A 57,671-nucleotide genomic window follows, 5' to 3' on the forward strand; every position below is an offset into this window, starting at 1 on the left:
GGCTGCTGGTAGCTCGTCTGCAGATAACTCCCGAATTTTACGGAAAAACTCAGGAGATGGTTGGTAGCCAGTTAATATGATCTTGGGAATATGACGAAATGAAAGATTATTCGCCAACGTTAATCCGCTTATATCTGTGGGTTCATCATCTTCCAGGCGCATATCCAAAACGGCTAAATCAATGCCACCACTCATTAACTTGGTAAGGGCTTCACCAGGATTTGTTGCAAACCTGACATCATATCCTTGATCAGTCAATGCTTTCCCAAAAACTTCACAAGTTTCTGGATCGTTATCTGCAAACAAAATTACTTGTTTCATCATATACTCCGATCTTAAGCAATAACCTAAGTTGCTACCTTAACAGTCAAAAATGGTGAAGTCCATGAAAGCCAAGTAAAGTGGGTTTGAACCACCAAACCATTTTTACGAGGACAATCATGGACGAACAAATTGTAGCGATTTACACGCTGGTTAACGACCTTTTGCTTGGTTTAGGTCATCATGAAAACAGTCAATGCCGCATGAACGATTCCGAGGTCATCACCACAGCAATCGTGGCTGCTCTGTTTTTTAGCGGCAATTATGAACTTGCCCGTGCCTTCTTGCATCAAGGCGGCTACATACCAACCATGTTGAGCAAAAGTCGGTATTCACGTCGTCTGCATCGAGTGAGCCATTACATCGTGACCTTTATCGAGATGTTGGGCGCCCACTGGAAAGGGGTCAGTAGCGATTCGATTTACGTGATCGATACCTTTCCTATTGTGGTGTGTGACAATTGGCGCATTCGCCGCTGTCGTCTCTATCGAGAAGAGAAGTATCGCGGCAAGATTGCGAGCAAACGCCGCTACTTCTATGGACTCAAACTACATTTGATGGTCACCAGTCAGGGTCAACCAGTTGAGTTCTTCCTAACACCGGGTTCTGAAAGCGATGTGACTCACCTGCGCTCCTTTCAGTTTGACCTACCGACGGGTTCAGAAATCTATGCAGACAAAATCTACAATGATTACACCATGGAAGACTTAATCAATGAGACAAGACAGGTGAAACTATGTCCTGTACGCAAGAAAAACAGCAAACGGCCGTATCCACCGTGGCGCACTTATTGGATAAAACTGCATCGCAAGATTGTGGAGACGACAGGGTCATCCATTGCACGCAGGATGCCGAGGAGCATTCATGCAGTCACAGCCGCAGGCTTTGAGCTGAAAATCGCATTATTTGTTCTGGCTGAGAGTGTCAGCCATATTTTTAAGGTAGCAACTTGAGTTAAGCAATATTAAAAATGCTTATGAGATTATTCTGCATTCTTTTTCTTGTTTGCTTCGTTAGGTTGAAATTTTGGCAACGTGAAAGTTACGGACGCTCCTTGCGGCTCTCTTTTTTCTATCTGCATAGTGCCTCGGTACGTTTCGAAGATGGTTTTTGTGAGTTGTAAGCCAATGCCTGACCCTCGGTCTCCATCATTCTTAGGTATTGCCCGCCCTTGGCGGAAGTGCTCAAGGACTACGTCTGATATTGTAGGGCCGTTGTTTTCGATAGTAATCAGTACTTCGGTGTCTTTTGAGCGGGTTGTCACCCAAATTTTTGGGTCTGGCGTACCTGCTTCTTGCATGGCCAAAACAGCATTATCAACAATTAGCTCAAAGCCCCGGCGAAGCCATTCAGGACTTGCCCAAACAGAACTTGATTTGTCTAAGTCAGGTCGCAGATCGAGTGACAAGAAAATGTGTCTAAAGCGTGCGTGCTTCCATTGTCGCTCCAAGTAGGTGTTTAGCAGCTCATTTATAGGAATTGCTTTTGTAACATCTTCATAGGTAAGCGGTGCTGTAATGGTCAAGTTGGTAATGCGATTAAGAACATCTTCGAGGGATGTTATTTGTTCCTCAAATTCATCTTTGTTTTCGAGATTTGCCAAAGCAGATAGCCATTTGATGCGTCCCTTGGCAATGCCTACTTCTCGGTTGAGGCTGTGTCCCCAGGTTGTGCTGACCATTTGTATCCAGTCAACGGCCGTTTTATTACCAATAAATCCAACAGTTCGGGCTCTTTCAATTGCCAAACCTGCCTGTTGTCCCAACGTTTTCAACATCTTAACTTGTCTGTTAGGAAAATGGTGTGATTCTGGGTGACGAACATAAAGAACACCAAGTACTTTTTTTCGAGTTTCAATTGGAACGCCAACCTCTGCTAAAAAGCCTCTTTCTTTGTAAATTGGGTTTGGGTTCTTTTCAAGTCGTTTGTCAGGAATTACAACGGCTTCACGATTATCCACAATTCGCCGTGTAGTGCCGTTTTTGCGTGCCACACTCGGATAGCGATGTAATTTTCCATCACTTTCTACACGGAGTGCATCTGAAGCTTTTTCATTCTCCACATCCCAAAATGTGATATTCCCCATAGGAGTATTTGTTAAAGTCATCGCTTCTTGGATAACTACATTTAGAACGTCATTCAATTTGTTGGTGCTAGATAAAGCCTCCGCAACTTTCCGAAACGTTTCGCTCTTTTGGTATAGCTGTGCATTCTCGATAGCAATTGCAGCTTGACTTGCCAATACCTCTAATGCCACCTCATCAATCTCATCGTAGGCATCTTTCTCTTCGTGTTCAACATTGATGACAATAACAGCATTCCCTAATTTAAAAGGTACAGCCAATTCAGATCTTACATCTGGATCTACCTCAAGATAATCACTATCTTGAGATACATCTCCAACACGCTGAACTTCCTCTTTGAGCGCGGCACGTCCCATAATTCCAATGCGTCGTTTCCCATAATCTTCAAGAGCGACTTTGATAATGTTCTGGCTTATATCTTCTTGGTCCAAATTATGCGGGAAAACTGAAATGAGACGACTAACTCCATTCTCGACTTCTCGAATACACGCACGACCAACATTTTTACCTTTTCGTTTTGTGATATTGACTGCCTGTTCCAAGATTGCATTCAATGTTGCTTGCTCATCTAGTAAAGAATTACTAATCGCTTCATTGGCCTTGTAAAGTGCTCGACGAATTTCCGAACGTTCTTGTACTTCCTTATAAAGTTGGGCGTTGCGAATAGCTACGGCCGCTTGACTGGCAAACAGTTCAATGTTTTGCAATTCTTCATGAGTGAAGCGGTGAAATTGTCGATAATTGACAAACAGAACCCCTACTCGAACACCACCGACGATAAGGGGGATTGCTGCACAAGACTTGATCTTTTCCTCTTGGACAAATCGTCTTGGACTAAAATCCGGGTCATTAGCTGTATTTTCAACAATGTATGTCTCATCGCGCCATAGCATTTTTAGAACTATTGAATCTTCTGGAACTTCAGGTAGCCTACGGGTTCTCTTGGGGAATTTGAGACCGGCAACTGCTGGAGGATAATATAATTTACTTGTATGTTGATTATAAACATAAAGTGTCACAGCACTGCACTCTACTGCTTCTACCATTCCTGTTACAACTGAATCTAATGTAGCGTCAAGATTTTCTAATGCCGTGACTTGTGCCACAATATGGGCTGCGTTCTGTGTTTTATTTAACTGCTCTAACAATCGTGCTTTTTTTAGAGCAAGAGCGGCATGATCAGCAAACGTGGCGGCAATTTCCACTTCTTCTCTACTGAAGTGGCGAGTGCGACTATAGTTCACGTAGAGAACACCCAAACGCTCATTACCGACGGTTAGAGCTATTCCCTGAAAACTCTTGATTCCAACTTGCTTGAGCAAGCGTCGTGTAGATTGCCCTAGAAATGGATACCGTTTTTGGTCAGTAACCTTTTCAACAACAAGTGAACCTTGTTTCATTACAGTATCGGCCGTTTGTCCAACTTGCGGTTCTTCTTGTATGAACTGTTTCCATATTGTCGATTTAATCCCATCTGCAAAGGAATAATTCAGAAGAAACTTCTTGCGAATATCATCATACGACCAGATGGCGGCCGAATCGGCTCCTAAAACTTTTCGCGCACTGCTAACAATTTGGGTTAAGACTTCTGGCAAATCAGCCGCGCCCGCCAGGGCATCAGCCGCCTGCCGCATATGCTGTAACTCCTGCATTTGTCGTGTTTTGTCATAAGCAAGGGCTGCCTGCTCTGAATACATTTGTAGAGCTTCTCTTTCTGTTTCTGTAAAAATTCTCGGTTGTTTGTATTGTATCCACATCACACCGATGGCATTTTCGCCAAGCTTCAGAGGCAGGCAAGCTGCAGCACAAATCCCGGCTTTTTTCATATCAGAGTTTAGGCTTAGATTCTCTTGGTTGGTTGCAACATTTTCAATAAAACATGGCTTGTTATTTGTCATTACTTGCGCCGAAATCCCATTTTCTCGAATAACTGTTTTTACATCGGGAGCTTTTTTGTATCCGTCTTCAGCAAGTTCCTTAGGGCGACCTTTATTATCAATGAGGATAGCACTGGCTCGCGAGGCATTCAGAGCTTTTCTCGCCTGTACAACAATTGCCTCTAGCACTTTTTGCGGTTCCTGCTTAGAAATAAGGATACTACTGGCTTCCGAGACAGATTTTAGACAAGACAGCCCATGTTTTGCTTTATCAAGCAGTTCTGAGTTTTTGATAACGACGGCTGCTTGACTGGCAAAAGAGTTGAGTAAGTCAAGGTCTACCTCCTTAAACGCATTTTGCTCTTTGCTTGTTAATGCTAGCGTTCCCATTGCATGCTCACTTGTTTGTATAGGGACGCACACCATTGATTCAAAAGGAGCCGCTTCAGGATGGTTTACTTGCTTGAATCGGCTGTCTTGTTTTACATCATTTATTATCATCGGTTGGCGTGATTCAAATACTTTTCCATTGACTCCTTCTCCCTCCTTAAATCGGATGGCTCTCATGGCACTTTTGCTGTAGTTAATGGTGTTGGCAACCAGGCAAAGAGTGCCATCTCGATACAGATGTATTTCGCTGTCATTCGCGGCAGGAATACTTTTTGCTGTGGAATGGACAATAAGATTTAATATCTCATTCAAATCCTCAGATTGGGTCACAGCCTGACTCACATCAGACCAGGCACGTTGGCGCGTTTCTAGTAACTTAACATCACGCAAGTCACGCACAAATCCCGCCTGCCCAATTGGCTGACCTGCTTCATCTTTGATGACCGTCGCTGAGAACAATCCGGGCAATATCGGACCATTCTTATGCTTGAAATTAATTTGGCGTTCAGTGATAGAGGTGCCCCCATCAAGCTCGTCGAATATTTGCCGCCCTACTTCCACATCTTCAAACAGTGAAAAAGTTCTTTGTCCATGCATCTCTGCTTCAGTATGGCCGAAAAACTTTTCTGCCTGTTTATTAAAAACAGTAATGCGCTTGTTATTGTCTATGGCGACAATGGCATCTAATGAACTTTGTAACAGTGCCTGTTTACGCTCACGTTCTTCATACAACTTGGAGAAGAGGCGCGCATTTTGAATGGCTCCGGCAACTTGATTGGCAATCGCCCCTAAGATGTATTGATCTATTTCATCAAACTCATTGCGGTTATAACTGTGAAGGTTCATTGCTCCGATAACTTGGTCTCTGGCAACTAAAGGAACACTTAACCATGATTGGGTGATTTCTTGATCGGTGTTCTCTCCAAAATGCTCGATTTGAGGTATTTTAGGGAGCGACTCCTTCTCTGCCGCAAAATCTTTAATTAGCAACTGCTTACCCTGAGTAATAACCCATTCGGTTAATCCTTCCTTGCGGTTGAACGGCCGTTCCCTTTTCTCTTGTTTCGCTCCCCGATCAAAAAAGAGTTCAAAGCGCAGCTTTTCGGTTGGCTTATCATATAAAGCGATGGCCATCCCCGAGGCATCCATCAAGGAGCCAACCTGCCTGTGCACTTCTTCTAAAACCTCATCTAGGGAGCGAATAGAGGTCGTTGTCTGCCCTACCTTAATGAATGTTTGCAATAGTTTTTTTTGCTTTTTAAGCTGGTGATGTTGAACAGCTACCTGAATAGTCAAAGCCAGTTCCTCATGTTCGATTGGCTTGCTCAAATAACGATAGGCACCAGCCCGCAAGGCAGCCAGACCGCGTTCCGTACCACTCCAGCCTGTGAATATAATGCTGGCCACATCTGGAAAAGCTTCCTTAATCTCTGCCATTAACTCGACACCGATAGGCATAGGGAAGCCATTAAGATCGGATTCGTTTTCCAACAACATATCATCAATTAAGACAACATCATAGGGGTCATCTTGCTCATGAATATGTTGCCAGGCACCTTTGCGACTGGCGGCCGTATCAATGTGGTAGCCATATTCAGTTCGCAACCAACTTGCCAACGGTTCTCGTAATTGTGCATCATCATCTACTAAAAGGACTCGCCAGATTCTCTCGTTCATTATGCAAACGCCTCCTCACCAGGTAATTCAATGACAAAAGTCGTCCCTATCAAGATCAAGCTTTGTTCTACATAAATTCGCCCACCAAGACTTTCTACCAGGCTACGTGCTATATAAAGACCTAACCCGGTGCCATCCTCGCGGGTGGAAAATCCCATCGTGAAGATTTTTTCCCAAAGCTGCCTGTGGATGCCTATGCCAGTATCAATCAAGCTAATTTTAATCGGTCGCGGAGCATTCATATCTGTCATTTTTGTAACAACTTCCAAACGACGCTCTTTAACTTCCAACGGCAGCATTTGTTGCAAGCCATTTAGCAAAATATTTAGCACTGCTTGCTGTAAACGAATTGAGCTACCTGCAACAAGCGGTAGCTCGGTTTCTATATTGAGCGTTAGCATTGTCTTCTCTTTACTTAAAACCGGGCGCAGTAAAGCATAAGCTTGCCGAATTACTTGATTCGTATCAAAGGTAGGAGAATGTGCTTCTTTGGCTAAATTTTGAAAAAGTCGAACGGTCTTCTTTAAATCTTCAACAGTGCCTAAAATGCCATCTTGGGTCCGTTTGGCCTGTGTTAAAGCGCCTTCCCAATTTGTACTGTTTGCGCCACGCTCTATTTGTAGACATGCCAATTTTAAGTTGCGAAGTTGTGCTTCTAGGGCAGTGAGTTTGTTGTTTACCTCATGCCCAAATCCAGTTGCTAGTTGGCCACTGAGCAAAATTGTGCTAATGCCCTGCACCCGTTCTTCAAATAGCTCGTTTTCCAAGGCAACCGTTAGCAAAGCGGCCGTAGATTGAGCATCATAAAGTCGGTACTGATGAAATGCTTGTGGCTCTTGGTGAAACAGGAACAAAGCATAATTGCTAGATAGTTCTCGCCCCATCGGCACGCCAATACAGGATTCAAACGAGAGGAGTTGCAGCAATTTGCGAAACCGAAAGTAGGCACTCTTTGTTACTTTGGTTTCAAAAACCAGTTCCTCATCTTGGAGTACATTTTCCACTGGGCTGTCATCTAAAGAGAACAGGGCGTCTCCATTTAGAACTGTTTGCCCAGCTTGGGCGATGACCGAGATTGATTGAGAGGCAGCACTCTGATAAAAAATAATGCCATCCTCAGCTTTTGTTAGATCAACGATATGTTCTAGCCCTTTTTGTAGACGCTGGCGTAAAGAGACATGATTTTGCATGATTTGAGCTAACTTCTGAAACGAGCGACGCCCCACTTGCTTTGTTGGCTTTGGAGCCTGTAGCGGTAAAAGCGTTTCTCCCAAGCCAATTTTGTGCAAAATGCCGTCTATCTCTGCAAAATCAAGCGGCTTGAAGAGGGCAGCACTCACTTCCAGCTTTTCAATCTCTGCGGAGCGTTTATTTAGCCAATCTGAGCCACTCATAAAAATGACATGGCTCTCATGCTTTGCTTGGCGTAGCTGTTTTACAAAGGCGATACCATCTACATCTGGTAAGTCAAGGTCAACAAGGCAAACATCAAAGTATTGTTTCTTTATTAACTGCACGGCCGTTGTCGTATCACCAGCCCCCAAAGCATGAAACCCGCGGTCACATAGCCATTTAACAAGCGGCTCACGTAAATCATCCTGGTCTTCAAGCACCAGAATCATCCCGATACGTTCCCTTAATTCATCTGAAATACGATGATTGAGCCGCTCCTCACTGTCATCTTCTTCTGCTAATACGCTTAAAGAAGCGTCCCCAACCTCATCCTCGCCGATTTGTTTGACCACAGAACTCACCATAGCTTGCTGTGCTAGGCGACTGCGAATGCTTAACCGAACCTTCTTGTTTTTGCGATCAAGGCGGGAAATGAGCGCTTCAATATGATCCCCAATCCAAAATGTTTCCCCTGGACACGCCACATGCCAAGTTGCTAACTGCTGGTTAGGTACAAAGCCATCAACCCCCTCCCAAACTCTAACAAATATTCCTGAAGGATGAATATCTTTTACAACACCCGAAATGAGCATCCCTTGTCTGAAGGTAGCAATAAACGCTTGCCACGGATCTGGTAGCGTTTGTTTATAGCTAAGCTCTACTCGCCCGTTGCCTTTGGCATCTTCCAAAACAATCGCTTTGATTTTTTGAAAAGGCTTAAGCAATTTCCTTGGATCGATATCCCCATCCCAAGACATTTCACGGCGACGAATATACCCTTTTCTTCCATCGTCAAGCAGAACAAATACACCATATGAAAACAGGTTTTCAACCGTTGCCGTTATTGGTTGCTTGTTTTTTGGGGAAGATTTTGTCAATCCTTTATTCATCTTTGTCCTCATTTTGTGAACCGTTCATGTTTGTCAGGCAGAAGATGAAGATATTGTATCAAGAGAGAAGAATTTTAATGTTGCAGAAATGTGGCAGGAAAAATGACGGCTTCTCGATTTTTCGCCTTATTTTTTAGCTTTCTTGGTAGGGAATGTTGTTGAAGGTAGCTATTTATTGCAGAAATTTATCGCATCTTTACTAAAAATGTTTGATAAAGCAGTAATAAAAGCGGCAATATTTGTTGCGGCCGTTTGTTTTCCAAGCTAAATTGCACTTTATTGCGAGAATTAAATTAGATTTCTATGGTTTTTAGCCGGGTGATTTGAAACTTCTTTACATTTGTTGAGCCGCCTGAAGTAAGTCAATTACTACAATATTACGATGCACAAAACCCTTCAAGTTTGTGATGATAATGCCAAGACAAGGCAATCGCACCTTTCATTGCACGATGAGCTCAATGAAAGATGCACTTGGAGGAATAAAATGGGTTCAGCATCTGATTCAGTTCTTTTGGGTTTAGCGCTTGTGGGGCTTATCGTGGTAGGCCTATATGCGCTACGGATTAAGTTTTTGATGTGGCAGTTGGAAAAAGCTCTCCAAATAATATCTGCGCCAAGAAGAGAAGGCGGTAGTATCCTGAGAATAATTTTGTTCATTCTTGTTGCTATTATTTTTGGGCTTGTTTTGTTTGGCTAATTATGTAAAAAACAAGGAACGGAGGTTAAATCATGTTTGACTTGGAAGCAATAGAGTTGTTTTTGATAATCGTTGCAGCTTTTTTAGTGGGTGCAGTCAGCTTGCCAGCAATTGTGCTTTACTTTGTTTGGCATACGAAAATTGATTGATATGATGGCAGGATTATTGCAGGCAAGTGGTTAGCAAGCTACTAACCACTTGCCAAATGATTCTTTATTGTTGACCCGGAGTGAATATATGGATCAAACACAAGTTGCTATGATGGGGAGCGTGACGTCGCCATTGGGATTTACGGCCGTTGCCCATGCCGCCGGGCTCAAAAAAGAAAACCAGCTTGATTTGGCACTGGTGGTCTCTGAACATGCGTGTAGCTGTGTCGCTATGTTTACTAAAAATCAGGTGGTAGCTGCCCCTGTCATTGTGGATCGGGAAACGCTGGCACAAAACAGTAGCCAGCTGCGGGCGGTGGTCATCAACTCCAAAAATGCCAACGCCTGCACGGGCGATCCTGGTTTGGCAAATGCCCGCGCCACGCAGCAAATTGCTGCCGACGTGCTTGGCTGCCAGCCAGAGCAAGTGTTGGTGCTTTCCACTGGCGTTATTGGCGTGCAGCTACCGATGGATAAGCTGGAAGCGGGGATTTTAGCTGGGGCAGTGGGGCTTTCGCGGGAAAACGGCCGTCTCGCCGCCGAAGCGATCATGACCACCGACACGCACCCCAAGCACCTGGCCGTCACGGTAAATTTACCCGGCGGCATGGTGACAATTGGCGGGATGGCGAAGGGGTCGGGGATGCTGCATCCCAATATGGCCACGATGTTGAGCGTATTGACCACCGATGCGGCCGTTGCCCCGGATGTATTGGATGGCCTGTTGCGAACGGCCGTAAACCGCAGCTTCAACCGCATCTCCATTGATGGCGACACCAGCACCAATGATACGATTTTGCTGTTGGCGAATGGGGCGAGTGGAACGGCCGTTGCCGACCCAGACAGCATCGCCCAATTTGGCACAGCCCTCAACCAGCTTTGCACCAAGTTAGCCCACATGATTGTGCGGGATGGCGAAGGCGCAACCAAATTTGTGGAAATTCGGGTGACAGGGGCGCAAAGTGAGGCCGATGCTCACCAGATTGCCAACACCATTGCCACCTCGCCGTTGGTCAAAACAGCGTTTGCAGGCAGCGATGCCAATTGGGGTAGGTTGCTCATGGCTGCTGGTCGAGCGGGGATTGCCTTTGACCAGACCAAAATCAACCTATGGATTGGTGTGCGGCAGCCGGACGAACTTCAGCTAGTCGCCAACGGCACGCCCACCGACTACCAAGAAGTGGATGCAGCGGCCGTTTTTGCCCAGCCTAAGTTTAAGATTTTGTTGGATTTGGGAAGTGGGGGTGGGGGAACGGCCGTTGTCTGGACAACCGACCTCAGTCACGATTACGTCAGCATCAACGCCGACTACCGCACATGATTAGATTTTTTTATTAGTGGCTATGATGGAATAAAAATGACACTGGTAGACTTTTTAGGCTCGACTGCTTTTATGAAGATGGGCTTGATAACAAGTTCGAACCATAACATAATATGAAGATATGGATGAATTTGCAGACCAAAGGAAACGTGAACCAAAAACATTTTTTATAAAGTCTGTCGAAGATTTGGATGCATACCATGAGTGGCGTGTATCACAATATATTTCTTTGTTGGAGGAAGCAGAGACTTCTCAAGACCTATTATCAAAGTCTTTGCAGTATAAGATTCTGTTTAATGAAGAATTTAAGAAAGTCTTTTACGAATGGTTTGAAAAATATTATAACCCTCATCCCTTCCCACCCCTTGATAACTATCAGAATAAAATAGATCAATATGCAAGCCAATTGGCAAGTTTTTTTCCAGAAGATCAGAAAATGTATTGGCAAGATTTTTTCTCTCAAGCACTTTTTGAACTGTCTAATGAGGATATACCTGGAATAAGGTTTATGCTTGATTCTGGAAATTATCGTACTGATATCCATGCGGTACATCAGGGCGTACATAGATTGTTATATGAGTCCTCGTTTTCACCTTTGCTCAATGTAATGGAGAAAAACACGGCTGATCGCTTCACTTACATAGTTTCATGCAAGAATGTTGAACTTTGTCGGGTATGGATTGATCGGAGTAATGGAGAATCTGGCATTATGCCTACTTGGAGAACTCAGACGATTCTTGAAGATGTTGAAAGAAAATACATTATGGATTTATTGGGTAATATTCTTGTTGAGTACGGCGAAGTTCAAAAGCAAGCTAGAATACTTTTACAGGTTGATGAGATAATTGTTGATGAAAACGAAATGACCATTCCCAACCAGCCCATAAATACTTCCCAAAAGCTGAAAGGGTCTCAATTATCGAAATTGGGTAGAAAAATCAGCGAATTATTTAACGAGGATGAGCTACGCGATCTTGTAAGAAAATTAGATATAGACTACGAGAATTTATCAGGTGATAATAAGCTCCGAAAGGCTCATGAACTTGTTGAAAATGTTGATCGGAACAGGAGAGTACCAGAGCTTTTAGATATTCTTCGAGAAGAGCGCCCTCGTGAAACTTGGTCAATTAGAACTGGAGATTGAAGAAATCTCCAATCTCCAATCTCCATTCTCTAGTCTCCCAATTTAGTCGCGCTTGAATTTGGAGTAATCCGGTGCCGCGTAGCGAGTTTTGCCGCCGTTGCTGACGTCCATCATGGCCTGCACCTTCATTTGCAGGCCAAATAGATTGATGAAGCCCACCGCATCTTTTTGGTCGTACACGTCTTCCTTGCCGAAGGTGGCAAAATCTTCTCGGTAGAGGCTGTTGTCGCTGTGCCGCCCGATGACGATGGCATTCCCCTTGTACAGCTTAAACTTCACCCAGCCAGTGACCGTTTTTTGCGTGTCGCTGATGAATGCCTGCATTGACTCACGAAGCGAGTGGAACCATTTGCCAAAGTAGACCAGTTCTGCGTATTTCACAGCCAGCTCTTCCTTGAAGTGGCTGGTGTCGCGGTCTAGGCAAAGCGATTCTAGCTCTCGGTGGGCGGCGTACAAAATGGTGCCGCCGGGGGTCTCATAGACGCCGTGAGATTTCATGCCAACCAACCGATTTTCTACCAAATCAATTCGCCCAATGCCATGCCTTGCGCCTAAATCGTTCAGCTTGCCAATGAGCTGGGCAGGAGGCAGTTGCACATCGTTTACGGAGACTGGCACGCCCTGTTCAAAATGAACCGTAACGATTTCTGGCTCATCAGGGGCGTTTTCTGGTGAGGTTGTCCATTGGTACATGCTTTCTTCTGGCTCATTGCGCGGGTCTTCCAAAATGCCACCCTCGTGAGAGAGGTGCCACAGATTACTGTCTCGGCTGTAGATAGATTTTTCGGTGTGAACCACAGGGACGTTGTGTTTTTTGGCATAGGCCAGCGCATCTTCGCGGGAGCGGATGTCCCATTCGCGCCACGGCGCAATCACTTTGAGGGTGGGGTTGAGCGCCTTGTAGGTCAGCTCGAAGCGTACCTGATCGTTCCCCTTGCCGGTAGCACCGTGAGAAACAGCGTCGGCACCTTCAGCTTCGGCGATGGCCACCTGCCATTTGGCGATGAGCGGTCGGGCGATGGAAGTTCCCAGCAGATATTGGCGTTCATAAATGGCGCCGGATTGCAGCATGGGGAAGAGGAAATCTTTGGCAAACTCGTGTCGCAAATCTTCTACGTATACTTTGCTTGCGCCGCTGGCGATTGCTTTTTCTTCTAGCCCTTTCAGCTCCTCATCTCCCTGACCGATATTGGCGCAAAAGCAGATAACTTGGCAGCCATAATTTTCGCGTAGCCAGGGAACGATAACTGAGGTGTCGAGGCCGCCTGAGTAGGCGAGAACGGCTTTGTTGATTTTTGGTTTTGACATTTTTCTTACTCCTTCTTGGACTTGAATAATTGGTAATTCGATAACTGGCTGAGTTCGGGGTTCGATAGGTTGTGGGGTGAGGTGGAGGACAACGGCCGTTTCATCACAATTTGTCAACAATGGGCAAACATGACAGTCGCGCCATACTTTTTGGGGGAACAGCTCTTTGCTGCTGATGGTGAAGCCCATCTTTTGGAAGAACGGCACGGCGCGGGTGAGGGCAAACAGGGTGGGTACCTGCCGATGCTCCGCTTGGCCAATGATCGCTTTCACGATGCTGCTGCCCCAGCCTTGCCCTTTCACCTTATCAGCGACGGCCAGCGAGCGCACTTCGGCCAAAATGTCGCTGTAGTAGAGCAGCGACACGCAGGCAACCAGATCATCTTCGGCGTCAACACCTACCAGCCAGTCGGGCAGCGTGTCGCGGATGGATTTTGCAGTGCGGGGCAGCACGTCACCACGACGCACATGCTCATTGAGCAAGGCGAGGATGTGCGGAACATCGTGGGGATGGGCAGGTCGTATGTTCATAATCTTTTGCCACAGAGGGCACAGAGATTTTAGAGGCTATTCTCTTTTTCCTCTGTGCCCTACTTCGGCTGCGCTCAGCACAAGTCTGTGGCTAAGTTTTAACCATCTGGGATGAGGCGTTTGCCGAGGCTGATCACGTCGTCAATGTGGTAGCCAATGTGTCCGTAAAATTGAATGATAGCGCGGTTGCTGCTGCGAACTTGCAGATTGATTTTGGGGCAGCCGAGCGCCAGCAGCTTGGCTTCAATATTATCCATGAGAGCGCGGCCTATGCCCCGACCCTGATAATTTGGGGAGACGGCCAAATAGTTAATCCAGCCGCGATGCCCTTCGTAGCCACCCATGACAGTGCCAACAACACGGCCGTCTGCTATTGCAACTAGAAATAGTTCAGGATTCACCTTCATCTTGCGGGCAATATCTTTATGCGGATCGTTCCAGGGAACGACAAGACCGCACGCTTTCCAAACGGTAATGACAGCTTCGCTATCGGTCAGGGCAAAGGGGCGAATATTTGTATGCGTCATGATTTCTCCTCGTTAAATGTTTTCTTCCAGGCAGGCGGCGATGGCGGATACGGCCGTATCAATTTCTTCCCGATTCACAATCAATGCAGGTGCCAGGCGCAGCACATCTTCCCCAGCTGTAAGGATGAGCACGCCTTTGTCCCGTGCGGCGGTCATAATCGGTGCAGCAGGCTGATTGATGGTGATGCCAACCAGCAACCCATGCCCGCGCACCTCCACAATTTGCTCTAGCTCTAGCGTTTGCAAGCGGTGTTTCAAATAAGCACCGTTTTCCTGCACGGTTTGCAGGAAGTTTGGCTGTTTGACCTTGTCAAAAACCACGTTGGCCGCGGCGCATACCAGCGGCCCGGCGGCAAAGGTACTGCCGTGGTCTCCTGGCTTGATCACATTGGCAACAGCTTGGGTGACCAGCGTTGCGCCAATGGGCAGACCGCCAGCCAGCGGTTTGGCCAGCGTCATGATGTTTGGCAATACGCCAAACTGTTGGTACGCCCACAGCGTGCCGGTGCGCCCCAGGCCGCACTGCACCTCGTCGAAGATGAGCAGAGCCTTGTGGGCGTGACAAGCGGCATGGAGGCCATGCAAAAATTCAGGCGTGGCAGGATTGACGCCGCCTTCTCCCTGAATGGGTTCTACGATGACGGCGCAGGTATCTTCAGTGATGGCTTCTTGAGCAGCAGACAGATTGTTGAAAGGGGCGAAGGTGATGCCAGGAACCAGTGGCGCAAAGGGGTCTCGATACTGTGATTTGTACGTGGCGGAGAGGGAACCCATGGTACGGCCGTGGAAACCACCTGTAAAGGCAACGATTTTGGTTTTGCCATCGTGGTGGGTTTTGCCAACCTTGCGGGCGAATTTGAGGGCGGCTTCGTTGGCTTCTGCGCCAGAATTGCAAAAGAAAACCTTGTCAGCAAACGAATTTTCGACCAGCTTTTGGGCGAGCTGGGCTTGGGGAGCAGTGTGGAACAGGTTGCTGACGTGGGTGAGCTGGGTGGCTTGTTGGGAAACGGCCGTCACCCAATCCGGATCGCTGTGCCCCAACGCCGTCACCGCAATGCCAGATGTGAAATCGAGATACTCATTACCGTCGCTGTCGTACAAGAACATTCCTTTTCCGTGTGTAAAAACGATTTCCGGGCGATTGTACGTGTGCAAAACGTAATCTGCTTCTGCTTGAATAATTGCTTGCTTGTCCATCCAATTACTCCTAAAAAGTTAGCCACAGATTACACAGATTTCGCAGATTTATTGGCTCTAATCTGTGTAATCTGCGAAATCTGTGGATTAAATAATTGCCTCGTTGGTAAAAATGGTGCCACTGTTGTTTAGCAGGCCGGCGAGGTTGACGATTTGGGTTTGGTGCACGCCTTGGGTAATGGTGGCCAGGGCGGCACGCACTTTTGGCACCATGCCGTCGGTGATGATGCCGTCGTGAATGAGTGATTCGGTTTGCTCCAGCGTGAGTTGGGGCAGGATACGGCCGTCTTGCAAAACCCCTGGCACATTGGAAACAAAGGTCAACCGCTCGGCCTGCAATGCGGAGGCGACTGCGCTGGCCGTGTCATCGGCGTTGACATTGTAAGTGTAGCCATCAAAGCCGAGCGAGAGCGGCGAGAGGACGACCGTTAGCCCAAGATGTGTGAGTTGGTGCAACAATTCGGTACGCACCTGACTAATTTCACCCACGTAGCCCAGATCGGCCGTGGGGTGCCGCTTCTTCTGGCAGCGCAAAATGCCGCCATCTACGCCACTGAGGCCAATGGCGTCCACGCCCGCCGCCAGCAGTGCCGTCACAATTTGCTTGTTGGTTTGGCCGCTCAGAGCCATCTGCACCACGTTGATCATCTCCCGATCTGTGACGCGCAGGCCATCTACTTTCGTTGAATGTAGCCCCACTTTTTGCTGCAAAGCCACAATGGCCCGCCCGCCGCCGTGCACGATGATGTGGGGAACGGCCGTTCCCGCCATGTAGTCTGCCAATCCCGCCAAAAATCCAGGATCATCCAATTCGTTACCACCAATTTTTAATACTTGCATCTTTCACTCTCTCAATTACTCAATTCCCTAATTACAAATCGTAATTGAGTAATTGGGTAATTAGATTAGTCCTGCCGTCTCTTCGATGCCAAATACCACATTCATGTTCTGCACCGCTTGGCCCGCCGCGCCTTTTACCAAATTATCAATGGCGGAGGTGATGACGAGCGTGCTGCCAGACATTGTGAGGCCAATGACGCATTTGTTGCTGTGGGTGACGTGTGCCAGAGTAGTCAATTCGCCCTCTGGCAGCAGGCAAACGAACGGTTCGTTGGCGTAAAGTTGGGTGAAATACGGCCGTATTTCCTCCAAGGTAATCTGCTCGGAAAAGTTGACATAAATCGTAGAGAGAATCCCCCTCTCCACCGGCAGCAGGTGTGGCGAAAAGATTAGCGACGGCGCATCGGGGTGGAACCAGCCCATCGCCTGCTCAATTTCTGGCAGATGGCGGTGGCTACGGCCGATTTTGTACGGCGCAAAATTGTTGTGTACCTGAATAAAATGAGTGCCTGCTTTGGGCGTTCGGCCTGCACCAGAGGTGCCAGATTTGGCGTCGGCGATGATGGGGCTGGTGATAGGGAGATTTGCGGTAAGTAAGGGCCAAAGCGGCAGCAAAATGCTGGTGGGGTAGCAGCCCGGGGTGGCCACCAGCTTGGCACCGGGTAGCTGCTCACGAGCAAACTCGGTAAGGCCATACACTGCCTCGGCCAACAGGTGCGGGGCAGGATGCTGCTTGTCGTACCAGTTAGCATACGTGTCTGCATCCTTTAAGCGAAAATCTGCACTGAGGTCAATAACGGTAACGCCAGCAGTGAGGGCGCGGACGGCCGTTTCTGCCGCCGCTGCATGAGGCAAGCACAAAAAAACCACCTCCACCGCTTCAAAGGGAGCCGCTTCCCCTAAAATCAGCGGCAGATATGGCGCCTGCGGATACACGTCCGACAATGTTTGCCCCGCCAATGATTGCGACGTGGCAAAAGCCACGTGAACATGCGGATGCTTTTGCAAAATCTTCACCAACTCGCAGCCTGTATACCCCGTTGCCCCAAAAATTCCTGCTTTAATCATGGTGTACTCCAATGTTTGCCACAGAGGGCACAGAGAAAAAGAGGTTTTTCTCCACCTCCTCTGAGTTCTCTGTGGCAAAAACCCAAAAAAAAACCGCCAGACTTCGCAAGAGTCTGGCGGTTCAGGTTGCGTGTGTTTTGTTCTAACTCAGGCAAGCTCAAATACCAGACGATGGGTCTGGCGGCGGCGAATAGCGCGAAGTGCTTGCAGATCATGGAACAATTTCATGGTGAAAGAATTTAGCAGATAAATTGTGACTGTCAACCAAAATTTCAAAATTCGGTGAACTTGGTCTGGATTTGCCCCGAATCGTTGTGGAAATTGCCTAATTCAGCCAGAAATTATTGGTTCAGCCGCAATGTCCAATCTCGCAGAGAGATGAGTAACTTTGCCAGACGTTCGCGCGATTTTTCGTCGGTCAGGTTGAGATCATCGTCGAAATGTGTGTAGCCGCGTGCCAGCATGAGTGATTGCCTTAGGACGAAAATTTCATTGTGGGCCAAGATTTCGCGTAGATGTAGCTGAGAGCGCAAAGTGCCGTGCATGCCGCCGGAACCGATGATTGCGGCCGTTTTGCCATCAAGTGGGGCCGTATCCCCATTCCCTTTGCGTGAAGCCCAATCCAGCGCGTTTTTAAGCACGCCTGTTACCGAGTAATTGTATTCAGGGGATGCTATCAACAGGGCGTCAGCCTGGCGCATTTGATCATAGAAGTGGGCAACGGCCGTTGGCAATCCTTCAGCTTCTAAATCTGCATCAAACAGAGGGATGCTTGCCAGGTCGAAACATTCCAGGGTCACACCGTCGGGCAGCATGGTGGTGGCAGCATTGAGCAAGGCTCTGTTATAAGAACGCTGGCGCAAGCTGCCAGCAAAGCCCAATATGCGAATCGTATTGTTTGTCATTGCTTATCCTTATTGAAGAAGTTTTTATCCGGAAACGGCCGTTCCCGTTTCTACGTGTGCCACATTGGGCAAGCCCTGCGCGGCACAGGCGCCTTGTTGGCTGGCTTCCCCAACAATAACGTCGGCTTCATTGTTGAGCCGCCTTAACCAAAGCAAAAGGGGGAGCGTGATAGTAGTAACAAGCCCGCCAGAGACATAGCCAGAGGCAATGGAGCGATTTTGTGCCAGCCAACCCAAGCCAGATTGTGATCCAATGCTGATGCCGCTGGAAATCATCGAGTTAAAAGAGACAATCGTTGCTCGCTGCGCGGAGGGTATGAGTTGGTGTAAAAAGGCTTGCTGTACTGGCCCCATGACGCCTAGTGCCACCATTGCTAGTAAGAAGAATGTGGCTGCCAGCCAGAAGGAGTTGGCCAGCCCCACACCGATGCTGCCAGCAGTGAAAACGGCCGTAGCCCACAACATCAGGGTGGACCGCTTGCCACAATATTTAGTGAGCCAGCTAACAATCTCATTGCCTACCATCATTGCCAAAGCTACCAGTGCAGACATCACGCCAGATACCCAGATTAGGTCTTGCCCCAGGAGGTCTAAAAAGTAAGGCTGCCACGCGTAAAACCCCCAGGCCATAAAGCCTGCCTGGACAGCGGAGACAATCATGAGCAGCCGGACTGGCTGTTGCTGCCAGCCAAAACTGATGCCTGCTCGTGCTATCTTTTTCATTTCGGACGGCAGCGAATTCAAGCTCACTGCCTGTGGTTCATACCCAATATCGTGCATCCGCACGTAAGCAAATAGGAAAACCAGAACCAGGAGCAGCACCCGCCCGATAAAGGGAAATGCTAAATCCCAATCACCAATAAAACCGCCGCCAACGGTGCCCAGAAGCATGGCTGCCCCGCTAATCAAGGCACTTCGGGCAAATATTGCATCCAGACTTCCCTCATGGTTGGTTGCCTGCAAGGCATCCACTAGCCACGCTTCCATTGCCCCGGAGTAAAAGGTGTAACCAAGCCCCATAACAACGGAGGCAACGATGAATAGCGTAAGGTTTCCTCCGTTTTCGGCCACCAATAAATAGCCTATGGTGCCAAAGGCCAGAATCGCAATGCTCAGTAAAAAAGAGGCACGACGCCCTCTAGTATCTGCCAGAACGCCAGTAGGAATTTCAAAAAGTGCCATGCCTGCGGAGAAAGAGGCATTGGCAATGAACACACCTAAGATGTCTAAACCTGCATCCAGCAAAAATAGCGTATTGACGCCCCAGATGAGCGAAGCAGATAGCGTATAAAGTCCTATGAGGATTAGGTAATCTCGAATAATTTTCTGGGGTGTCAGACTATCCTCCTCACGAACTCAATTTTTAGACATAAACGGTTTTAGGTAGAAAGAAAGATAGTTTAGCGGGTTTTTGTCACTAGCGGTAATAACGGCCGTTTCTGCTTCAGGCGTCGCTAAAACGACATCGTAGATGTCAATCTCGTTTTGCTGGCTACTGGTTTGGAAACGGCCGTTGCCATCCACAAAGTACAAAAAGAGGTTTTCACCTGACCGGGGCAATTCAATGGAGGCCGAGCCGCCAGCGGGCAGGATGCTACTGGTGAGCCGTGCCGAAACGTGTGCATCGGTTGCTCCGTTTGGCCCAATGATGTCTTGTATGATGGCATCACCTACGCTGCGCGTCTGCATATCGCTGAGCTTGGTTTGCTCATAGTGCGGAGGTAATCCCGCATGTTCCACATCCGCCACAAACCAGATTTGGATGACGCGCGTAAATTTGTCCGTCAGATTGAGTTCTTGATGCTGAATGAAGTTACCGGAGAACATCCGTTGAACTTCACCGGCGGTGATAACACCTTTGCCGCCTGTCGTATCTTCGTGGTAAAGCTCGCCGTCAATGACGTAGGTGAAAATTTCCAAACCGCGATGCGGATGCCACTGGAAGCCGTTGCGCGGCGCAATTTGGGTCATGTGGGCGGTTAACATCCCGCTGAGCCGCTGAAGCGGACTGTAGCCACCCACCGCAAAATGGGAAGTGAGCCAATGTACAGGGTGTATCGTTGGAAAAGTTTCAGCTTTATAAAAATGCAAATCTTCACTGATGCTTACATTGGTGATGATGCTTTCAAACATCGTGGTCATGAGGTTGCCACCTTCAAAACAATTTCGTTTTGGGATGGATCGCCCACGATGAAGCTCTTTGCTTCAGTTTTGTGAGCAATGCCGCTTTTTGCCATGCGTTCAGTAACTGCGTCCAGTGCAGGTTGATCGGGCAGCAGAATTTGGTAATGGCGTAGCCCCACCGCTTCTGGTGATGATGCAGGAACCCCTCTGCCTGCCCATGTATTCAAACCGATGTGATGGTGGTAGCCGCCGGCGGAAACAAAGCCTGCTGACGCTCCGTAGCGCATCACACGCTCAAAGCCGAGGCTGTTGCAATAAAAATCCTCGGCTTCGTCCAGGTCTCGCACATGTAGATGGATGTGGCCCATGACGGTGTTTGGGTGAATGCCTGTCCACGGTTCAGGACGGCCGTTCAGTTCCCCCGCCAAACTTTCCAAATCCAGCGGCAGGGTGCCCATTTGCAGACGGCCGTTTTGCATGGGCCACGCTTCTCGCTGCCGATCTCGGTAAATTTCAATGCCGTTGCCGTCCAGGTCGCCCAAATAGATTGCTTCGCTCACGCTGTGGTCAGAAAAACCCTGAAACCGCGTGCGCGTCTCAACCAGATTTTTGAAGACGCGGGCCAGCTCTAACCGACTGGGAACCAGAAGGGCAAAATGGTACAGACCCGTGGTGCCACCAGGTGGGGTGGCACCTGGTTGTTCAATTAGTTCCAGAAGCGGCCGTTCAGTTGTGCCGAGAACGGCCGTATTGCCCTCCTGCTGCAGCAGCTTCAAACCAATATTGTGAGTGTAAAATGGCAAAGAACGACCCAAATCTGCTACTTTTAGTGAAACCAGGCCAATTTGGGTTCGGGGGTGAATTGCTTTCATAATCCTGTTGTAAGTTTTGGATAGATAGTAGTTAGAAAAATGGACATCCTATTTTGAAAACTTATTAACTTATTGAAGGAGAGAAGTAGTGTCCTCTAAAGCTAGAATCATTATAGTGTGCATAACTAATATTCTAATATTGTTCTCAGGTTGCCAAGTTCAGGTGTCTTCACCTGAAGATACATCAGGCATACACAACGAGCAAAATGATGTATCAGAAGTAGATTCTTCAATACCAAGCCTATTGCCAATAGAGCCAGAGACAACTCGTGATTTGCGAAGTGAGCCTGAGTCTACCGAACATGTTGTTGAACCAAGCCAAACTCACATTCTATTATCGCCTTCCTTCCAATCTACAGAAATAAGGGCCTACCAATATGGTGAAACTATTTTTCCAGTAGGAAACCCTTCATGGTCTCATGATGGCACATTTGTTGCCTTTATGAGGGAGGGAAGTATTTGGATTATCAATCCTGAAAGTTGGCAAGATCCAAAAGTTGCTTGTGAATTAGATCCTTTCAATGGCTCTCTGAGCGATTTGCTTTGGTCTTCAAATGATTCGAAAATCATATTCATATCCCCAAGGTTTTGTTCGCCTGACGAAGAGTGCATCCAGAAACACGCTCTTTTACAATGCGATTTGCAAACTGGAGAGGTTTCAATCTTTCCAAATCTTGAGGAGCACAACCCGATTTCAGTATTCGATTGGCAAGATGAACGTTTGTTGCTGCTTTTAGATAAACATCTTGTTATTTACAATATAAATACCGGAAGTTGGGAGGAAATAGATCTTCCAGGTTTTAACCCAGAGAACTATTATCGAACGCTTCGTTTTGTTGATGAGCAACATGTTCTTTACATGACAGATAGTGATGAGCCAATTATTCAAATTGTCAATTTAGAGACATTATTAACAACCGAGTTAATGCCTGCTGATGAGGTTGGAAATACAAACCTACAACATCCAAGAGTATTCAGCGTCGAATTGTCACCAAATAACAGATGGGTTAGCTGGTTGGTGAGAAGAGAACCGTCTAATCAACAAAGCAGGTCAGAATTAGCTGTGAAATTATATGATCTGGAAAGCGGTGAAACCTATATCTTAATGGATAATGATCAGCTAAATGATTTGGGCATCCGTGCCTTATCTTCCCCAAGCTGGTCTCCAACGTCTGATCGCCTGGTATTTCTTGCTAATCATCAATTATGGATTTTGGAGTTAAACATCGAGGGTGAGAACCATTAGACAAGGTTCCCACCCTTCTGGCTGTGGTGGGATTAGGCGGTTTCTGGCTGGGCTTGTTTCACTAGTTCCAGCTCAATTTCGATGTTGATTTTGTCGCCGACAAGAACGCCGCCAGTTTCTAGCGTTTGGTTCCAGGTGAGGCCCCAATCTTTGCGGTTCAGGCTGCCGCTGGCGGAAAAACCGGCGCTTTCTGTGCCCCAGGGGCTTTTGGCAATGCCTGCATAGTCCACATCTAGCACAATCTCTTTGGTAATGTCTTTGATGGTAAGCTGGCCGTAGAGACGGCCGTTATTGTCATCAATTTGTTCTACACGAGTGCCAATAAACTTCATGGTAGGATAGTTGGCAACATCAAAGAAATCTGGTGACTTCAGGTGGCCATCCCGCTGTTCTTCGCGGGTGTTGATGCTGCTCAGATCAACTTCTACATTAATTGTAGTGTTTGCAGGATTTTCTTCATCAAAGTTGACGCTGCCGCCAAACTTCTCAAAGCCGCCGCGCACTTTTGAAATCATCATGTGTCGTACTGTAAAATAAATGTGCGAATGTGAAAAATCAATTTGCCAACTCATTGCTGTATAATCTCCTTATTTAGTGGTTGTTTAAAGAATTCGGCGAAAAGTGGACTGTAGTCCGCATTTGCGCTAAGATGTTAGCGGACTCAAGTCCGTTTGTCAAGATGAGAGATTCAAACTCAGAAAAAATTAAGGAATGAATTCTTTTTTCTCAAAAAGAAGAGCGAATTTTTGGACTCTGTTTACAAATTCGCCAAAATGCCTTTTACTTTAGAGAAAATCGGACGCAGAAAATTCTATTTGGACAAAATGACCATGCCTACAGAACCCACAATCTCATTAGGAACGATTGATGAATCCGGCAGCAGCTGTCGCCAAGAGCGGCGAGACGCGGCCGCCAACCGCGCCCGCATTCTGCAAACGGCCGAAAAACTGTTTGCCGAGCATGGCGTTGCCAACGTGAACATGGCCGACATTGCTCAAGCAGCCAAGGTTGGCAAGGGGACGCTGTACCGTCGCTTTACCAACAAGGCCGAACTGTGCCTAGCGCTCATGGATACGCAAATGATTGATTTCCAAAATGGGATGCTTGCCCGAATGCAGCAGATGTCGGCACAAAATATGCCCAAGATGACGCAGCTCGATCAATTTATGGATGCGCTTATCTATTTCACCGATGCCCACGCGCCCCTGCTTTGCGAGGTGCAACGGGCTGGCTTGCTGCAAGAGCAAGAGCCAGATGGTTTGGAACTGCCCCACTTTTGGCAATATATGACGGTAAGCGGCTTGTTGAAAACGGCCGTTGCCAACAGCGAACTGCCGGAAGGGTTGGATATTGAATATTTGGCCGACGCGCTGCTGGCTCCACTCAAGGCCGATCTCTTTTATTACCAACGCGAAACGCGCGGCTTTTCGCTGGAACGCATCAGTGCTGGGCTACGCACCTTGCTGGCCGGGCTGAAACATTGTGATGACGCTGCATCTGCCTGAATGACCCCAATACTCCCCAATAAAGAAGAGAGAAGTTTGAAGCAGGGTGAGAAACGGCCGTTTCTCACCTTACTCCTCTTTCTGTGCCTAACTGCTTTTGTGGCAACGGCCGTTACCGCCGCCCCGCCAGACGTTACCGATTTTCGGACGGCGGGGGCAGCCCCAAGCAGCCAGCCAGCCTACGGCGTCAACTTTATTAGCTGGGCAAAGGGGCTTACTCCCGTCAGCCAGACCCGCTACGACAATGGCAAGGCCACCGGTGCCACCTGGAACCGCTGGCCCATGTACTGGTACGATATCGAGCAGTCGGACAACAATTTTAGTTGGGCGTACCAGGACGTGGCGGTGGAAAATGATTTGGCGCAAGGATTCCAGCTAAACGCCATTTTGCTAGGCACGCCCGCTTTTTACACCACCAGCAGCCAGCCAGAGACCCAGCTACCCAGACCGGTGCCGGGTCGCCCACTTAGCATTGAAGCCGTGCAGGCTGCCACCCCTTTGGGGCTTTACGAGCCTGTTTTCAGCGACAATTCTGACATATTGGGCGTGGGCAAGGAGATCAATTCCACTAACCGGTGGGCGCGTTTTGTGTATACGGCCGTCTCCCGCTACAAACCGGGCGGCGTTCTGGCACAGGCCAACGGCTGGCCTGCTGAGCAAGGCGTCACTCACTGGGAAATGTGGAATGAACCTGATCTCAGCTCTTTTTGGGATGGTACAACGGCCGATTACGCCCGTTTGCTGCGAGTTGGTTATCTGGCGGCCAAACTGGCTGATCCTAACGCCCAAATCCTTTTTGGCGGGTTGGCTAACGAAAGCACAAATCTCACTTTTTACGAAGATGTGATGGCAATTTTTGATGCAGACGTGCAGGCTGCAAATTACGACTACTACCACGATATTTTGGCTACGCACAACTACCTGTACGCCTGGCGTTCCTGGTATCAGGTGTGGCGCGCCAGCAACACGCTTGCCGCGCGTGGTCTGGAAAAACCAATCTGGCTCAACGAATCTGGCGTGCCGGTTTGGGACGATTACCCTGGTCCCGTGTGTGAACCCACCAGCCCGTTTCGTGCCTCCATGAGCGAGCAGGCGGATTTCATTATTCAGAGTGCCTTTTACGCCACCTATGCCGGAGCCGACAACATCTTTTTCTTCCAACTGTATGATGACTGCGGCAACCAGCCGGGCGGCACCAACTTTACGCCCGTCGCAGGCTGCACGGGCGATCCCGCCATTGATCCGGGCGGGGATGCGTTTGGCTTGTTTAGCAACGTGGCCGATCCTGGGGTATCTGGCTGCTACTGGGAGCATCCCAACGGCGGCACGCCACGCCCTGGTTTTACCGCCTTCCAACTGCTCACCACGACCTTTACCGATGTGGAACCGCTTTGGCGGCTGCGCCCCGGCAATGATGATCCAGTAAATGGGCCGCAGGAGTGGATTGCTTTCTACCAGCCAGCAACGCAATCGCGCATTTTGGGCATGTGGGCGCGATTTGATGAGGCGGAAACGGCCGTCGTCCCCACCACTAACGCTAACGGCACGGCCCAACTCATCTGGCCCGATGGCACGATGGAGATGGTAACGGCCGTAAATAACGAATTCACCATTACCTTGCCAGCAGCCACCAACCAGAATGCCATCTGGGACCCTGCCCTGTACCCAATTGGTGGGCGACCCGCCATTTTGATTGAGCAAGATACGCTGCCGCCCACTGTTTCTATCAGCGGGCCACCCACGGCCACGACAGAAATCTCGCTGAACTGGAGCGGCAGCGATGACGGGAGCGGCATGGCGGTTTATGATCTGTGGGTGGCGGTGGATGAGGGTGACTTTGAGTTGTGGTTGGTGGGAGTTGAGGAGGGGACGGCCGTTTACCCTTCAGAATTGGGTCACACCTACCAGTTTACAGTGACAGGGTATGATAATGCAGGCAACCAGGCCAGCAGCAATCCTGTCACCGTGTTGGCACTTGATTTAGCGGAAGCAATCTACTTACCAGCCATCCATCGCTAATGGAGAATTTACATAATGAAACGACGCAAACGAAACATAGTGTACTCATCCGCCGATGATGATTTTCAGGCGCGACCGCCTGATCCGCCCAAAATACAGCCCAAACCGCTGCCACCTGCCCAGCAAACCATCGGCATCCAGCGCGAGAAAAAGGGGCGCGGTGGCAAACAAGTCACCGTCATGCGCGGTTTTCAACTTAATGAGAAAGCGTTGGCCAGATTGGGTAAGCAGCTAAAAAAAGCGTGCGGCAGCGGTGGTACCGTTAAAGAGGGAGGCATTATCGAAATTCAAGGCGACCACCGAGATAAAGTGGCAGAATTGTTGCAAAAACAGGGGTTTAAAACCAAATTTACAGGAGGCTGATATCCCGCCCAACTTCCTTACGGTGAAGCGTTGGTTTAGTTGGGGGTTGGGGTATGATGTGGTGTGTCCAGCGCCCAATCGCTGAATGGCGGTTGAGGAATTTCGCTATCTTCTGAAAAAACAACAGATTCTTCGGCCTTAAATGGCAGCGTCAGGCAGAACAACGCGCCCCCTAAATCGCTCTCTTTGACGATGAGCGACCCTTCGTGAGCTTCTGCAACCATTTTGCAAAATGTTAAGCCCAAGCCAGCACCCCGACGTTCACCCCCATCTACCTGGGCAAATTTCTCAAAAATTCGCTCCCGCTCGTGGTCAGGAACGCCTGGGCCACTATCTGCCACAGAAATAACTAGCTGATGTGGTTCCAGCGCGATATGAACATCTACCCGGCCCCGCTCGGGCGTAAATTTGAGGGCGTTGCTCAGCAAATTAGCGAATACGCGGGTCATCAACGCTTTGTCAATCCGAATTTGAGGCAGCGATTTGTCGTGGGTGAACGTCAATTTCTGTTTGTTTGTGCTAGCTAATATTTCACTTTTCTCAACCTGTTTGCGAAGTAGCTGCGCCGTGTCGGTTAGTGATTTTTGCAGCGCGAGAGCGCCAGCCTCTAATCGTTCAACATCTAGCAAGTCGTTGATCATCTGCAAAATATTCTCACCAGATTTCTCCAGATTGACGATGAGGCGCTTTTGCGTTTCTGTGAGGCCGCCCAGGCTCTCTTTGCCCATTAGGTTCATGCCGCTTAAGATGACGGTAAGTGGGCTTTTAAGATCGTGAACAATGAGTTGGGTCAGTTCGCTTCGCAGATGCTGTTCGCGCCGCAGGGCTTCATTCCGCTCGGTGATGAGCTTGTTTAAGTGGAAGACGATGAAATAGAGCACGATAAAGCTCAGGGTGCCTTGAGCGATGCTTAACGGGATGAGCGAGGTGCGATTAACGCCGACGCCTGTATTTAGCCAGCGGAAGCCAATTTCTACGCTTGCCAATGATAAGCCAGCAATGAGAATGCTTCCCAAAGCGGCAAAGTAACGGGATAGCTGTAGGTCGCGGGAGGTTTGGAAGCTTTTCAAGATGGCAGACAAGGCCACAATGAGCGCGGCGATGACAAGTGGATGGTACATAAGCCAACTAAGCTGGCCCGCCACGCCTAAAACCATACTGAATTGCGCCTGTGCCAAAAGCAGAAAGACGACGGCTAAACGGCCGTTTATCATCTTGCTTCCGTACCAGTTTAAAACCCGTGCCCGCCATGCTGTCCAAAGTAACAGGGTTATTGAGATTGCGCCCAGCAAGTTTGGCAGCAGCGGGTCATACTGCATCCATTCGGTTAACATCGTTGGGTTGCCAAAGGCAATGATGCCAAAGATCAATAACATCAATAACCCGGCTAGCCACAACAGACGCCTAAATCGGACGATAAATGTTTCAGCAGCAGGGGGCCAATCAATTGTAGATGCCGCAAAAAAGAGGCCGCTAACTGGCAGGCTCAATCGAATTGACCAGATAAATGCAGGATTGGAAGCACCCTCAATGAGGACATTGGGGGTAGCTAAACTGCTAAATAAAAACAGGGCTGAAAGCGCAATAAAGCCAATGGTCAGAAAGATGGAGCGAGCGCTGGTTTTTTCACCCAATGCACTGTTGGCAAACAGGGCGGCAATGAGGGCAATGAAGCTGGCAAACGCCCCAAAATAATATTGGATGAGGCGTGTGTACCATGATAAACTCCAAGCGTGAATGTCTAGCGCAGGGAAGGAACGGAGCAGCACAAAAATAACTATAGGGATAGTCAGGAAAACGGCCGTTATTGGCCTGCGCTTTATGTGATAAACCAGCTCGGACATATATGCTTATTTTACGAGCTTCACTGTCTATTTGGCTTACGGCTTGGTGAAGAAATCGTGAAGATTAGTACAGGAGTACCAATTTTGGTGATGAATCCAATACTGAAAGATGTGCCCTTCTCATTTGACACAGAGCGTTTAATAGTACGTGGGCCTTTGCCGGGGGATGGCGTGCGGGTACGAACGGCCGTGCTTGAGTCGCAAAAAGAGCTCAAACCGTGGATGCCTTGGGCAGTTGATGTGCCTTCGGCAGAAGCATACGAAGTGCGCGTGCGCGAAGGGGAGCTAAAGTACTTGGCGCGTAAAGATTTTTGGCAGCTACTTTTTTTGAAGGGAACACATACGCTCATTGGCAGCAGCGGTTTACATGTGCGAGATTGGGCTGTACCCAGCTTTGAGATTGGTTATTGGGTACACACCAAGCACACGGGCAAAGGGTATGTCACCGAGGCGGTGAACGGCATTTGCCAATTTGCTTTCACGCATTTGCAGGCCGCGCGGCTGCTCATTCGCTGCGATGCCCAGAATGAACGTAGTGTGGCCGTCGCTCGCCGCTGTGGATTTACTTTCGAGGGCACCCACTACCACGATGCGCGCCATCATCTCACCAATGCTCTGCGCGACACCCTCTACTTTTGCAAATTACCGCCATCTATGGACAAGCCCTAAAGTTGCGACCCGCTTTGCGGCTGTTATAATCCGCCAGTTGCTTGCTGGGTTGGAAAAGCCCAAGCACATTGTTTCAGAAATAACGGTATCTTTGGCCTGTCATTCCCGTGAAAACGGGAATCCACCGCTCTGGAATTATGGATTCTCGCCTGCGCGAGAATGACAAGTGCAGGAAATTTGTGAAACAAAGCACCAAGCAACCATCATTTACCTACGATAAGTCTAGAGCAGGCAAAACTTTTATGGAAGGAAAAGATTATGTGTGGCTCATCGTCATCTTGGCGATAGCTGGCTGGGCAGTTTGGATTGTGCAAAATCCAGATTTTCCCATTCGACAGGGGCTAGATTTGCAGGGCGGCTTGCAAGTTTTGCTTAAAGCAGATTTGCCGGAAGACGTGGAAATTGAACCGGCGCAGCTAGATACTTCGCGCCAGATTATTGAGCAGCGCGTGAATGCGCTGGGCGTTGCCGAACCGCTGGTGCAGACTGAAGGAGATCGCCGCATTTTAGTTGAGCTGCCCGGCATTGATAACCCGGAGGAAGCAGTTTCCCTGATTCAAGAGACGGCCTTGCTGGAATTTGTGGATACTGGAACTCAGCCTTTGGCAGTAGGTACCTGCATCCGCACGAGTCTAAACGAGGGGCCTTCTCGTTGTGAATTAGCCCCTGACGGTGAGAGTAGCGGAACGGCCGTTCCCACCTACGAAACAGTCATGACCGGTGCCGCCATCCAGTCAGCAGAATCTCAGGCAACGGAGCTGAACCAATATTTTGTTGGATTTACTTTGCGGGCGGAGGAGCGTGATTTATTTGCTAATTTCACCCGTGAAAATCAGGGGCAATTTTTAACCATTGTTCTGGATAAACAGGTGATTTCCAGTCCCCAGATTAGCGCCGTTATTGAAGGGCAAGGCACCATCACCGGTGATTTTACCCTGGAAGAAGCACAGCGGCTGGCGCTTCAGCTTCGTTTTGGCAGCTTGCCTATCCCGCTGGTCATTGACAGCACGCGCCAAATTGGAGCCACGCTAGGTGAGGTGTCGGTGGAAGCTAGCGTTCAGGCTGGCTCGATTGGGCTGGCTGTGGTGCTGCTATTTATGCTCATCTATTACCGGCTACCCGGTTTTTTGGCAGATTTGGCGCTGCTTTTGTATGCGGCCGTAAACGTAGCCGTATTCATGGCGATTCCTGTTACGCTGACACTGCCTGCCATTACTGGCTTCTTGCTTTCAACCGGCATGGCGGTGGATGCCAATATTCTGGTTTTTGAGCGGATGAAGGAGGAGCTACGGGATGGGAGTTCGCTGCGTGAGGCGATCTTCACGGGTTTTGACCGCGCCTGGACTTCAATTCGGGATTCTAATATTGCCACGCTGGTGATTTGCCTGGTGCTGTGGACGTTTGGGCGCAGCTTTGGCGCCAGCGCGGTGCAGGGCTTTGCCCTGACGTTGGCAATTGGGGTAATGATTAGCATGTTTACGGCCGTTATCGTCACCAGAACCTTTGTCCGTTTGGTGATGGGGCAGTTGGCAGAGCGTATTGGTCGTGGTAGCTGGCTATTAGGTGTATGATGTTTTTATTCAATTTAGTAGAACGACGAAAAACATACTTCATTTTTTCAGGCATTGTCATTGGGCTGGGCGTTTTGGCAATGATTTTCTCTTTTGTTCGCACGGGCTCGCCTTTTTTGCTGGGGGTAGATTTCCGGGGCGGGGCGCGGTTTGAAGTGCAATTTACAGAGCCAGTGGCAGAAACGGCCGTCGAAGAAGTGTTCGTGAATGCGGGCATCTCTAACCCAAGCATCATTGCCTTGCGGGGTGAAGATTTGCAAAACGCCTGGCAAATCCGCACCGAAACGTTGTCGCCTGAGGAGGCACAGGCAATTGAAGATGCGCTAAATGATATTGCCCCGCTGGTGCCGGGCAGCACTCAGGTAGAAAGTGTTAGTGGCACCGTGGCGGGGGAAGTGACCAATGCGGCGTTTATTGCGGTGGTTGTGGCTGGACTGATCATTTTGGTCTACATCATGGTGGTGTTTCGGCAGGTACCGAACCCCTTCCGGTATGGCGCTTGTGCAGTGGCGGCGATGGTACACGATCTGTTTGTAATTTTTGGCGTGGCGGCCATAACGGGCATGATTTTGGGCTGGGAGGTGGATGCGCTCTTTTTAACGGCCGTTCTCACTGTGGCTGGCTTCTCGTTGCAAGATACCATTGTCGTGTTTGATCGCATTCGGGAAAATATTACGAAACGGCCGTTAGAAAAATACGAGCGCGTCGTCAACCGATCCATCCTGGAAACCGTACACCGTTCCCTGGCAACCCAGCTCAACGCCATGTTCATCATGGTTGCCATTTTGCTGTTTGGCGGCGCGTCTATCAAACCATTCATTGCTGTTCTTTTCGTTGGCTTGCTTAGTGGAACTTACAGCTCAATCTTTACGGCCGTTCCCCTGCTGGTTGCCTGGGAAAAGAACGAGATTCCATTTTTGAAAGCGTAAACATTGTGCGGACGAATTGGTTCAGAAAGCAAGATTCTGGGGGGCGGTTTTTCACCCTCACACCAGCCCTCTCCCTCGAAAGGAGAGAGAGCCAATTCCCTCCCCCTGCCAGGGGGAGGACTAGGGTGGGGGTTGGTGCTTGGATAATTTTGCTACTGTTGCTGGTTAGCACAGTTACTGCTTGCACCGAGCCGACGCAAGGTACCCAAACCCCGTTGGCAGATTTGCCCGTACCCACATCCCCAGCGATTCCCCCCACGTTTACCCCGTTGCCTCCTGGCAGTGAGCTCAATGTCATTCCGGTGGTGACCGTGACTCAGGAAGCTATTCCCACTCGCGCTACCAATACGCCCATACCGTTTGGCGCCAACGTGGTGGAGCTGCACCTGACTATTCCCAGCTTGGGGCTAGACCGCCGTTTGCAGGGGAGCGTGAATAGCCAAATCATCTTGGTGGATGAGAGCAATGGTTTTTCTGTGCAGCGTGACAACCAAGCTAGCGTGTTGCTCGATTTGCAGCAAGTATTGCCAGAATTGGTAACAAACGCCGTGCCAGAAGGCTGCGATACTTGCGTCCATGTTACTTACAACTTGCCATTTTCTGGCGTGGCGGGGGAAGGCTGGCTGCGTGATCCGGTGCTGCTGGCCAGCCTGGAAAATTATTTCACGATTACCCTCGGCCCACACTTTCCACCTGGTGCAATGATTGGTTTGCGGCGTAGCGCCTCTGCGTATGCTCCTGCTCATTCCGTTGCCGTCATGGAAGACGGCCGTCTTTTCCGCTGGATGGCCAATCAGGGAGAAGTTGAACCAGTGGGTGTGGCTCCGCCAGCATTGTTGGCCGCTTTCGAAGCAGTAGATGCCCAAGCGTTATCCCAGCAATACACGGCCCCATGCCCTGGTTCGCCGTTGGAATCATTGCTGCTGGCAGGGCGGGAGCAGCAGCGGCTCATTGCCCTGGTTTGCCCGGAATTCAGTGTGCCTTCCACCTTGCAGCCACTTTACGTGGCGCTAGACGATGCCCTGAATGAGATGCTCACTGCCAGTGAGGCAACGTTGCCCCGCCCGCCCGCCGCCTTTCCGCTGGACGCCATGCTGGATTACCAGCGAGTTGACGGGGCACAGTTGACTATTTTTATAGACAATACGGCCGTTGCTAGCCTTAACAACAGCCAACCAATCAGCACGACGCTTAGCAGCAGCCAAGTTATTAGCCTGACCAATAATCTGCTGGCCAGCGGCAGTTTGCGTACCGGCCTAACCACCTTTTTGAGTGATGAAGACGCCACCGCAGAAGAGGCGACTGCCACGGCGCAGGTTGCTCGTTCTCTGTTGCTGCTTCGTGGCCCCGGCGGCGTTTATGATGCTGAATGGATTGGCACATCTAACGTGGACGTTTTGGTTGAGGTAAATGTGCTGCTAAATGAACTACTCAGTGGCGAAACGGCCGTTCCCGACCAAACACCCATCGCTACACCAGAAGAAGGTGAAACGGCCGTGCCAGAAACAACGCCCACGCCCACCTTCACAGCGACCCCTGATGGTAGCTAGTATTGCATAGTGCGTAGAAGATGACGGAAACGCTCTACGCACTATCTACGAAGGAGCGTTAGCCAATGCTTGCTCTGTATTGTGAAAATAACCAGCTTACCTGCCGCACTGACTACCCTAAACCGACACCGCAGCCGGATGAGGCAATGATTCGCGTTGCCCTGGCTGGTATCTGTTCCACCGATTTGGAAATAGTGGAAGGGTTTGTGAGCGGCTATGCGGGCGTGCCCGGGCATGAGTTTGTGGGCGTGGTTGAAGAAGCAGCGGATGAAGATTGGGTGGGCAAGCGCGTGGTGGCTAGCATAAACATCGGTTGCCAAACCTGCGACATCTGCCAAAGGCATGGGCCAGCGCATTGTGCCAGCCGCCAAGCACTGGGCATCCACAGCAAAGACGGCGCCTTTGCTGAGTACGTGACCGTGCCGATTCGCAACCTTCATGCTGTGCCAGACAATGTTACCGACGAACAGGCCGTCTTTACCGAACCCTTGGCAGCGGCGCTCAAAATTCGGGATCAGGTGAAGATACGGCCGTCGCAAAAAACGGCCGTCGTTGGCCCAGGTCGTTTGGGATTGCTGGTAGCGCAAGTGTTGCAACTTGCAGGGGGGGATGTCACCGTTTTGGGGCGGCGACACACCTCATTGGAGCTCCCTGCCTCTTGGGGCATGGCTACTGGCCTCACAACAGATTTTGCTGATAACAGCTTTGCTCTCGTTGTGGAGGTAACAGGTAACAACGCGGGCTTTGCCCAGGCAATCCGGCTGGTGCGTCCAATGGGTGCGATTGTGCTGAAAAGCACCTTCGCGGCTGAAAACCAACTCAACATGACCAAAATTGTGGTAAGCGAAATTGAGGTCATCGGCTCCCGCTGTGGCTCGTTTGCCCCCGCGCTGCGTCTGCTGGCCCGAAACCAAATTCACACTAAGCCCCTCATTATGGCCGAGTACGCGCTGGCTGATGGAGTAGCCGCGTTTGAAAAGGCTGCCCAGCCAGGCGTGTTGAAGGTTTTGGTACGGCCGTAGCCTCCAACCTTAGTCGCGAATTACACGAATTACCGCTTCCTAAATTTTCTTGACATAGTCATCGCTTTGGTTAAAATTAGAACATATGAGCGACTATTGGATTCGAGCGAGTGAAATTGGTAACTATCTTTATTGCCGCCGTAGCTGGTGGCTTAAGCGCAGTCGCGGCGTTGCTACCCAAAACGTGCGGGAAATTGCCCAAGGCGAGCGGCATCACCGCCAGCATGGGCAGCGGGTTCAGCAGTCGCTTTGGCTGCGCCGCGCTGCTTATGCTCTCATTTTTGTGGTAGTGGCGCTAGTTACTTACTCTCTGGTTGGTGGGGTGTAAAAATGATTTGGGGCGGGTATGCGCTGGGGTTAGGTTTTGTGCTGCTGGCGTTGGCGCTGGCGCTTTGGTGGCGCAGTGGGGTGTTGGCGGAACAGACAGGCTTGCCCGACGGCCGTATCCTTTACACAGATGCAGGCAGCGCCTGGATGACCAACGATGAAGCGTTGTACGATCCGCAGTTGCGGCTAGTAGGCAAGCCAGATTATTTGGTAGAAGAGGCCGATGGCAGCATCATTCCCGTGGAAATTAAGTCGGGCAAAGCCCCGCCGGAGCCGTGGGAGAGCCACTTATACCAACTAGCAGCGTACTGTTGGCTGGTGGAGCGCGAATATGAGATACGGCCGTCTCATGGCATCATCCAATACAAAGACCGTGCCTTCGCTGTAGATTACACCGACGAACTGCGTGAAGATTTCCTCGATCTGCTCACCGAAATGCGCGAAGACATGTATGAGGCCGAGCTAGACCGCGATCACAATGATTGGAACCGCTGCGCCCGCTGTGGTGTGGCCTCAGCCTGCACCCAGCGGCTGGGCTAGCAATTTTTCTTGACGCAACCCATCGCCTGGGCTAGAATTGCCCGTCTGCAAAACAACATAATCTTTTTGCAGCAAATGCAGCAACGTTAACCACCAATAGAGTTGAGCAAATAACGGGTTAATACCATTATTGACCCGTTTATTTTTGTCTCAGGATAAGCAACAGAGGTGACAGTCACTTGGTTTGAATTGCCACCTTTGGAGAAGCGACTGTCACCTTAGGAAGCAGTTAGTAAGGAATAGCAGTGTTTGAATCATTAGGCAACCGCCTGCAAAGCGTTTTTGATGGCTTGCAGCGGCGGGGCAAACTTACGGAAGCAGACGTAGACAAGGCAATGCGCGAAGTGCGCTTGGCTTTGCTGGAAGCAGACGTAAACTTCAAGGTTGTGAAAAGCTTCGTAGCCCGCGTGCGTGAACGCGCCGTTGGCCAAGAAGTGATGCGTAGCCTAACCCCCGGCCAGCAAGTGGTGAAGATCGTTCAGGAAGAGCTAGTGGAAACGCTGGGCGAGCCAGGGCGGTTGAACTTGGGAATGCAATCCCCGGCGGTGATTATGCTGGTGGGGCTGCAAGGTGCCGGTAAAACCACAATGGCGGGCAAATTGGCACTCCATTTACGCAAACAGGGCAGACGGCCGTTGCTCGTTGGGGCAGATGTGTACCGCCCTGCAGCTATCGAGCAGCTACAAACCCTGGGTCGCCAGCTAGACATCCCCGTCTACGACGAAGGGCCTGATGGAAATCCCGTGGACGTTTGTGCCAATGGTGTGAAAAAAGCTGTTGCTATCGGTGCCACAACAGTGATTTTGGATACGGCCGGTCGTCTCAATATTGATGAGATGATGATGGGCGAGATCAAGGCAATCAAGGCCAAAGTTAGCCCGGTAGAAACCCTGCTGGTAGCCGATGCTATGACGGGCCAACAAGCTGTTCGTGTAGCCACCGACTTTAATGAAGCAGTACAAATTACCGGCCTGATCATGACCAAAATTGATGGTGATGCGCGGGGTGGTGCAGCAATTTCCATGCGAGAAGTGACCGGCGTGCCGATCAAGTTTCTGGGTACAGGCGAAAAGCTGAATGCCATTGAGGAATTCCACCCAGATCGGTTGTCTAGCCGCATTTTGGGCATGGGTGATGTGCTAACGCTCATCGAGCGGGCGCAGGAAGAGCTGGATCAGGAAGAAGCTGAAAAAGCTGGCAAGAAGATGCTGCAAGGTGACTTCAACCTGGAAGATTTCCTGAACCAGATGCAGCAAATCAAGCGTTTGGGGCCAATTGGTCAGCTCCTGGAAATGATTCCGGGCATGAACAAGATGGCCAAAGATGTAGATTTAAGCGGCGCAGAGGGCGATTTGAAGCGCATTGAGGCAATCATCTACTCGATGACACCACAAGAGCGGCGCAATCCCAAAATTCTGAAAGCAAGCCGCAAACGGCGGGTGGCAGCAGGGTCTGGCACCACCGTACAGGATGTGAACGCACTGCTGAAGCAGTTCCGCGAAATGAAGAAAATGATGAAGCAACTCACCAAAGGCCGCGGGCGTGGCTTGCGGAATTTGATGGGTGGTATGGGCGGCTTTGGTTCATAAGTTTAGTGATTAGTAATCGGTTCTCAGTAATCGGTGCTGATGCAAATATGAAAATATTATCTTGAAGTAAGTGGAGATTAGGATAGATGTTAAAAATTCGTTTGAGCCGTAGAGGCAAGAAAAAACAACCCAGCTATCGTGTCGTGGTCGCCGATGTGAATTCCAAGCGAGACGGCCGTATCGTCGAGCGTATTGGTCATTACAACCCGCTCACCGAACCGGCTGAGTTCACAATTAAGGAAGACCGCGCTTTGCACTGGTTGAACGTTGGCGCACAACCCACAGACGCTGTTCGCCGACTGCTGGACAAGCAAGGCACGTTTGATCGCTTGGGTCGGATGCGTGCTGGCGAATCTGTTGAGATTTTGGCCGCAGAGGTATCTGGCGTTGTTGTTGCTGCACCGGAGGCTGTGGAAGAAGTTGTGGGAGCAGAAGAAACGGCCGAAGAAGAAACCGTGGTTGAAAAAGTGGTTGAAGCTGTGAAAGATGTCGCTGCCGACGCTGTAGAGAAAGTCGAAGAGGCTGTGGAAGCGGTTGCTGAGACTGTTGAAGACGTTGTTGACGGTGACGATGACGACGAAGAGGCAGAGACCGAAGAAGAAGCTGCGGATGAAGCAACTGCCGAGGCAGCAGACGACGAGGAAGAAGCGTAGATAACCTCATGAAAGACCTCGTTGAGTATGTTGTTAAATCGCTGGTTGAATCGCCCGATGACGTTTCGATTGAACAGTTTGAAGAGCAAAACGAAACGGTTCTGGAGATCACCGTTGCTGGCCCGGATATGGGGCGGGTGATTGGCAAAAGCGGCCGTGTGATTAACGCAATTCGCACTCTGGCACAGGTGGCTGCAGCCAAACAGGGCACGCGCGTTGCGGTTGAACTTGTAGAAACTGGCAATCGGTAAATTTTGCCCGCTTGCGGCTTTGTATAGATAAAATGACCTCGCTTTGGCGAGGTTTTCTCGTTTCGGTAACTGATTTATGAAGAAAAAACAGTCTGTTCCAGCCAATTTTGATGACCTCGGATTTATTGTGATTGGGGTGATTACCAAGCCGCACGGGGTTCGTGGGGAGGTGCGGGTGAAGCCGCTCACAGATGAACCAGCGCGGTTTACATGGCTAGAGCAACTGTATGTTGGGGCCGACGATCCCCAGCCGATGGCGGTTGAGCAGGCGCGGGTGCATCAGGAGATGGTTTTGTTGAAGCTAACGGCCGTTTCCAATCGATCTCAGGCGGAATCTTTGCGTGGTGAGTGGCTGATGGTGCCGGAGGAGGAAGCATTGTCGCTAGAAGAGGGGGAATATTTCCTCTTTCAGCTTGAAGGACTCACCGTCATCACCGCCGATGGCGAAACGCTAGGCACGCTTACCAGCATCATCGAAACTGGAGCCAACAACGTGTTTGTGGTGCAGGGCGAGCATGGTGAACTGCTACTGCCGGATATTGATGATGTGGTGCAGGAGATTGATTTTGACAACGGCCGTATGATTGTCACCCTATTGCCCGGCCTACTTCCGTGATGTGATCGGTGAGCTGACGCTCATGCCGTCTCCTACGTAATCCGCTATAATACCCCCAAGTTACAAACCGGATAAACCACGAGGTAAAAACATGAGCAAACTATTCGATCACTTCGGTGCGCGTGCCAAGCTGCCCGGCACCGACGTTACCTACTATCAACTCAGCAAACTGTCCCAATTTGGCAATATTGATCATCTACCATTCTCCATTAAAGTGCTGCTAGAAGCCTTACTTCGCACCTGCGACGGTTACGAAGTCAATCCTGAAGATGTAGAAAACTTGGCCAAATGGAAAGCCAAAAATCCACAAAAAGATGAGCTCCCCTTTAAACCAGGGCGCGTTATTTTGCAGGATTTCACTGGCGTGCCGGCCGTGGTGGATTTAGCCGCCATGCGTTCTGCAATGGCTCGCTTGGGTGGCGACCCCAAGAAAATCAACCCCATCGTGCCCGTGGATTTGGTTATTGACCATTCCGTGCAGGTAGACCAATTTGGCTCTGCCGCCGCGCTGTTTTTTAACGCCGAGCGTGAATTTGTGCGGAACCGAGAACGGTATGAATTCCTCAAGTGGGGGCGAGAAGCGTTTGAGAATTTCAGCGTGGTGCCACCAGCTACCGGCATTGTTCACCAGGTAAACCTGGAGTATTTGGGCAAGGTGGTGATGACCAAGCAGGAAGGAGACGACACAGTTGCCTTCCCCGACAGCTTGGTGGGCACAGATTCCCACACGACGATGATCAACGGCCTTGGCGTGGTAGGCTGGGGCGTGGGCGGCATCGAGGCTGAGGCCGTCATGCTGGGTCAACCAATTTACATGCTCACCCCAGAGGTGATTGGCGTGCGCCTGACGGGGGCCATGCCAGAAGGTGCCACCGCCACCGATTTGGTGTTGGTGGTGACTGAATTGCTGCGCCAGAAGGGCGTGGTGGGCAAATTTGTAGAATTTTTTGGCCCTGGCCTCAGCAGCATGACGTTGGCAGACCGCGCTACGATTGCCAATATGTGTCCTGAGTACGGCGCAACGGTGGGCTACTTTCCGGTGGATGACGAGACGCTCAACTATATGCGGAACACGGGTCGTTCTGAAGAATTGGTTGATCTGGTAGAAAAATACAGCAAAGCGCAGGGTCTCTTCCGCAGCGACGACATGCCTGACCCTGAATTTACTGACGTGGTGGAGCTGGATTTGAGTACGGTGCAGCCCAGTTTAGCAGGGCCGAAACGGCCGCAAGACCGCATCGTTCTCTCTGAGATGAAAGCCAAATACCGGGAATCGTTATTAGCACCCGTTGGCCCGCAGGGAATTGGCTTGCAAGAAGATGAGTTGGGGCGAACGGCCGTTGTCGCCAACGGACGCGACGTAGAAATTGGACACGGCGCGGTGGTCATTGCTGCCATCACGAGCTGCACCAACACCTCCAACCCCAGCGTCATGCTCGGCGCAGGTTTGGTGGCAAAGAAAGCTGTCGAAGCCGGTTTGAAAGTACATCCGTATGTGAAAACCAGTCTGGCTCCTGGCTCCCGCGTGGTGGAAGATTATCTCAAGAAATCGGGGCTTTTGCCTTACCTGGAGCAGTTGGGCTTTCATATTGTGGGCTTTGGCTGCACCACCTGTATTGGCAACTCCGGCCCGCTGCCGGAACCAGTGAGCAACGCCATTCAGGAAGGCGATTTGGTTGTCTCTTCTGTACTCAGCGGTAATCGCAATTTTGAAGGGCGCGTTCACCCGCTTACCAAAACCAACTACCTGGCTTCCCCGCCGCTGGTAGTCGCCTACGCCCTGGCTGGCACTACAGACATTGACCTGACGACTGATCCCATCGGCACAAACGAAGCTGGCGATCCGGTTTACCTAAAAGATATTTGGCCCAGCAGCCAGGAAGTCAGCGAAACGGTGCTAAAAACGATGTCGGCCGATATGTTTCATACCCAATATGGCAACGTGTATGATGGCAATGAGGAATGGAACAAGATTCCGGTACATGGCGGTGAAATTTATGCCTGGAGCGAGGATTCGACCTACATTCAAGAACCACCATTCTTTACTGAGCTGACGCCGGACGTGCAGCCCATCGCCAACATCGAAAATGCGCGTGTTTTGGTGAAAGTCGGTCATTCGGTGACCACTGATCATATTTCCCCGGCGGGTGCGATTTCGCGCAACAGCCCAGCGGCCAAATATATGCTGGAGCGGGACGTTGCGCCGCAATATTTCAACTCTTACGGCTCGCGGCGGGGCAACGACCGGGTGATGACGCGCGGCACGTTTGCCAATGTGCGGCTGCGGAACCGGATGGCTCCCGGCACCGAAGGTGGCTGGACAACGTATCTGCCTGCGGACGAAGTTACCACGATGTACGACGCCTCGCTGAAATATAAGGCTGATGGCACACCGCTGGTGGTGCTGGCTGGCAAGGATTACGGTATGGGTAGCTCACGTGACTGGGCGGCCAAAGGTACGTTGTTGCTGGGCGTGAAGATGGTGATTGCAGAAAGCTACGAGCGGATTCATCGCAGTAATTTGGTGGGCATGGGCGTGTTGCCTTTGCAATATCAGGATGGCGATACGGCTGAATCGCTAGGTCTCGACGGCACAGAAATTTTCTCAACCGTGAATCTGACGGACGAGGTGAAGCCGCTGCAAACAATCACGATTCGGGCGATGAAGGCAGACGGCCGTACCATCACCTTCGACACGCTTTGCCGCATTGATACCCCGGTAGAAGTGGATTACTATCGCAATGGGGGCATCCTGCATACCGTTTTGCGTAACTTTTTGAAAGAATAAATTTGCCACAGAGGGCACAGAGATTTTTGAGAGAATGTTGTCTTTATTCTCGCTTTTTCTGTGTGGCTGGCTAGGCTTGTCACAGCAGGAGTCTTGCATGATTGTGTATAATATTCTCGGAGGTGATGCCAATGGCTATTGCGGAACTCACAAAAAAGCTCATAACCGGTGAAGAGCTCTTGGAACTGGAGGGTATTGGGCCTTGTGAGCTGGTAGCTGGGGAAATTGTCAAAATGAGTCCGACGAATGTAGAACATGCTTTTTTGGAAAGCGAAATTGCTGCGCTTTTGCGAAATTTTGTTGCGAGACAAAAAACTGGATGGGTGCTCACTGGAGAAGTGGGGGTTTACACCCAACGAAACCCTGATTCTATCCGTGCCGGGGATGTTGTGTTTATCTCCAAAGAACGGGCATCGAAACGGCCGCGTCGCGGGTTTCTGGAAATTGCTCCGGAATTGGTGGTGGAGATTGTGTCTCCCAATGATCGTTGGGCTGATTTGCATGACAAGATTGACGAATATTTTGGTATCGGCGTGCAGTGGGTGTGGGTTGTTGAACCTACCCGCCAGGTCATTCGTGTTTATCGTGCGCCCACCCAAGTAGAGATTGTGGCCGAGCAACTGCAAGGTGAAGGCGTTTTGGCAGGATTTGAACTTTCAGTGACCGATTTGTTTGCCGAATAAGTATCTGATTTTCACATTTAGCACAGGAGATGGCTGACAACGGCCGTTTCCTGTGCTTTTTTGTTGGGAGGCATGAAGGTGGGTTTGGATAAACAGATTCGGGAAATTTGTGAGGCGTTTAACGGCCGTATCGGCCTTGCTGCCACCAATTTGCAAACAGAAGAAACCATTGGCTACCACGCCGAGGAGGTATTCCCCACCGCCAGCGTCATCAAGCTGCCGGTGCTGCTGACACTGATGCAGCAGGTGGAAGATGGACTGTGCAGTCTGGACGAGCCGCTCATGCTACGCCGCGCAGACCAAATTGGTGGTAGCGGCCTTTTACAGCATCTTTCTCCAGGTCTCACCATGCCCATTCGTGATTGGGCCTTTCTGATGATGAACGTTAGCGATAATCTGGCAACCAATGTGCTCATTGACCACGTCGGCTTACAAAATGTGCAAGAATGGCTAGCTGATAATCAGTACCCAGACGTGCAGCTACACCGCAAAATTGATTTTGATATTCTGAAAACAGATCAAAATGAGTTGGGGACGGCCACGCCTGCCGGATTGACACGGATGATAACGGCCGTTTTCCAACAGAAACATATCTCTCCCACCGCCTGCACAGAAATGTTGCGTACAATGAACAAGGTGGGTGCAGACAGAATTGGGCGTTATCTGCCGTTTGAGCATTGGGACAGTGATGTGCCGGAGGATGAAAAGCTGCGGCTGGCAGGAAAAACAGGCTCTCTAGTGGGTACGCGGGCGCAAACGGCCGTTATCTGGCGTGACAAAGCTGGTGAACGGCGCGGGTTTACAATTACCGTGATGACTGAGGGCAATCCTGAACCAGAGCTGTGGAACCCGGATGCCCCTGGCGTATTGGCGATCGGCCGTTTGGCGCGAGCAATTTATGATGCGTGGATGGCGTAGAATGTAATTAGGTAATTGACATAATTGCTCAATTACTTAATATCTCAATTACTCTTCAGCGATCCAGCCCAGTGCTTCGGCATTTCCCAAGTAGCCAGAATCAATTTGTAGTCGGAAATGGGCACTGGTGGGGCAGCCGCAGGCGGCACAAACCGCCAACTCGGTCATCTCTGAGGCTTCAACCGGAATACCAAATGCGACCATATCGGCAACGGCCGTTTGCAAATCGGGTGTCGTTGGTGCTTCGGCACATTGTTCCCCTACAGGCTTTATCACCCAACCGAGCGAGCCGCTGGCTTCCGGGTATGGATTGGGTGCTGGAACGGTTGGAGGAAGCTCATATCCCTCTGGCAATGGTGTGGGCGTTGGGAGTGGAGGATAGCCTTCTTCTGGCGAGCTGTCTGGTTCAATCGGATCACTAATTGGCCGCGGAGTTAAGGTAGCGCGTGGGAACACATCTGGTTCTGCCTCTAAATTTGAGCCGGGGTCAACCTCATTTAATCCACCGCCCTCATCTTGGGCTGGGTCTGGTGCCGGGTTATCATCCTCGATAGCTGGGGCGCAGGAAACGGCCGTAAGCCCCACTATTGCTACTAAAACTAGAATCCAAAAAAATCGTCTCACAATACACTCCTACGAAAATAATGCGTATTTTATATTGCCAAAAATGACGGAATACGCAATACGCAATTAGAAACTTGTTCATGATTTGCTTATCGTTACAAGATTGTAACAAAATGCGCTATCATTTGGAAAAACGATATAGTACTGAATACGAGGAGAGCGTTTATGAAGAAAGCAGTATGGCTGTTGGTGTTACTCACCCTCATGGCCTGTGGCCCTTCCACGACAGAACTAGCACCACCAGAAACCAACGCCAATAATGATACGGCCGTTTCCACCACCAACGAAACCGCGGATACTAACGAAACATTTAGCAACCCATCCCTCCCTGCTGCTACCAATCTCGATGGATTTGTTCCTGCAAATAGCATGGAGCAAGCCATACAAGCAAGAGAGCAAGATTGGGGCAAGGGGGCAGCCGATCCCTTAGTGGTTATCATCGAATATGGTGACTTTCAATGACCGGGCTGCGCGGCCTTTTCGGCTGTGCTGGCGCGTCTGGTAGACGCCTACCCGGATCACGTACAAATTATTTACCGTCACTTTCCACTTAATCGCTTACATGCCAATGCCCAAAAATCGGCTGAAGCAGCCGAGGCAGCCGGGGCGCAAGGAGCGTTCTGGGAATATCACGATGCCCTGTTTGAACAACAAAGCGAATGGGCCAGCCTAGATGAAACGGCCGCTCACGATTATTTTGTAAACCTGGCCAATGAATTGGGGCTGGATGGCGCTGCCCTGGGTGCCGCCTTGGATGACAATACCTACGCTGAATACGTTACTGCGCTGGAAGCCGAATCCATTGCCATTGGCCTGGGCGGAACCCCCAGCGTCATTGTAGATGGCGTGCCCATCCCCAACGTACCATACGATTACAACGTTTGGGATGACTACGTTCAGCAACGCCTTGCCAGCGTCGAATTTGAAGCGGCCGTTGCCGAAGCACAAGCCGCCCTCGCCGAAATTCAGTATGATGCACCCCCGCCCATGACCATTGATGAGGATGCCAGCTACACGGCCACTATCGTTTTGGAAAAAGGCGGCGAGATTGTCATTGAACTTCTGCCCCAATCTGCCCCAGAAACGGTTAACAACTTTGTCTTTTTGGCAGAAGAAGGCTGGTACGATGGCATCACTTTTCATCGCGTCATTCCGGGGTTTATGGCCCAAACGGGCGATCCAACCGGGCTGGGCATTGGTGACCCCGGCTACGCTATCAGCGATGAGTTCGACCCTGCGCTTTCTCACAACGGCCCCGGCGTGGTTTCGATGGCCAACTCTGGCCCGAACACGGGTGGTAGCCAATTCTTCATTACGACCGGTGCGGCTACCCATCTAGATGGCTTGCACGCCATTTTTGGCCGCGTGGTAGAAGGGCAAGATGTGTTAGAAGGCATTACGCAGCGCGAGGACCCCAGCGCGCCAGAAGGTGATCGCATCGTGACGATTACCATTGAGAAGGGAGAATAATGAGGCATTCAATTAAAAGTCTCGCGGGTTTTCTGCTCTTGTTCTGTTTTACCGCGCTGGCTTGTACCATTCCCGGTACGGATTCATCTGATAATAGTGGTGATGCTGAAGCAACGCCGTCTTTCACAGATGATTCGGCAACGTTTGTGCTTGCCTATACGTTTGATTTAGAGCCAGGGAGTACCGTGCCTGGTTCACAGTTGCATTATGTGGGCAAGAGCGGGGATTTGTACGAGGTTACTATCAATGGAGAGCCAGCACAAAAGCGGGTTGGCGATTCATTTATCTGGAGTGGCATTGTGGCTCCTAACGTTCATGCCAACTACAATTTGCGTCTTGTAGAAGTTTTTAACACGCAGGCTTTGGGTACCGTGGACGTTACGGTTTTAAATCCGGTGCCGGTTGCTTTGGCCAGCATGCCAGATTGGCCCGATGCCATCCGGTATAACAACATCCTCCTGACGCATAGTGTGTCGGTGGGTGAAACAATTCCGGGAACCACGATGACTTATGATGGCGTATCCACCCAGGGTGACGTTTCCTCGGCTCGGCTTACTGGCCTGACAGGGCATCCTTTGTTTGCCACTGGTGACTCCATTACCTGGATTGGCACTTTGCAAGAAAATGTGGCGATTCGGTACACGTTTCGGGTAGCTACTTTTAGCGAGAACAGCTTGCAGTTAGGTGCCACGGCCGAAATGTTGGTAAATCGGTAGGAGTTTGCTTTTATGCCGCAGCCGCATCCAAAGTTTGAACGGCCGTCTGACCCCATCGTTGCTCAAAATCAGTTTCGTCAGCAGACGGCCGTCTTGCAAACGTGGCCCTCTTTTAACAAGGCAAAGGCGCAGCTACCCCGGCCCGTCTTGCCGGAACATACCGCCTGGGTACAGCTTTATTGGCACACCTGGGAATTAGCCTGGCACAATTTGCGCCAGCCGGCCCCTGATGCAGGCTTTGTGGCCAACTATCTGGATGCGGGTACAGAACCGTTCCTGTTTATGTGGGACAGCGCGTTTATGAGTCAGTTTGGACTATACGGCCGTCGCGCTTTTGACTTTACCGGCAATCTGGATAATTTATACGCCAAACAGCACAGCGATGGCTTCATCTGCCGCCAAATTGATTTGGCCACTGGGGATGATTTCTTTTACCCGTTTGATCCGAACGGCACCGGGCCGAACGTTTTGGCCTGGGCTGAGTGGCGACACTATCGCTTTACTGGGGACGACGACCGTTTGGCCAAAGTGTTCCCCGCGCTCGTTGGGTATCATCGCTGGTGCCGAGCCAACCGCACTTGGCCCAACGGCCTGCATTGGGCTACCGGACACAGCAGCGGCATGAGCAACCAGCCTCGCGTGCCCAATAGCAGCTTCCAGCACCGCCATTGGACGTGGGTAGATGCGTCTATGCAGGCCGCCTTGAGCAGCTTGGTTTTGGCACAGATGGCGACGCTGCTGAAAGAAGAAAAATTAGCGACTGCATTGGAGGCAGAACACAGCCGCCTAAGCGAACAAATTAACGAACAGCTTTGGAATGAAGCAACCCAATTTTACCAGGATGTGGATCCAGACGGCCGTTTCAGCCCTGTAAAATCTGTTGCCGCTTACTGGGGCTTGCTCGACGCCACCTTAATTCCTGAAAAGCGACGCGAACCATTTGTGAAGGCACTGCGAGAAAATTGGACGTTTAAGTTGACGCATCGCATTCCCAGCCAGTCGGCCGACAGCGAGGGCTATAATTTCGAGACTGGAAATTATTGGCGGGGAGGCGTTTGGCCAGCGACCAATTTCATGGTGTTGCGTGGCTTACGCAAAATTGGGCAGCATGGTTTAGCGCACGAGATTGCCGTGAATCATCTAACAAACGTGGCCGAGGTGTACGCTCAGACCCAGGCGCTTTGGGAAAATTACTCACCAGAAACGGCCGCTCCCGGCGATCCTGCTGCCAAAAATCCTATCGGCATGGCCGGGCTGACACCAATTGCCATTTTGCTAGAGGACGTGATTGGCCTGACGGTGGATTGGCCGCAGCGTCGTGTTTTTTGGGATCGGCGGCTGGAAAGTGAACGGCCGTATGGCGTTGAGAATTATCCGCTAGGGCCAGACGGAACGCTCTCGATGGTGGCTGATGCGGCCAAGCTGACGCTCTCAACCGATGTTCCTTTTACCCTGACCCTACGGGACGCAACGCAGTCATTGCAAACGGCCGTGCCCAGCGGCACTACAGAAATCAATTTGGAATAACTCGCCACTTGCAAACTCGCAAACTTTTTAATGAACATGCCACAAATAACAGTCGCCACCATTAACCTACGCAACCGAGCCGACCGCTGGCGCGAACGACGCCATTTGTTGGTGGCGCAACTGCTAGACGCCTCGCCCAACTTAATTAGCCTGCAAGAGATTAGCTTTCCCATTGCCCAGGGGCGTTGGATTCGTAACCAATTAAATGCAAGATTGCCAGAGGGGGTACGGCCGTATCGGCTCATTCAGCTTCGTAAGCAACATCCCGTCAATCGGTACCTGGAAGGCATTGGCGTTCTCGCCAACTTGCCTCTTTTGTACTCAGATAGCCTCAATCTGGGTTATGGCGGGCGCGTCGCCCTGCGCGTTAACGTCGAGTTGAGCAACCGCCAGCCGCTCGATTTTGTTGCCACTCATCTGCATCATGTTGCTGCAGAGAAGGAGGCACGGCAGGAGCAGGCACTCATGCTCACCGGCTGGCTATCTGACCGTCGCCCGGTTCCTGCCCAAGTGGTGGCCGGCGATTTCAACGAGCTACCCAGTGGCCCCGCTATCCAAATTATGAAGCAGCGGTTCCGCTCTGCGTACCAACAGCGGCATGGGTCAGAGCCATTGGCCACTTTCCCTACCGCGCTGCTGCCGCTGGGCGACTGGTCTGGCTGCCTGGACTACATTTTTGTCTCTAGCGGCATTCGCCAGGTGCCCGCGGCCAAAATCTTTTGCGACAAACCAGACCCGGACGATGACACGCTGTACCCGTCTGACCATGTAGGGCTGCAGGCAACCCTAGAAATTTAAGCACCAGGAAAAATTCGCTATGAAAAATGTCACAGGACTGCGCTGCGTCATTTGCCAAAAGATTTACCAACCCGATGAGGTTCTCTATGTCTGTCCCGACCACGGCAACGAGGGCATTCTGGACGTGCAGTACGATTACGATGCCATTCGTGCTGACCTCGACGGACAGTTGCCAGAGGCCAGCGGAGGGATGTTTGCCTATCGGCCGTTTTTGCCAGTAGCAGAAGATGTGCCCATACCACCGCTGGTGGTGGGCGGCACACCGCTGCAAGAAGCTTCCCGTTTGGCTGAGGCAGCGGGTGTGGCTGAACTTTGGCTTAAGGATGACGGCCGTAACCCCACCGCCTCTCTCAAAGACCGCGCTAGCGCCATCGCCATCATGAAAGCGCAAGAATTGGGAGCCGAGATTGTAACCACCGCCAGCACGGGCAACGCTGCTGCTGCCCTGGCTGGGTTAGCTGCCAGTGTGGGGCAGAAAACCGTGATCTTCGTGCCTAAATCAGCCCCTGCCGCCAAAATTGCCCAGCTACTCGTTTACGGTGCAATGGTCTTGCTCGTTGAAGGCACCTATGATGATGCCTTTGACTTGTGTTTGGCGGCGACCGAAAAATTTGGCTGGTACTGTCGCAACACGGGCTATAATCCGTACATGGCGGAGGGCAAGAAAACCGTGACTTTTGAGCTGTACGCGCAACTTAAACAACAGAGGGCAGCTAACTTGCCGCCCATCACGCATCTGTTTGTGTCTGTAGGTGATGGCTGCATTATCAGCGGCGTGTATAAAGGTTTACGGGATTTGGTGGCTACTGGCTTTTTGGCGCACATGCCCAAAATCATTGGTGTGCAGGCCGAGGGGTCGGCTTATTTACATGATGCCTGGAACAACAATGAGAATGTGCTGACGAAGCCGCCCATTGCTGCCAACACGGTAGCGGACAGCATCAGTGCGGGATTACCGCGAGACCGGATTAAAGCGATGACGGCCGTTCGCCAAAGCAATGGTGCCTTCATCAAAGTTACCGATGAGCAAATTTTGGCGGCGATTCCGGCGTTAGCACAAGGCAGCGGGGTTTTTGCCGAACCAGCTTCGGCGGCAACGTATGCTGGGTTTTTGAAAGCAGCGCAAACTGGCCTCATTCGCTCTGAAGCGCGGGTGTCGCTTATTCTTACAGGCAACGGACTGAAAGACGTTAATTCCGCCATGAAATCTGTGGGTAAAGCAATGACCGTGCCGCCAGAGATTACGGCCGTAGAGCGCATACTCATCAACTAAATTACCAATGTTATGCAGTGTAGATTTCAAAAGTCTTGCTTCTCTCTGTTGATAAGCAAATAGTCCTGAAGACTTTTGAAATCTTTTCCAGAGTAAGTGCGTAACATCAGTGAATAATTAACATGAACGAATCTACCCAACAAAAACCAATAATTTCTATCGTTTCCCCTGTATACAATGAAGAAGCAGTTCTCGTTGAACTCCATCGCCGCGTTAGCCAGGTAATGGATCAGCAAGATGAACTGTGGGAGCTGGTACTGGTTAACGACGGCAGCCGAGACCGCTCTGCAGAAATCATTGACGAGCTGCATCAGAAAGACCCGCGAGTAAAAGGCATCAGCTTTTCGCGCAATTTTGGCTTTCAGGTGGCCGTCACCGCTGGGCTAAACCACGCTCAGGGGGATGCCGTCATCCTCACCGACGCCGATTTGCAAGACCCGCCTGAAGTGTACCCGGAAATGATTGCCAAGTGGCGCGAGGGGTACGAAGTGGTGTACGGCGTTCGCGCCAGCCGCGAGGGGGAAACGTGGTTCAAGTTATTCACCGCCAAGGTGTTCTATCGGCTCATTCGCCGCATCACCAAGATAGATATTCCGCTGGATACGGGCGATTTCCGCCTGATGGATCGGCGCGTGGTGCAGGCGATTAACAATATGCCGGAGCGCAACCGCTTCTTACGGGGCATGATTCCCTGGGTGGGCTTTAAGCAAACTGGGGTGGAATATGAGCGAGCCGTTCGCTTTGCTGGAGAATCTAAATTTGGCAGCGTGCGCCAAATGCTGCCCTTCGCTCTGGATGCAATTACGAGCTTCTCTTACCTGCCGCTGCAGTTGGCGACTTATTTAGGATTTATCATAGCCATCATCAGCGGCTTGGCGATTTTGACGGTTGTTTTGGTGCGATTGTTTGGCCCTGAAAGCCCGCTGCTCGGTCAGGCGACAACGCTTGTTTCGGTGCTATTTTTGGGAGGCGTACAGCTCATCAGCCTGGGCATCATTGGTGAATATTTGGGGCGGATTTATGATGAGGTGAAGGGACGGCCGTTGTACCTGGTAGATAAAAAGTGGGGCTTCTCCGAAGAGAAATCCGCAGATTCCACAGATTAGCGCAGATTATTTTACCCACCCAAGCGGTACATTTCTGCGCCTTTGGCGGGGAGGCGGGTAAAGGAGGTGCGTAGCTCGGAGTAGCGGTCGGTGCGGCGTTGCCAGACGCCGCCGATGCGTTGCAGCATCTCATCATCGCTGGCTCCGGCGCGCAAAGGGGCGCGTAAATCGGTGCCTTTGTGGGCGAAGAGGCAGGTGTAGTACTCTCCAGCGCTGGAAAGGCGGGCGCGGGTGCAGTCGCCACAGAATGGCTTGGTGACGGAGGCGATAATGCCAATTTCCCCTTCGCCATCCAGGTAGCGGTAGCGATTGGCCACCTCCCCTTCGTAGTTTGGTGGCACAGGTTCCAGAGGCATTTCGGCATCAATCATGGCCAGAATTTCTTCGGCCGTCACCACATCATCCAGCTTCCAGCCATTTAAGTTTCCCACATCCATGTACTCGATGTAGCGTACAATATGGCCGCTGTCTTTGAAGTAACGTGCCAAATCAACCAGGGTGTGGTCGTTGACCCCTTTTTTGACGACGCAGTTAATTTTCATATTGGTGAATCCAGCGGCTTCGGCGGCTTCTAATCCTTGCAATACGCGCTCGACGGTGGCGCGACGGCCGTTCAATACCTGAAACACCTCATTATCTAACGAATCCAAACTGATGGTGAGCCGATGAAGTCCGGCTTCTTTGAGAGCTTGAGCCTGCTTGGGCAGGTAGTAGGCGTTGGTAGTCAGGGCTAAATCTTCGATGCCGGGAATTTGCGCCAGACGAGCTACGAGCGCGGGTAAGTTGGGGCGAATGAGGGGTTCGCCGCCCGTCAAGCGGAATTTGGTGACGCCAAGCTGGGCAAACAGCGTGGCCAGCCGCACAATCTCATCATCGGTGAGCAGTTCATCTTTGTTGAGAAAGTTGTAATCTGCGCCAAAAATTTCGGCCGGCATGCAGTAGGGGCAGCGAAAGTTGCATTTGTCAATAACAGAGATGCGTAAGTCGCGCACGGGACGGCCGAATTTATCTACGATGGCTTGTGGGGTCGGACTCATAACAGTTTCTCGCTCGTTGATCTCAGGTATGGCAAATCTACCGCAAAACGGCCGTAAGTCAACGATTTTTTCGTAAAGGTTCAGACTTTTGAAGTTTTTTCTGTGGAATATGCTGAATTTGTCACAAAACTTCAAAAGTCTCCGAATCGCTGTAGGCAAGGGGGTTCGTAGGGGAATCACACTATTTTCATCCCGTGCAACGGCCGTTTCCGTGTATAATGCAGCCTGTTTTGAAATTTAAATTTTTGCCACAGAGTTAATCTCTTTTTCCTCTTGTGATCTCTGTGGCCTGTTTAGGAGTTTGATTTGCGAAGCTCACAACCTGTTTTACCCGGCTGGCTTACCTACATGATTTCTGTCGCCTTTGTCTTCTCTGGCATTGCGGTGGTGGTGTTTGCCTACTTTACGTTTCGGGTCATGCTGAATCGGCCGTTGAACCCACTGGAAGAATCAGTAGCGGCCGTGGCGGGCGTAGATTTGTCGCTGGGACAGTCTGGCCCGTCTAATGTACCCACGTTGGTTCCTGGCCAGCCAACCCCCACGCTCATTCCCACCAGCGAACCGTGGGCAGGTGAGGATCGTGTTAATATCTTGCTCATGGGCATTGACCGCCGCCCGGGCGAGGCCTTCATTTCCCGCACCGACACGATGATGCTCGTCTCACTAGACCCGGCTACCGAAACGGCCTCCATTTTGTCCATTCCCCGCGATTTGTATGTGTTGATTCCTGGGCATGGCCGTGATCGCATCAACACCGCTTTTGTATACGGATCGGCTGGAAATAATCCAGTTGGCGGGGCGGCGCTGGCAATGCAAACGGTGGAATACAACCTAGGTGTGCCGGTGAACCATTACGTTTTGGTAGATTTTACGGCCGTCATCAACGGCATCAACGCGTTGGGCGGCATTGATGTAAATGTCCCCGTCGCCATTAACGATCCTACGTATCCCGACATGAATTATGGCTTCGATCCGCTATTCATCCCTGCCGGATTGAACCATTTTGACGGGGCGATGGCCTTAAAATATGCACGCACCCGTCACCAAGACAACGATTTTGGGCGGGCGGCACGGCAGCAGCAGGTGATTTTGGCTGTGCGGCAAAAAGCCGCGGCATTGGGCTTTACCGGACTTGTTGCTCAAGCCGGAACGCTGTACCAGCAGGTAGAAAATGGCATCCGCACCGATTTGAGCCTGGAGCAGATGATTCGGCTAGCAACGGCCGCCAATAGCATAGACTCAGAAGATATCCGTAACGACGTGCTGGATTTTGATTACGTTTCTAGCCATCGCACTGAAACCGGGGCGCAGGTGCTGATTTTGGAGAATGACAAAGCGGCCGTTTTGATTCAGGAACTTTTTTATAGCGAGTGAGCAAGTATGCAAGTGGATTTCGTACTTGTACACTCGCAAACTTGCAGACTTGCAAACACAAAAAAATATGAACCGACAAACTTTCACTTCCCGGCTGCGCGAGCGGCCGTTTTTGTTTGATGGGGCGATGGGCACCTTGCTGCACAGTCGCGGCATCTCGATGGAAACCAGCTTCGATGGCATTAACCTGACCCAGCCCGCCATCGTCGCCGACATTCACCGCGCCTACATCAACGCCGGAGCCGACATCATCGAGACGAACAGTTTTGGTGCCAATCGGTACAAGCTGGTGGAGTATGGCTTGCAGCATCAGGTGCGCCAGATTAACCGGGCGGCGGTGAACATTGCTCGGCGCGTCATCGGCAGTGCCTTCCGCGAGGTGTGGTTAGCAGGATCGGTAGGGCCGCTGGGGGTGCGTCTGGCGCCGCTGGGTCGCGTCTCGCTGGCAGAGGCGGCAGAGGCGTTTAATGAGCAGATTGAGGCATTGCTGGCAGAGGGTGTGGATTTGCTGGTGCTGGAAACGATGTCTGACCTGCATGAAATGGAAACGGCCGTTACCGTTGCTCGTCAGTTTGCCCCAGAGTTGCCCATCATTACCCAAATGACTTTTACCCGCGATGATCGTACGCTGCTGGGGCACGCGCCCAGTGTGGTGGCCGAGCGGCTGGCCGCGCTGGATGTGGATGCCATTGGGGTCAATTGTAGCGGTGGCCCGGCGCAGGTGCTGCGCCTGCTGCGGATCATGCACCAGATTGCGCCAGATAAGCTGCTGGCCGCTGCTCCCAACGCTGGCTGGCCAGAGCAAACGGAGCGGGGGCGGGTGCTGTACCCCGCCACGCCGGACTATTTTTGGCAATACACCCATGCCTTGGTGGAGGCGGGTGCGGTGCTGGTAGGTGGCTGCTGCGGCACCAATGAGGCGCATATCGCCGCCATGCGCCACGCTCTAGACCATCCCCTCCCGTCCCCCATCCCGCTGCCAGATGTGCAGATTGTGACCCAGGCGGAGGAGAAAACGGCCGTCCTCGATCCACCCACCCAGCTCGCACAGAATTTGGGGAACGGCCGTTACGTTGTCACCGTAGAAATGAGCCCACCCAAAGGTATTGGCACCCAGCGGCTCATCGAAGGGGCGCACATGCTCAAGGAAGCCGGGGCGAATTTGCTAAATCTGGCAGACAGCCCGCTGGCGCGATTGCGGATGAGTGCCTGGGCAGCGGCTCACCTGGTGCAAAAATCTGTGGGATTAGAAACGGTGTTGCACTTCCCGACGCGAGGGCGCAACTTGCTGCGGATTCAAGGGGATCTGCTGGCGGCTTACGCCATGGGCATTCGCAACTTGTTTGTGACGATGGGCGATCCCACCCAAATTGGGGATTATCCCGAAGCGATGGACAGCTACGACATTGTGCCAACGGGGCTAATTCACCTGATTAAGCAGCAGTTTAACAGCGGGCGAGACAAAGCGGGTAACGCCATTGACCAGCCAACCAACTTCATGGTGGGCTGCGCCCTAAGCCTAACGCCTGCCGACCCTGAGCGCGAAATGAAACTACTGCGGCGCAAAATTCGCAACGGGGCCGATTTTGCCCTGACGCAGCCCGTGTTTGATCCAGTGGCTGCCAAGCAGTTTGTGGATTTGTATGGAGCAACTTACGAGGAGAAAATGCTGCCGATCATTGTGGGCATTAAGCCGCTGTACAACGGCCGTAACGCCGAATTTCTGCACCACGAAGTGCCAGGCATGTCAATTCCCAAATTGCTGAGGCAGCGCATGGCCACTGCCACCGACCCGCAGCAGGAGGGGGTAGCCATTGCCCAGGAGATTTTGGAGGCAGTGCGGCCGTTTACGCAAGGTGTTTATCTCATGCCAGCGTTCGGTCGGTATGATTTGGTGGCGAATGTGATGGATGGATTGCGTGGCAAGTAGATTTGTAGTGATTGGCAGCGAAGCGAATGAACGCGAATTGGCACGAATTTTTCGCGGAAATTCGCGCCAATTCGCTGAAAATGATTTAGTAGTCAGCGGGAGGTGAGACGGCCGTAAATGTCCATTCAATCGTCTCACCATTGACCGTGACGCTGGCGGTGTAGGTTTCGCCGACGGTTAGCGGGCTGGCGGGGATGAGTACAATCGCATCTTGTTTATCCAAAATGTTGCGCCCCTGCTGCTGCTGGTACTGGTTGCTGTTGAAATAGTTGGTTTCATCCAGCGCACAGTGGGTAATAAACGCGCCATTGCTGCTGGTGAGCGACGTTTGCGTCACGCTGGGGGTTACATCGCCACTACCAAGTTGCAGCACCAGCGGTGGCCCCACTGGCTTTTGCAGCCCAGAGCAAGAGGTGAGCGGGTTGGGGAATTCGGGCAGGCTGTAGCTAAGCACCCAAATTTCGCCGCCATCTTGCGGGAAGGTGACGGGGTAAGTGAGTCCGGCGGGCAAATCGCCCAAATCTCGCTTACTAGAAATATCCAGCGTTGCCGTCATTTTGAAGCTGTGGCTGGCATCGCGGAAGACGCCATAGCCAATTTGGGTGAGAAGAGGATTGAGCATCGGCACAGCGTGGAAGGGGGCGGTAATCCAGTAATCAATCGGCCACAGATCAGATGCGCCATCCCAGCCGCTAACGGCGATATTGCCATTTTGCCCTGCCTCGTTGCCTGATTCAGAGTAGCCTGCACTGTTGGGGTCTTCGGCGTGGACGGTGCTGCTGTTGAGCATCATATATTGGCTGTGGGCGGCGGCTCCGGCAGACCAGGCCAGATTTTCTGTAAGCTGGGGCAGGCCAGCTTGGGTACGGAACTGGTTGAAGTAGCGCAGCCAGTCTGGGCCGGGGACGTTTGTGGGTACGGCCGTTGGCGGGGGCGGCATGGTGGCCGTGGGGGCGGGCGTGGCGGTTGGTTCCGCGACGGCCGTTGGTTCTTGTGTAGCCGGCAAGGTAGCTGTGGGGAGGAACGTAGCCGTTGCTGTTGGCTCATTCGTAGCTGTGGGCAAAGTAGTGGCGGTTGCCGTTGGTGGCAGATTGGTGGCAGTGGCACTTGGCAGCGCGGCGACTTCATCGTTGCTGCTGGTGGGGGGAACGGCCGTTTCGCCATTGCTGCTTCGCGACATCAACAACAAAACAATTAAAACCACGTTTAACAAGCCAGAAAGAGTTAAACCGATGCGGTATGGATTTGATTGAGTGCCATTACTCGACATAATAATTTTCCTAATAAGAGTGCGATTTCAGAGAGAAATTGCATTTTTCACTTACGCTTTGGTGACAAACCAGGCGGCGATGTACCCTTTGCGACCCGTAACGGTTTGCACGTTGAGCCATTGGTTTCTTTGCCCAATTTTGCTGGCGGCATTGTCACCTTCAATGACAAGCAGCTCTGTGCCGAAGGGCAGGTAGGCAATAAGGGTGTTGCTAGCCACGCGCGGTTCCGTGCGTAGCGACACGCTGGAGGCACTGGTTTTGACAACCAGCTTACTAGGGCTGGAGGGGGCATTGGCGTGGCGAGTGCGGTGGCTACCCAGGGCGGGGTCGGAGACGGCCGTTATATACCACGCCGCCACATATCCCTCTTTCCCTTCAATTTCGCGTACTCGGAACCAGTTGTTGCGCTTGCCAATTTTACTTTTTGCTTTGGCCACATCGTCTAGCACAACCAGTTTGCTGCTTTGCGGCAAATATTTCAGCACCTTGGAACCAGAAATGCGGGGCTTGTCACGCAGCGTAAGCCCGTTGACGGTAGGGGAGATGACGAGGGTTTCGCTTTCATCGGAGGCGGCAGGGTTAGAAACTGCTTGCCCTGAGCTGCTCAACGGTGTTGAGCTTGTCAGAGGAGGCGTTGTCGTCGTGGTTGTTGGCGCGGGTTTACTCGTTGCGCTGGTTTTGGGCGCTTGCAGCGTACCTGTGCCGAAGAAAATGATCTCCTGGATGATTTGAGCAGCCTTGCCCGCAAAGCCAAAGCGACCCACCAATGTCGGCGGTTTGTCTGGGCTGTTGTACGGATCCCACATCTGGTAATCGGAGCCAGATTTTTTGTGCAAAACCACCCAATGGCTCTGGATGCCTGTGGCTGGCGAGTAATCAACCCGCACGGCTGCCAGCGAGCCGCCGGCCAGGGCAGCGTCAATCTCGTCTAGCGGCGCATCCTGATTGTGGCATTCGATTCGTTTTTGGTAATTCACGTTAGGGAAGGCGGCATTGATGCGAAACGCACGCACCCACGGCCCCTGGAAGCCGTTGTTTTGCTTCATCTTGTCATTAAAGGAGGCAACCGTCTCGTTGCCGCCAAAATGGTTGCCGATTATGGCCAAACTGGTGACCAAACAGCCAAATTTGCCGATGGTTTCGGTACGGCCGTTGCCCATAATTTTGTTTTCCCAGCGGGGATCATTCTGAAAAAGCTGCCTGCTTGCCATTAATTTTTCTCCTGGAAATATCGTATTGTTTATGTTAATGGTTAACCTGACGAAACGCCTAACTGCTGCAAGGTGTGGGGCAAATCAAGGCTCGGTTGGAAATGAATGGCAGCTAGACCGACGTTTTGGGCTGCCACTACGTTGTGCAAAAAGTCATCAATAAACAGTGCCTCTTCTGGGCTGCGCCTCAGGCGAGTCAATGCACGGTGGAAGATTTCCGGGTCGGGCTTCATCACCTTTTCTTCGCAAGAGATGATGATTTCGTCAAAGAGGGCAGCAATTTTGAACTGCTCGGTGAGTTCGGGGCGAAGGTTGCTGGCGTAGTTGCTGATGATGGCGGTTTGGTACTGCTTTTTGAGTTGCTGAATGAGGGCAACCAGCTCCCAGTCTAGTTCATCCCCAGCCCAGAAGCCGTGGCGGAAAGCGGCCGTTTCCTCCGACGATAAGTTCAAATGGGAACCAATCCAGCGCCACAGTGCTGGCTCTGTAATGTCACCCCGCTGCGCTTTTTGCCCCATCTCACTGTTGAAAACCAATGCCTCAGCGCCACCTCGTTCCAGCCCCAGACGTGCTTCCCATTGCTGCCGAGGAGTGTGGTCTTCTGTACGCAGCAAAACACCGCCTACATCAAAAATGATTGCTTGAATCATCAACTATCCTTAAATGTATTATTTGTGATTTTGAGGTTTTGTTGTCGGTTTCGTGTGAATGGGGCTTCACGATGATGACAATGCACTACGCGGGAAACGTAGCATAGTTCGCATATACCTGTCAATAGGTAAACATAAAAATAGAAAGACGATTGGTTATCCTGGCTATGCCTTGTCATGTTCTTTACGAAATCTTCACCTAGAATTGCAGCTTGCACGACACATTTTGTCAGAAAATTTCGTTAATATGAGTATGTAATGCCCAATAAATGGCGTTGCATACAGTT

The 57,671-nt window shown here is 50.9% G+C and carries 50 protein-coding genes and 2 pseudogenes (1 of these 52 cut by a window edge); 32 read left to right on the top strand and 20 right to left on the bottom strand.

Features of this window, described 5'->3' with window-relative positions; translation table 11 throughout:
* Window positions 1-324 carry the start of a response regulator gene (locus ACOQPM_RS25700; protein WP_420631253.1) on the bottom strand. 498 nt of this gene lie to the left of the window's left edge, so only the first 324 of its 822 coding nucleotides appear in the window; the start codon lies at window positions 322-324; its stop codon lies beyond the left edge, outside the window.
* Window positions 325-440: 116 nt separating this feature from the next.
* Between ACOQPM_RS25700 and ACOQPM_RS25705 the strand changes: the two genes are divergently transcribed.
* The gene (locus ACOQPM_RS25705; RefSeq protein WP_420627395.1) at window positions 441-1,274 is read left to right on the top strand and encodes an IS982 family transposase; all 834 of its coding nucleotides are present in this window, start codon (window positions 441-443) and stop codon (window positions 1,272-1,274) included.
* Window positions 1,275-1,303: 29 nt separating this feature from the next.
* Here the strand turns inward: ACOQPM_RS25705 and ACOQPM_RS25710 are convergent, their stop codons facing one another.
* On the bottom strand, window positions 1,304-6,349 hold the full coding sequence (locus ACOQPM_RS25710) for a GAF domain-containing protein (RefSeq protein ID WP_420631254.1): 5,046 nt from the start codon (window positions 6,347-6,349) through the stop codon (window positions 1,304-1,306).
* On the bottom strand, window positions 6,349-8,631 hold the full coding sequence (locus tag ACOQPM_RS25715; RefSeq protein ID WP_420631255.1) for a S1 RNA-binding domain-containing protein: 2,283 nt from the start codon (window positions 8,629-8,631) through the stop codon (window positions 6,349-6,351). Before ACOQPM_RS25715 ends, ACOQPM_RS25710 begins: the two co-directional genes overlap by 1 nt.
* A 484-nt stretch (window positions 8,632-9,115) precedes the next feature.
* On the opposite strand from ACOQPM_RS25715, the gene ACOQPM_RS25720 reads away from it, so the two are divergent.
* From ACOQPM_RS25720 to ACOQPM_RS25730, 3 genes are all read left to right on the top strand, one after another.
* Window positions 9,116-9,328, top strand: coding sequence for a hypothetical protein (locus ACOQPM_RS25720; protein ID WP_420631256.1), 213 nt, complete (start codon window positions 9,116-9,118; stop codon window positions 9,326-9,328).
* A gap of 237 nt (window positions 9,329-9,565) precedes the next feature.
* Entirely contained in the window at window positions 9,566-10,798 is a 1,233-nt protein-coding gene (gene argJ, locus ACOQPM_RS25725) for a bifunctional glutamate N-acetyltransferase/amino-acid acetyltransferase ArgJ (protein ID WP_420631257.1), read from the top strand.
* A gap of 121 nt (window positions 10,799-10,919) precedes the next feature.
* Window positions 10,920-11,942: a hypothetical protein gene (locus ACOQPM_RS25730; RefSeq protein WP_420631258.1), complete on the top strand. Its 1,023-nt coding sequence runs from the start codon at window positions 10,920-10,922 to the stop codon at window positions 11,940-11,942.
* A gap of 42 nt (window positions 11,943-11,984) precedes the next feature.
* Here ACOQPM_RS25730 and ACOQPM_RS25735 read toward each other — a convergent pair whose 3' ends face one another.
* The 10 genes and pseudogenes from ACOQPM_RS25735 to ACOQPM_RS25780 all read right to left on the bottom strand — a co-directional run bounded on the left by ACOQPM_RS25735 (window position 11,985) and on the right by ACOQPM_RS25780 (window position 21,314).
* Window positions 11,985-13,250, bottom strand: a complete 1,266-nt coding sequence (locus tag ACOQPM_RS25735) for an argininosuccinate synthase (RefSeq protein ID WP_420632420.1) — start codon at window positions 13,248-13,250, stop codon at window positions 11,985-11,987.
* Window positions 13,251-13,424: 174 nt separating this feature from the next.
* Window positions 13,425-13,781, bottom strand: a pseudogene (locus ACOQPM_RS25740) (GNAT family N-acetyltransferase); the annotation flags it as partial.
* Between the two features lie 98 nt (window positions 13,782-13,879).
* Window positions 13,880-14,308 (bottom strand): GNAT family acetyltransferase, encoded by a 429-nt coding sequence (locus tag ACOQPM_RS25745; protein ID WP_420631259.1) that lies wholly within the window; start codon window positions 14,306-14,308, stop codon window positions 13,880-13,882.
* A gap of 12 nt (window positions 14,309-14,320) precedes the next feature.
* Entirely contained in the window at window positions 14,321-15,505 is a 1,185-nt protein-coding gene (locus ACOQPM_RS25750) for an acetylornithine transaminase (protein WP_420631260.1), read from the bottom strand.
* An 87-nt stretch (window positions 15,506-15,592) separates the two neighbouring features.
* The gene (gene argB, locus ACOQPM_RS25755; RefSeq protein ID WP_420631261.1) at window positions 15,593-16,345 is read right to left on the bottom strand and encodes an acetylglutamate kinase; all 753 of its coding nucleotides are present in this window, start codon (window positions 16,343-16,345) and stop codon (window positions 15,593-15,595) included.
* 60 nt (window positions 16,346-16,405) lie between these two features.
* On the bottom strand, window positions 16,406-17,413 hold the full coding sequence (gene argC, locus ACOQPM_RS25760; RefSeq protein WP_420631262.1) for an N-acetyl-gamma-glutamyl-phosphate reductase: 1,008 nt from the start codon (window positions 17,411-17,413) through the stop codon (window positions 16,406-16,408).
* Between the two features lie 341 nt (window positions 17,414-17,754).
* The gene (locus ACOQPM_RS25765) at window positions 17,755-18,318 is read right to left on the bottom strand and encodes an NADPH-dependent FMN reductase (RefSeq protein WP_420631263.1); all 564 of its coding nucleotides are present in this window, start codon (window positions 18,316-18,318) and stop codon (window positions 17,755-17,757) included.
* A 24-nt stretch (window positions 18,319-18,342) separates the two neighbouring features.
* On the bottom strand, window positions 18,343-19,656 hold the full coding sequence (locus ACOQPM_RS25770; protein ID WP_420632421.1) for an MFS transporter: 1,314 nt from the start codon (window positions 19,654-19,656) through the stop codon (window positions 18,343-18,345).
* 18 nt (window positions 19,657-19,674) lie between these two features.
* The gene (locus ACOQPM_RS25775) at window positions 19,675-20,460 is read right to left on the bottom strand and encodes a pirin family protein (protein ID WP_420631264.1); all 786 of its coding nucleotides are present in this window, start codon (window positions 20,458-20,460) and stop codon (window positions 19,675-19,677) included.
* On the bottom strand, window positions 20,457-21,314 hold the full coding sequence (locus tag ACOQPM_RS25780; RefSeq protein WP_420631265.1) for a VOC family protein: 858 nt from the start codon (window positions 21,312-21,314) through the stop codon (window positions 20,457-20,459). Before ACOQPM_RS25780 ends, ACOQPM_RS25775 begins: the two co-directional genes overlap by 4 nt.
* A 163-nt stretch (window positions 21,315-21,477) precedes the next feature.
* On the opposite strand from ACOQPM_RS25780, the gene ACOQPM_RS25785 reads away from it, so the two are divergent.
* A complete protein-coding gene (locus ACOQPM_RS25785) occupies window positions 21,478-22,560 on the top strand; it encodes a hypothetical protein (protein WP_420631266.1) in 1,083 nt (360 codons plus the stop codon).
* Window positions 22,561-22,592: 32 nt separating this feature from the next.
* Here ACOQPM_RS25785 and ACOQPM_RS25790 read toward each other — a convergent pair whose 3' ends face one another.
* Entirely contained in the window at window positions 22,593-23,132 is a 540-nt protein-coding gene (locus ACOQPM_RS25790; protein ID WP_420631267.1) for a YceI family protein, read from the bottom strand.
* Window positions 23,133-23,390: 258 nt separating this feature from the next.
* Here ACOQPM_RS25790 and ACOQPM_RS25795 point away from each other — a divergent pair, with 258 nt between their 5' ends.
* From ACOQPM_RS25795 to ACOQPM_RS25805, 3 genes are read left to right on the top strand one after another with little or no spacing between them, the layout of a single operon-like run.
* On the top strand, window positions 23,391-24,065 hold the full coding sequence (locus tag ACOQPM_RS25795; RefSeq protein ID WP_420631268.1) for a TetR/AcrR family transcriptional regulator: 675 nt from the start codon (window positions 23,391-23,393) through the stop codon (window positions 24,063-24,065).
* Window positions 24,066-26,084, top strand: a complete 2,019-nt coding sequence (locus ACOQPM_RS25800) for a hypothetical protein (protein WP_420631269.1) — start codon at window positions 24,066-24,068, stop codon at window positions 26,082-26,084.
* Between the two features lie 15 nt (window positions 26,085-26,099).
* On the top strand, window positions 26,100-26,447 hold the full coding sequence (locus tag ACOQPM_RS25805; protein ID WP_420631270.1) for a translation initiation factor: 348 nt from the start codon (window positions 26,100-26,102) through the stop codon (window positions 26,445-26,447).
* Window positions 26,448-26,482: 35 nt separating this feature from the next.
* Here the strand turns inward: ACOQPM_RS25805 and ACOQPM_RS25810 are convergent, their stop codons facing one another.
* Window positions 26,483-28,291 carry a sensor histidine kinase gene (locus ACOQPM_RS25810; protein ID WP_420631271.1) on the bottom strand — a complete coding sequence of 603 codons (1,809 nt, stop codon included), beginning with the start codon at window positions 28,289-28,291 and terminating at the stop codon, window positions 26,483-26,485.
* A 90-nt stretch (window positions 28,292-28,381) separates the two neighbouring features.
* On the opposite strand from ACOQPM_RS25810, the gene ACOQPM_RS25815 reads away from it, so the two are divergent.
* The 14 genes from ACOQPM_RS25815 to ACOQPM_RS25880 all read left to right on the top strand — a co-directional run bounded on the left by ACOQPM_RS25815 (window position 28,382) and on the right by ACOQPM_RS25880 (window position 42,397).
* The gene (locus tag ACOQPM_RS25815) at window positions 28,382-28,960 is read left to right on the top strand and encodes a GNAT family N-acetyltransferase (protein WP_420631272.1); all 579 of its coding nucleotides are present in this window, start codon (window positions 28,382-28,384) and stop codon (window positions 28,958-28,960) included.
* A gap of 242 nt (window positions 28,961-29,202) precedes the next feature.
* Window positions 29,203-30,531, top strand: a complete 1,329-nt coding sequence (gene secD, locus ACOQPM_RS25820) for a protein translocase subunit SecD (RefSeq protein ID WP_420631273.1) — start codon at window positions 29,203-29,205, stop codon at window positions 30,529-30,531.
* Window positions 30,528-31,460, top strand: a complete 933-nt coding sequence (gene secF, locus ACOQPM_RS25825) for a protein translocase subunit SecF (protein ID WP_420631274.1) — start codon at window positions 30,528-30,530, stop codon at window positions 31,458-31,460. Before secD ends, secF begins: the two co-directional genes overlap by 4 nt.
* A 125-nt stretch (window positions 31,461-31,585) precedes the next feature.
* On the top strand, window positions 31,586-33,010 hold the full coding sequence (locus ACOQPM_RS25830; protein ID WP_420631275.1) for a hypothetical protein: 1,425 nt from the start codon (window positions 31,586-31,588) through the stop codon (window positions 33,008-33,010).
* A gap of 65 nt (window positions 33,011-33,075) precedes the next feature.
* Window positions 33,076-34,032: an MDR/zinc-dependent alcohol dehydrogenase-like family protein gene (locus ACOQPM_RS25835; protein WP_420631276.1), complete on the top strand. Its 957-nt coding sequence runs from the start codon at window positions 33,076-33,078 to the stop codon at window positions 34,030-34,032.
* An 85-nt stretch (window positions 34,033-34,117) separates the two neighbouring features.
* Window positions 34,118-34,360 (top strand): hypothetical protein, encoded by a 243-nt coding sequence (locus ACOQPM_RS25840; RefSeq protein WP_420631277.1) that lies wholly within the window; start codon window positions 34,118-34,120, stop codon window positions 34,358-34,360.
* A 2-nt stretch (window positions 34,361-34,362) separates the two neighbouring features.
* Complete coding sequence (cas4, locus tag ACOQPM_RS25845; protein ID WP_420631278.1) at window positions 34,363-34,899, top strand: CRISPR-associated protein Cas4; 537 nt, start codon at window positions 34,363-34,365, stop codon at window positions 34,897-34,899.
* A 245-nt stretch (window positions 34,900-35,144) separates the two neighbouring features.
* The gene (ffh, locus tag ACOQPM_RS25850; protein WP_420631279.1) at window positions 35,145-36,488 is read left to right on the top strand and encodes a signal recognition particle protein; all 1,344 of its coding nucleotides are present in this window, start codon (window positions 35,145-35,147) and stop codon (window positions 36,486-36,488) included.
* An 86-nt stretch (window positions 36,489-36,574) separates the two neighbouring features.
* Window positions 36,575-37,141 (top strand): 30S ribosomal protein S16, encoded by a 567-nt coding sequence (gene rpsP / locus ACOQPM_RS25855; protein ID WP_420631280.1) that lies wholly within the window; start codon window positions 36,575-36,577, stop codon window positions 37,139-37,141.
* 8 nt (window positions 37,142-37,149) lie between these two features.
* Entirely contained in the window at window positions 37,150-37,392 is a 243-nt protein-coding gene (locus ACOQPM_RS25860; protein WP_420631281.1) for a KH domain-containing protein, read from the top strand.
* Between the two features lie 76 nt (window positions 37,393-37,468).
* Window positions 37,469-38,008: a ribosome maturation factor RimM gene (gene rimM, locus ACOQPM_RS25865; protein ID WP_420631282.1), complete on the top strand. Its 540-nt coding sequence runs from the start codon at window positions 37,469-37,471 to the stop codon at window positions 38,006-38,008.
* Window positions 38,009-38,099: 91 nt separating this feature from the next.
* On the top strand, window positions 38,100-40,796 hold the full coding sequence (gene acnA / locus ACOQPM_RS25870) for an aconitate hydratase AcnA (protein ID WP_420631283.1): 2,697 nt from the start codon (window positions 38,100-38,102) through the stop codon (window positions 40,794-40,796).
* Between the two features lie 131 nt (window positions 40,797-40,927).
* Window positions 40,928-41,479, top strand: a complete 552-nt coding sequence (locus tag ACOQPM_RS25875; RefSeq protein WP_420631284.1) for a Uma2 family endonuclease — start codon at window positions 40,928-40,930, stop codon at window positions 41,477-41,479.
* Window positions 41,480-41,551: 72 nt separating this feature from the next.
* Entirely contained in the window at window positions 41,552-42,397 is an 846-nt protein-coding gene (locus ACOQPM_RS25880; RefSeq protein ID WP_420631285.1) for a serine hydrolase, read from the top strand.
* 48 nt (window positions 42,398-42,445) lie between these two features.
* Here the strand turns inward: ACOQPM_RS25880 and ACOQPM_RS25885 are convergent, their stop codons facing one another.
* Window positions 42,446-43,021 (bottom strand): hypothetical protein, encoded by a 576-nt coding sequence (locus ACOQPM_RS25885; protein WP_420631286.1) that lies wholly within the window; start codon window positions 43,019-43,021, stop codon window positions 42,446-42,448.
* Between the two features lie 165 nt (window positions 43,022-43,186).
* On the opposite strand from ACOQPM_RS25885, the gene ACOQPM_RS25890 reads away from it, so the two are divergent.
* From ACOQPM_RS25890 to ACOQPM_RS25925, 8 genes and pseudogenes are all read left to right on the top strand, one after another.
* On the top strand, window positions 43,187-43,483 hold the full coding sequence (locus ACOQPM_RS25890; protein WP_420631287.1) for a hypothetical protein: 297 nt from the start codon (window positions 43,187-43,189) through the stop codon (window positions 43,481-43,483).
* A 12-nt stretch (window positions 43,484-43,495) separates the two neighbouring features.
* Window positions 43,496-43,864, top strand: a pseudogene (locus ACOQPM_RS25895) (DsbA family protein); the annotation flags it as partial.
* Between the two features lie 144 nt (window positions 43,865-44,008).
* On the top strand, window positions 44,009-44,491 hold the full coding sequence (locus ACOQPM_RS25900) for a peptidylprolyl isomerase (RefSeq protein WP_420632422.1): 483 nt from the start codon (window positions 44,009-44,011) through the stop codon (window positions 44,489-44,491).
* Window positions 44,491-45,207, top strand: coding sequence for a hypothetical protein (locus ACOQPM_RS25905; RefSeq protein ID WP_420631288.1), 717 nt, complete (start codon window positions 44,491-44,493; stop codon window positions 45,205-45,207). The genes ACOQPM_RS25900 and ACOQPM_RS25905 overlap by 1 nt, the downstream gene beginning before the upstream one ends.
* A 12-nt stretch (window positions 45,208-45,219) precedes the next feature.
* A complete protein-coding gene (locus ACOQPM_RS25910) occupies window positions 45,220-46,734 on the top strand; it encodes an MGH1-like glycoside hydrolase domain-containing protein (protein ID WP_420631289.1) in 1,515 nt (504 codons plus the stop codon).
* Window positions 46,735-46,764: 30 nt separating this feature from the next.
* Window positions 46,765-47,532 (top strand): endonuclease/exonuclease/phosphatase family protein, encoded by a 768-nt coding sequence (locus ACOQPM_RS25915; protein ID WP_420631290.1) that lies wholly within the window; start codon window positions 46,765-46,767, stop codon window positions 47,530-47,532.
* A gap of 19 nt (window positions 47,533-47,551) precedes the next feature.
* Window positions 47,552-48,805, top strand: coding sequence for a threonine synthase (thrC, locus tag ACOQPM_RS25920; RefSeq protein ID WP_420631291.1), 1,254 nt, complete (start codon window positions 47,552-47,554; stop codon window positions 48,803-48,805).
* 122 nt (window positions 48,806-48,927) lie between these two features.
* Window positions 48,928-49,911: a glycosyltransferase family 2 protein gene (locus ACOQPM_RS25925; protein WP_420631292.1), complete on the top strand. Its 984-nt coding sequence runs from the start codon at window positions 48,928-48,930 to the stop codon at window positions 49,909-49,911.
* 11 nt (window positions 49,912-49,922) lie between these two features.
* Here the strand turns inward: ACOQPM_RS25925 and moaA are convergent, their stop codons facing one another.
* The gene (gene moaA, locus ACOQPM_RS25930) at window positions 49,923-50,948 is read right to left on the bottom strand and encodes a GTP 3',8-cyclase MoaA (RefSeq protein WP_420631293.1); all 1,026 of its coding nucleotides are present in this window, start codon (window positions 50,946-50,948) and stop codon (window positions 49,923-49,925) included.
* 306 nt (window positions 50,949-51,254) lie between these two features.
* Here moaA and ACOQPM_RS25935 point away from each other — a divergent pair, with 306 nt between their 5' ends.
* Together ACOQPM_RS25935 and ACOQPM_RS25940 are read left to right on the top strand one after the other, a co-directional pair.
* Window positions 51,255-52,322, top strand: a complete 1,068-nt coding sequence (locus ACOQPM_RS25935) for an LCP family protein (protein WP_420631294.1) — start codon at window positions 51,255-51,257, stop codon at window positions 52,320-52,322.
* Between the two features lie 67 nt (window positions 52,323-52,389).
* Window positions 52,390-54,252, top strand: coding sequence for a bifunctional homocysteine S-methyltransferase/methylenetetrahydrofolate reductase (locus ACOQPM_RS25940; RefSeq protein WP_420631295.1), 1,863 nt, complete (start codon window positions 52,390-52,392; stop codon window positions 54,250-54,252).
* An 85-nt stretch (window positions 54,253-54,337) separates the two neighbouring features.
* Here the strand turns inward: ACOQPM_RS25940 and ACOQPM_RS25945 are convergent, their stop codons facing one another.
* From ACOQPM_RS25945 to ACOQPM_RS25955, 3 genes are read right to left on the bottom strand one after another with little or no spacing between them, the layout of a single operon-like run.
* Entirely contained in the window at window positions 54,338-55,522 is a 1,185-nt protein-coding gene (locus ACOQPM_RS25945) for a CAP domain-containing protein (protein ID WP_420631296.1), read from the bottom strand.
* A gap of 51 nt (window positions 55,523-55,573) precedes the next feature.
* On the bottom strand, window positions 55,574-56,734 hold the full coding sequence (locus ACOQPM_RS25950) for an SH3 domain-containing protein (protein ID WP_420631297.1): 1,161 nt from the start codon (window positions 56,732-56,734) through the stop codon (window positions 55,574-55,576).
* Between the two features lie 41 nt (window positions 56,735-56,775).
* The gene (locus ACOQPM_RS25955) at window positions 56,776-57,384 is read right to left on the bottom strand and encodes an HAD family hydrolase (RefSeq protein WP_420631298.1); all 609 of its coding nucleotides are present in this window, start codon (window positions 57,382-57,384) and stop codon (window positions 56,776-56,778) included.
* Window positions 57,385-57,671: the final 287 nt, after the last annotated feature.

Origin of the sequence: Candidatus Leptofilum sp. (genome assembly GCF_965223525.1) — a bacterium.
In the GTDB taxonomy this organism is placed as follows: Bacteria; Chloroflexota; Anaerolineae; order Promineifilales; family Promineifilaceae; genus Leptofilum.

What these genes read in the sequence shown, in the direction of transcription:
- ACOQPM_RS25705 (WP_420627395.1), top strand. Translation starts at nt 441, where the DNA reads ATGGACGAACAAATTGTAGCGATTTACACGCTGGTTAACGACCTTTTG.
- ACOQPM_RS25710 (WP_420631254.1), bottom strand. Translation starts at nt 6,349, where the DNA reads ATGAACGAGAGAATCTGGCGAGTCCTTTTAGTAGATGATGATGCACAA.
- ACOQPM_RS25715 (WP_420631255.1), bottom strand. Translation starts at nt 8,631, where the DNA reads ATGAATAAAGGATTGACAAAATCTTCCCCAAAAAACAAGCAACCAATA.
- ACOQPM_RS25720 (WP_420631256.1), top strand. Translation starts at nt 9,116, where the DNA reads ATGGGTTCAGCATCTGATTCAGTTCTTTTGGGTTTAGCGCTTGTGGGG.
- argJ (WP_420631257.1), top strand. Translation starts at nt 9,566, where the DNA reads ATGGATCAAACACAAGTTGCTATGATGGGGAGCGTGACGTCGCCATTG.
- ACOQPM_RS25730 (WP_420631258.1), top strand. Translation starts at nt 10,920, where the DNA reads ATGGATGAATTTGCAGACCAAAGGAAACGTGAACCAAAAACATTTTTT.
- ACOQPM_RS25735 (WP_420632420.1), bottom strand. Translation starts at nt 13,250, where the DNA reads ATGTCAAAACCAAAAATCAACAAAGCCGTTCTCGCCTACTCAGGCGGC.
- ACOQPM_RS25745 (WP_420631259.1), bottom strand. Translation starts at nt 14,308, where the DNA reads ATGACGCATACAAATATTCGCCCCTTTGCCCTGACCGATAGCGAAGCT.
- ACOQPM_RS25750 (WP_420631260.1), bottom strand. Translation starts at nt 15,505, where the DNA reads ATGGACAAGCAAGCAATTATTCAAGCAGAAGCAGATTACGTTTTGCAC.
- argB (WP_420631261.1), bottom strand. Translation starts at nt 16,345, where the DNA reads ATGCAAGTATTAAAAATTGGTGGTAACGAATTGGATGATCCTGGATTT.
- argC (WP_420631262.1), bottom strand. Translation starts at nt 17,413, where the DNA reads ATGATTAAAGCAGGAATTTTTGGGGCAACGGGGTATACAGGCTGCGAG.
- ACOQPM_RS25765 (WP_420631263.1), bottom strand. Translation starts at nt 18,318, where the DNA reads ATGACAAACAATACGATTCGCATATTGGGCTTTGCTGGCAGCTTGCGC.
- ACOQPM_RS25775 (WP_420631264.1), bottom strand. Translation starts at nt 20,460, where the DNA reads ATGACCACGATGTTTGAAAGCATCATCACCAATGTAAGCATCAGTGAA.
- ACOQPM_RS25780 (WP_420631265.1), bottom strand. Translation starts at nt 21,314, where the DNA reads ATGAAAGCAATTCACCCCCGAACCCAAATTGGCCTGGTTTCACTAAAA.
- ACOQPM_RS25790 (WP_420631267.1), bottom strand. Translation starts at nt 23,132, where the DNA reads ATGAGTTGGCAAATTGATTTTTCACATTCGCACATTTATTTTACAGTA.
- ACOQPM_RS25795 (WP_420631268.1), top strand. Translation starts at nt 23,391, where the DNA reads ATGCCTACAGAACCCACAATCTCATTAGGAACGATTGATGAATCCGGC.
- ACOQPM_RS25800 (WP_420631269.1), top strand. Translation starts at nt 24,066, where the DNA reads ATGACCCCAATACTCCCCAATAAAGAAGAGAGAAGTTTGAAGCAGGGT.
- ACOQPM_RS25805 (WP_420631270.1), top strand. Translation starts at nt 26,100, where the DNA reads ATGAAACGACGCAAACGAAACATAGTGTACTCATCCGCCGATGATGAT.
- ACOQPM_RS25810 (WP_420631271.1), bottom strand. Translation starts at nt 28,291, where the DNA reads ATGTCCGAGCTGGTTTATCACATAAAGCGCAGGCCAATAACGGCCGTT.
- ACOQPM_RS25815 (WP_420631272.1), top strand. Translation starts at nt 28,382, where the DNA reads ATGAATCCAATACTGAAAGATGTGCCCTTCTCATTTGACACAGAGCGT.
- secD (WP_420631273.1), top strand. Translation starts at nt 29,203, where the DNA reads ATGGAAGGAAAAGATTATGTGTGGCTCATCGTCATCTTGGCGATAGCT.
- secF (WP_420631274.1), top strand. Translation starts at nt 30,528, where the DNA reads ATGATGTTTTTATTCAATTTAGTAGAACGACGAAAAACATACTTCATT.
- ACOQPM_RS25835 (WP_420631276.1), top strand. Translation starts at nt 33,076, where the DNA reads ATGCTTGCTCTGTATTGTGAAAATAACCAGCTTACCTGCCGCACTGAC.
- ACOQPM_RS25840 (WP_420631277.1), top strand. Translation starts at nt 34,118, where the DNA reads ATGAGCGACTATTGGATTCGAGCGAGTGAAATTGGTAACTATCTTTAT.
- cas4 (WP_420631278.1), top strand. Translation starts at nt 34,363, where the DNA reads ATGATTTGGGGCGGGTATGCGCTGGGGTTAGGTTTTGTGCTGCTGGCG.
- rpsP (WP_420631280.1), top strand. Translation starts at nt 36,575, where the DNA reads ATGTTAAAAATTCGTTTGAGCCGTAGAGGCAAGAAAAAACAACCCAGC.
- ACOQPM_RS25860 (WP_420631281.1), top strand. Translation starts at nt 37,150, where the DNA reads ATGAAAGACCTCGTTGAGTATGTTGTTAAATCGCTGGTTGAATCGCCC.
- rimM (WP_420631282.1), top strand. Translation starts at nt 37,469, where the DNA reads ATGAAGAAAAAACAGTCTGTTCCAGCCAATTTTGATGACCTCGGATTT.
- acnA (WP_420631283.1), top strand. Translation starts at nt 38,100, where the DNA reads ATGAGCAAACTATTCGATCACTTCGGTGCGCGTGCCAAGCTGCCCGGC.
- ACOQPM_RS25875 (WP_420631284.1), top strand. Translation starts at nt 40,928, where the DNA reads ATGGCTATTGCGGAACTCACAAAAAAGCTCATAACCGGTGAAGAGCTC.
- ACOQPM_RS25880 (WP_420631285.1), top strand. Translation starts at nt 41,552, where the DNA reads ATGAAGGTGGGTTTGGATAAACAGATTCGGGAAATTTGTGAGGCGTTT.
- ACOQPM_RS25890 (WP_420631287.1), top strand. Translation starts at nt 43,187, where the DNA reads ATGAAGAAAGCAGTATGGCTGTTGGTGTTACTCACCCTCATGGCCTGT.
- ACOQPM_RS25900 (WP_420632422.1), top strand. Translation starts at nt 44,009, where the DNA reads ATGACCATTGATGAGGATGCCAGCTACACGGCCACTATCGTTTTGGAA.
- ACOQPM_RS25905 (WP_420631288.1), top strand. Translation starts at nt 44,491, where the DNA reads ATGAGGCATTCAATTAAAAGTCTCGCGGGTTTTCTGCTCTTGTTCTGT.
- ACOQPM_RS25910 (WP_420631289.1), top strand. Translation starts at nt 45,220, where the DNA reads ATGCCGCAGCCGCATCCAAAGTTTGAACGGCCGTCTGACCCCATCGTT.
- ACOQPM_RS25915 (WP_420631290.1), top strand. Translation starts at nt 46,765, where the DNA reads ATGAACATGCCACAAATAACAGTCGCCACCATTAACCTACGCAACCGA.
- thrC (WP_420631291.1), top strand. Translation starts at nt 47,552, where the DNA reads ATGAAAAATGTCACAGGACTGCGCTGCGTCATTTGCCAAAAGATTTAC.
- ACOQPM_RS25925 (WP_420631292.1), top strand. Translation starts at nt 48,928, where the DNA reads ATGAACGAATCTACCCAACAAAAACCAATAATTTCTATCGTTTCCCCT.
- moaA (WP_420631293.1), bottom strand. Translation starts at nt 50,948, where the DNA reads ATGAGTCCGACCCCACAAGCCATCGTAGATAAATTCGGCCGTCCCGTG.
- ACOQPM_RS25940 (WP_420631295.1), top strand. Translation starts at nt 52,390, where the DNA reads ATGAACCGACAAACTTTCACTTCCCGGCTGCGCGAGCGGCCGTTTTTG.
- ACOQPM_RS25945 (WP_420631296.1), bottom strand. Translation starts at nt 55,522, where the DNA reads ATGTCGAGTAATGGCACTCAATCAAATCCATACCGCATCGGTTTAACT.
- ACOQPM_RS25950 (WP_420631297.1), bottom strand. Translation starts at nt 56,734, where the DNA reads ATGGCAAGCAGGCAGCTTTTTCAGAATGATCCCCGCTGGGAAAACAAA.
- ACOQPM_RS25955 (WP_420631298.1), bottom strand. Translation starts at nt 57,384, where the DNA reads ATGATTCAAGCAATCATTTTTGATGTAGGCGGTGTTTTGCTGCGTACA.